The organism is Sphingopyxis sp. 22461 (assembly GCF_052044915.1).
Classification (GTDB): domain Bacteria; phylum Pseudomonadota; class Alphaproteobacteria; order Sphingomonadales; family Sphingomonadaceae; genus Sphingopyxis.
Genome location: NZ_JBQENY010000001.1, coordinates 453700 through 508264 on the forward strand (window position 1 = coordinate 453700; position 54565 = coordinate 508264).

General features: G+C 64.8%; 57 protein-coding genes, 1 tRNA gene and 2 pseudogenes (2 of these 60 running past the window's edge). 31 read left to right on the top strand and 29 right to left on the bottom strand.

Annotation, left to right across the window (positions count from 1 at the left end):
* The 4 genes in view from leuB to uvrC are tightly spaced (at most 48 nt apart) and all read right to left on the bottom strand, a layout consistent with a single transcriptional unit that may run on beyond the window.
* A protein-coding gene (leuB, locus tag ACTJI5_RS02165) for a 3-isopropylmalate dehydrogenase (RefSeq protein WP_440859237.1) crosses the window boundary here: on the bottom strand, window positions 1-80 show its beginning. Its footprint begins 967 nt before the window's first position; the window shows 80 of its 1047 coding nt (coding positions 1-80); it begins with the start codon at window positions 78-80; the stop codon falls past the left edge of the window.
* 48 nt (window positions 81-128) lie between these two features.
* Window positions 129-866, bottom strand: a complete 738-nt coding sequence (gene recO / locus ACTJI5_RS02170) for a DNA repair protein RecO (protein ID WP_440859238.1) — start codon at window positions 864-866, stop codon at window positions 129-131.
* Entirely contained in the window at window positions 854-1246 is a 393-nt protein-coding gene (locus ACTJI5_RS02175) for a PaaI family thioesterase (RefSeq protein WP_440859239.1), read from the bottom strand. Before ACTJI5_RS02175 ends, recO begins: the two co-directional genes overlap by 13 nt.
* A gap of 10 nt (window positions 1247-1256) precedes the next feature.
* Window positions 1257-3191, bottom strand: coding sequence for an excinuclease ABC subunit UvrC (gene uvrC / locus ACTJI5_RS02180; RefSeq protein WP_440859240.1), 1935 nt, complete (start codon window positions 3189-3191; stop codon window positions 1257-1259).
* A 68-nt stretch (window positions 3192-3259) separates the two neighbouring features.
* On the opposite strand from uvrC, the gene ACTJI5_RS02185 reads away from it, so the two are divergent.
* Complete coding sequence (locus tag ACTJI5_RS02185) at window positions 3260-3979, top strand: SDR family oxidoreductase (RefSeq protein ID WP_058538408.1); 720 nt, start codon at window positions 3260-3262, stop codon at window positions 3977-3979.
* An 11-nt stretch (window positions 3980-3990) separates the two neighbouring features.
* Window positions 3991-4638 (top strand): glutathione S-transferase family protein, encoded by a 648-nt coding sequence (locus ACTJI5_RS02190; RefSeq protein WP_440859241.1) that lies wholly within the window; start codon window positions 3991-3993, stop codon window positions 4636-4638.
* Between the two features lie 60 nt (window positions 4639-4698).
* Here the strand turns inward: ACTJI5_RS02190 and ACTJI5_RS02195 are convergent, their stop codons facing one another.
* From ACTJI5_RS02195 to ACTJI5_RS02230, 8 genes are all read right to left on the bottom strand, one after another.
* Window positions 4699-5244, bottom strand: coding sequence for a F0F1 ATP synthase subunit B family protein (locus ACTJI5_RS02195; RefSeq protein WP_058538406.1), 546 nt, complete (start codon window positions 5242-5244; stop codon window positions 4699-4701).
* Window positions 5237-5734, bottom strand: coding sequence for a F0F1 ATP synthase subunit B family protein (locus ACTJI5_RS02200; protein WP_440859242.1), 498 nt, complete (start codon window positions 5732-5734; stop codon window positions 5237-5239). Before ACTJI5_RS02200 ends, ACTJI5_RS02195 begins: the two co-directional genes overlap by 8 nt.
* 71 nt (window positions 5735-5805) lie before the next feature.
* Window positions 5806-6036 (bottom strand): F0F1 ATP synthase subunit C, encoded by a 231-nt coding sequence (locus ACTJI5_RS02205; protein ID WP_037515205.1) that lies wholly within the window; start codon window positions 6034-6036, stop codon window positions 5806-5808.
* A gap of 42 nt (window positions 6037-6078) precedes the next feature.
* Window positions 6079-6831 carry a F0F1 ATP synthase subunit A gene (locus tag ACTJI5_RS02210; protein WP_058538404.1) on the bottom strand — a complete coding sequence of 251 codons (753 nt, stop codon included), beginning with the start codon at window positions 6829-6831 and terminating at the stop codon, window positions 6079-6081.
* 60 nt (window positions 6832-6891) lie between these two features.
* Complete coding sequence (locus tag ACTJI5_RS02215; protein ID WP_037515490.1) at window positions 6892-7221, bottom strand: AtpZ/AtpI family protein; 330 nt, start codon at window positions 7219-7221, stop codon at window positions 6892-6894.
* Between the two features lie 371 nt (window positions 7222-7592).
* Complete coding sequence (locus ACTJI5_RS02220) at window positions 7593-7994, bottom strand: YdbL family protein (RefSeq protein ID WP_082639883.1); 402 nt, start codon at window positions 7992-7994, stop codon at window positions 7593-7595.
* Window positions 7995-8008: 14 nt separating this feature from the next.
* Entirely contained in the window at window positions 8009-8167 is a 159-nt protein-coding gene (locus ACTJI5_RS02225; protein WP_440859243.1) for a YnbE family lipoprotein, read from the bottom strand.
* Window positions 8168-8220: 53 nt separating this feature from the next.
* Window positions 8221-11379: a YdbH domain-containing protein gene (locus ACTJI5_RS02230; RefSeq protein WP_440859244.1), complete on the bottom strand. Its 3159-nt coding sequence runs from the start codon at window positions 11377-11379 to the stop codon at window positions 8221-8223.
* Between the two features lie 169 nt (window positions 11380-11548).
* On the opposite strand from ACTJI5_RS02230, the gene radC reads away from it, so the two are divergent.
* Both radC and rnk read left to right on the top strand, forming a co-directional pair.
* Window positions 11549-12226, top strand: a complete 678-nt coding sequence (gene radC, locus ACTJI5_RS02235) for a RadC family protein (protein ID WP_440859245.1) — start codon at window positions 11549-11551, stop codon at window positions 12224-12226.
* A gap of 207 nt (window positions 12227-12433) precedes the next feature.
* Window positions 12434-12841, top strand: a complete 408-nt coding sequence (rnk, locus tag ACTJI5_RS02240; protein ID WP_440859246.1) for a nucleoside diphosphate kinase regulator — start codon at window positions 12434-12436, stop codon at window positions 12839-12841.
* Between the two features lie 85 nt (window positions 12842-12926).
* Here the strand turns inward: rnk and ACTJI5_RS02245 are convergent, their stop codons facing one another.
* Window positions 12927-13394 (bottom strand): hypothetical protein, encoded by a 468-nt coding sequence (locus ACTJI5_RS02245; protein WP_058538401.1) that lies wholly within the window; start codon window positions 13392-13394, stop codon window positions 12927-12929.
* A 515-nt stretch (window positions 13395-13909) separates the two neighbouring features.
* On the opposite strand from ACTJI5_RS02245, the gene purB reads away from it, so the two are divergent.
* From purB to ACTJI5_RS02295, 10 genes are all read left to right on the top strand, one after another.
* Window positions 13910-15226 (top strand): adenylosuccinate lyase, encoded by a 1317-nt coding sequence (purB, locus tag ACTJI5_RS02250; RefSeq protein ID WP_440859247.1) that lies wholly within the window; start codon window positions 13910-13912, stop codon window positions 15224-15226.
* Between the two features lie 69 nt (window positions 15227-15295).
* Complete coding sequence (locus ACTJI5_RS02255) at window positions 15296-15640, top strand: lipopolysaccharide assembly protein LapA domain-containing protein (protein ID WP_439511906.1); 345 nt, start codon at window positions 15296-15298, stop codon at window positions 15638-15640.
* Entirely contained in the window at window positions 15637-16311 is a 675-nt protein-coding gene (gene pyrF / locus ACTJI5_RS02260) for an orotidine-5'-phosphate decarboxylase (RefSeq protein ID WP_056374956.1), read from the top strand. Before ACTJI5_RS02255 ends, pyrF begins: the two co-directional genes overlap by 4 nt.
* Window positions 16312-16426: 115 nt before the next feature.
* Entirely contained in the window at window positions 16427-17059 is a 633-nt protein-coding gene (locus ACTJI5_RS02265; protein WP_440859248.1) for a phosphoribosylanthranilate isomerase, read from the top strand.
* Window positions 17056-18267, top strand: a complete 1212-nt coding sequence (gene trpB, locus ACTJI5_RS02270) for a tryptophan synthase subunit beta (protein WP_058538395.1) — start codon at window positions 17056-17058, stop codon at window positions 18265-18267. The genes ACTJI5_RS02265 and trpB overlap by 4 nt, the downstream gene beginning before the upstream one ends.
* Entirely contained in the window at window positions 18267-18458 is a 192-nt protein-coding gene (locus ACTJI5_RS02275; RefSeq protein ID WP_058538394.1) for a hypothetical protein, read from the top strand. The genes trpB and ACTJI5_RS02275 overlap by 1 nt, the downstream gene beginning before the upstream one ends.
* Entirely contained in the window at window positions 18455-19246 is a 792-nt protein-coding gene (gene trpA, locus ACTJI5_RS02280; RefSeq protein WP_440859249.1) for a tryptophan synthase subunit alpha, read from the top strand. Before ACTJI5_RS02275 ends, trpA begins: the two co-directional genes overlap by 4 nt.
* Window positions 19243-20094 (top strand): acetyl-CoA carboxylase, carboxyltransferase subunit beta, encoded by an 852-nt coding sequence (gene accD / locus ACTJI5_RS02285; RefSeq protein ID WP_310253879.1) that lies wholly within the window; start codon window positions 19243-19245, stop codon window positions 20092-20094. The genes trpA and accD overlap by 4 nt, the downstream gene beginning before the upstream one ends.
* Complete coding sequence (locus ACTJI5_RS02290; RefSeq protein WP_058538391.1) at window positions 20091-20336, top strand: DUF6959 family protein; 246 nt, start codon at window positions 20091-20093, stop codon at window positions 20334-20336. The genes accD and ACTJI5_RS02290 overlap by 4 nt, the downstream gene beginning before the upstream one ends.
* A 1-nt stretch (window position 20337) precedes the next feature.
* Window positions 20338-21654, top strand: coding sequence for a bifunctional folylpolyglutamate synthase/dihydrofolate synthase (locus ACTJI5_RS02295; RefSeq protein WP_440859250.1), 1317 nt, complete (start codon window positions 20338-20340; stop codon window positions 21652-21654).
* On the opposite strand, the gene ACTJI5_RS02300 is transcribed toward ACTJI5_RS02295, so the two are convergent.
* Window positions 21626-23335, bottom strand: a complete 1710-nt coding sequence (locus tag ACTJI5_RS02300) for an AmpG family muropeptide MFS transporter (RefSeq protein WP_440859251.1) — start codon at window positions 23333-23335, stop codon at window positions 21626-21628. The genes ACTJI5_RS02295 and ACTJI5_RS02300 overlap by 29 nt on opposite strands.
* Before the next feature lie 124 nt (window positions 23336-23459).
* Window positions 23460-23897 carry a response regulator transcription factor gene (locus ACTJI5_RS02305; protein WP_058538604.1) on the bottom strand — a complete coding sequence of 146 codons (438 nt, stop codon included), beginning with the start codon at window positions 23895-23897 and terminating at the stop codon, window positions 23460-23462.
* Between the two features lie 155 nt (window positions 23898-24052).
* Between ACTJI5_RS02305 and ACTJI5_RS02310 the strand changes: the two genes are divergently transcribed.
* The 3 genes from ACTJI5_RS02310 to ACTJI5_RS02320 are packed head-to-tail and all read left to right on the top strand — an operon-like array spanning window position 24053 to window position 26432.
* A complete protein-coding gene (locus ACTJI5_RS02310) occupies window positions 24053-24901 on the top strand; it encodes a pseudouridine synthase (protein ID WP_440859252.1) in 849 nt (282 codons plus the stop codon).
* Entirely contained in the window at window positions 24901-25452 is a 552-nt protein-coding gene (rsmD, locus tag ACTJI5_RS02315; protein ID WP_440859253.1) for a 16S rRNA (guanine(966)-N(2))-methyltransferase RsmD, read from the top strand. The genes ACTJI5_RS02310 and rsmD overlap by 1 nt, the downstream gene beginning before the upstream one ends.
* Window positions 25453-25502: 50 nt before the next feature.
* The gene (locus ACTJI5_RS02320) at window positions 25503-26432 is read left to right on the top strand and encodes a DMT family transporter (RefSeq protein WP_058538386.1); all 930 of its coding nucleotides are present in this window, start codon (window positions 25503-25505) and stop codon (window positions 26430-26432) included.
* Here ACTJI5_RS02320 and ACTJI5_RS02325 read toward each other — a convergent pair.
* The 4 genes from ACTJI5_RS02325 to ACTJI5_RS02340 form a co-directional block, all read right to left on the bottom strand.
* Window positions 26416-27687: an MFS transporter gene (locus ACTJI5_RS02325; RefSeq protein ID WP_440859283.1), complete on the bottom strand. Its 1272-nt coding sequence runs from the start codon at window positions 27685-27687 to the stop codon at window positions 26416-26418. The genes ACTJI5_RS02320 and ACTJI5_RS02325 overlap by 17 nt on opposite strands.
* A gap of 79 nt (window positions 27688-27766) precedes the next feature.
* Entirely contained in the window at window positions 27767-28333 is a 567-nt protein-coding gene (locus ACTJI5_RS02330; RefSeq protein ID WP_440859254.1) for a septal ring lytic transglycosylase RlpA family protein, read from the bottom strand.
* Between the two features lie 70 nt (window positions 28334-28403).
* The gene (gene map / locus ACTJI5_RS02335; protein ID WP_440859255.1) at window positions 28404-29183 is read right to left on the bottom strand and encodes a type I methionyl aminopeptidase; all 780 of its coding nucleotides are present in this window, start codon (window positions 29181-29183) and stop codon (window positions 28404-28406) included.
* Window position 29184: 1 nt separating this feature from the next.
* Window positions 29185-29391 carry a ParD-like family protein gene (locus ACTJI5_RS02340; RefSeq protein WP_336446000.1) on the bottom strand — a complete coding sequence of 69 codons (207 nt, stop codon included), beginning with the start codon at window positions 29389-29391 and terminating at the stop codon, window positions 29185-29187.
* A 132-nt stretch (window positions 29392-29523) separates the two neighbouring features.
* Here ACTJI5_RS02340 and ACTJI5_RS02345 point away from each other — a divergent pair, with 132 nt between their 5' ends.
* The 5 genes from ACTJI5_RS02345 to ACTJI5_RS02365 all read left to right on the top strand — a co-directional run bounded on the left by ACTJI5_RS02345 (window position 29524) and on the right by ACTJI5_RS02365 (window position 36036).
* Entirely contained in the window at window positions 29524-30408 is an 885-nt protein-coding gene (locus ACTJI5_RS02345; protein ID WP_440859256.1) for a Rossmann-like and DUF2520 domain-containing protein, read from the top strand.
* A 10-nt stretch (window positions 30409-30418) separates the two neighbouring features.
* Window positions 30419-32731 carry an ATP-dependent helicase gene (locus ACTJI5_RS02350; RefSeq protein WP_231732689.1) on the top strand — a complete coding sequence of 771 codons (2313 nt, stop codon included), beginning with the start codon at window positions 30419-30421 and terminating at the stop codon, window positions 32729-32731.
* A gap of 73 nt (window positions 32732-32804) precedes the next feature.
* Complete coding sequence (locus ACTJI5_RS02355) at window positions 32805-33752, top strand: DUF4349 domain-containing protein (protein WP_440859257.1); 948 nt, start codon at window positions 32805-32807, stop codon at window positions 33750-33752.
* A 52-nt stretch (window positions 33753-33804) separates the two neighbouring features.
* Window positions 33805-34854 (top strand): aspartyl/asparaginyl beta-hydroxylase domain-containing protein, encoded by a 1050-nt coding sequence (locus ACTJI5_RS02360; RefSeq protein WP_310253904.1) that lies wholly within the window; start codon window positions 33805-33807, stop codon window positions 34852-34854.
* An 18-nt stretch (window positions 34855-34872) separates the two neighbouring features.
* On the top strand, window positions 34873-36036 hold the full coding sequence (locus tag ACTJI5_RS02365) for an acyl-CoA dehydrogenase family protein (RefSeq protein ID WP_440859258.1): 1164 nt from the start codon (window positions 34873-34875) through the stop codon (window positions 36034-36036).
* 17 nt (window positions 36037-36053) lie between these two features.
* Here the strand turns inward: ACTJI5_RS02365 and ACTJI5_RS02370 are convergent.
* Window positions 36054-36129, bottom strand: a tRNA-Ala gene (locus tag ACTJI5_RS02370).
* A gap of 97 nt (window positions 36130-36226) precedes the next feature.
* Between ACTJI5_RS02370 and ACTJI5_RS02375 the strand changes: the two genes are divergently transcribed.
* Window positions 36227-37243, top strand: coding sequence for an NADP-dependent oxidoreductase (locus tag ACTJI5_RS02375; protein ID WP_440859259.1), 1017 nt, complete (start codon window positions 36227-36229; stop codon window positions 37241-37243).
* Window positions 37244-37266: 23 nt separating this feature from the next.
* On the opposite strand, the gene ACTJI5_RS02380 is transcribed toward ACTJI5_RS02375, so the two are convergent.
* Both ACTJI5_RS02380 and ACTJI5_RS02385 read right to left on the bottom strand, forming a co-directional pair.
* Entirely contained in the window at window positions 37267-38664 is a 1398-nt protein-coding gene (locus tag ACTJI5_RS02380; RefSeq protein WP_440859260.1) for a DEAD/DEAH box helicase, read from the bottom strand.
* A 114-nt stretch (window positions 38665-38778) separates the two neighbouring features.
* Window positions 38779-39369, bottom strand: coding sequence for a hypothetical protein (locus ACTJI5_RS02385; RefSeq protein WP_440859261.1), 591 nt, complete (start codon window positions 39367-39369; stop codon window positions 38779-38781).
* 123 nt (window positions 39370-39492) lie between these two features.
* On the opposite strand from ACTJI5_RS02385, the gene ACTJI5_RS02390 reads away from it, so the two are divergent.
* Window positions 39493-40917: an FAD-binding oxidoreductase gene (locus ACTJI5_RS02390; protein ID WP_440859262.1), complete on the top strand. Its 1425-nt coding sequence runs from the start codon at window positions 39493-39495 to the stop codon at window positions 40915-40917.
* 130 nt (window positions 40918-41047) lie between these two features.
* On the top strand, window positions 41048-41827 hold the full coding sequence (locus tag ACTJI5_RS02395; protein WP_058538376.1) for a SapC family protein: 780 nt from the start codon (window positions 41048-41050) through the stop codon (window positions 41825-41827).
* 98 nt (window positions 41828-41925) lie between these two features.
* Here ACTJI5_RS02395 and ACTJI5_RS02400 read toward each other — a convergent pair whose 3' ends face one another.
* A complete protein-coding gene (locus tag ACTJI5_RS02400) occupies window positions 41926-42135 on the bottom strand; it encodes a DUF1674 domain-containing protein (RefSeq protein WP_440859263.1) in 210 nt (69 codons plus the stop codon).
* Window positions 42136-42190: 55 nt separating this feature from the next.
* Between ACTJI5_RS02400 and ACTJI5_RS02405 the strand changes: the two genes are divergently transcribed.
* Entirely contained in the window at window positions 42191-43492 is a 1302-nt protein-coding gene (locus tag ACTJI5_RS02405) for an RsmB/NOP family class I SAM-dependent RNA methyltransferase (protein WP_440859264.1), read from the top strand.
* Here the strand turns inward: ACTJI5_RS02405 and ACTJI5_RS02410 are convergent.
* From ACTJI5_RS02410 to ACTJI5_RS02420, 3 genes are read right to left on the bottom strand one after another with little or no spacing between them, the layout of a single operon-like run.
* Complete coding sequence (locus tag ACTJI5_RS02410; RefSeq protein WP_440859265.1) at window positions 43484-45265, bottom strand: tetratricopeptide repeat-containing protein; 1782 nt, start codon at window positions 45263-45265, stop codon at window positions 43484-43486. The two genes, ACTJI5_RS02405 and ACTJI5_RS02410, sit on opposite strands and share 9 nt — an antisense overlap.
* The gene (locus ACTJI5_RS02415) at window positions 45262-46440 is read right to left on the bottom strand and encodes a YARHG domain-containing protein (protein ID WP_440859266.1); all 1179 of its coding nucleotides are present in this window, start codon (window positions 46438-46440) and stop codon (window positions 45262-45264) included. The genes ACTJI5_RS02410 and ACTJI5_RS02415 overlap by 4 nt, the downstream gene beginning before the upstream one ends.
* Window positions 46441-46494: 54 nt before the next feature.
* On the bottom strand, window positions 46495-48216 hold the full coding sequence (locus tag ACTJI5_RS02420) for a DUF885 domain-containing protein (protein WP_440859267.1): 1722 nt from the start codon (window positions 48214-48216) through the stop codon (window positions 46495-46497).
* A 127-nt stretch (window positions 48217-48343) separates the two neighbouring features.
* Here ACTJI5_RS02420 and ACTJI5_RS02425 point away from each other — a divergent pair, with 127 nt between their 5' ends.
* The 4 genes from ACTJI5_RS02425 to ACTJI5_RS02440 all read left to right on the top strand — a co-directional run bounded on the left by ACTJI5_RS02425 (window position 48344) and on the right by ACTJI5_RS02440 (window position 52529).
* Window positions 48344-49657 carry an MFS transporter gene (locus tag ACTJI5_RS02425; RefSeq protein WP_440859268.1) on the top strand — a complete coding sequence of 438 codons (1314 nt, stop codon included), beginning with the start codon at window positions 48344-48346 and terminating at the stop codon, window positions 49655-49657.
* Between the two features lie 125 nt (window positions 49658-49782).
* A complete protein-coding gene (locus tag ACTJI5_RS02430; RefSeq protein WP_440859269.1) occupies window positions 49783-50451 on the top strand; it encodes an RBBP9/YdeN family alpha/beta hydrolase in 669 nt (222 codons plus the stop codon).
* On the top strand, window positions 50448-51368 hold the full coding sequence (gene cysK, locus ACTJI5_RS02435; RefSeq protein ID WP_440859270.1) for a cysteine synthase A: 921 nt from the start codon (window positions 50448-50450) through the stop codon (window positions 51366-51368). Before ACTJI5_RS02430 ends, cysK begins: the two co-directional genes overlap by 4 nt.
* A 9-nt stretch (window positions 51369-51377) precedes the next feature.
* Entirely contained in the window at window positions 51378-52529 is a 1152-nt protein-coding gene (locus ACTJI5_RS02440; protein WP_440859271.1) for a cell wall hydrolase, read from the top strand.
* 46 nt (window positions 52530-52575) lie between these two features.
* Here the strand turns inward: ACTJI5_RS02440 and ACTJI5_RS02445 are convergent, their stop codons facing one another.
* The 3 genes and pseudogenes from ACTJI5_RS02445 to ACTJI5_RS02455 form a co-directional block, all read right to left on the bottom strand.
* The gene (locus ACTJI5_RS02445; protein ID WP_440859284.1) at window positions 52576-53244 is read right to left on the bottom strand and encodes a hypothetical protein; all 669 of its coding nucleotides are present in this window, start codon (window positions 53242-53244) and stop codon (window positions 52576-52578) included.
* A 161-nt stretch (window positions 53245-53405) separates the two neighbouring features.
* Window positions 53406-53471: pseudogene (locus ACTJI5_RS02450) on the bottom strand (hypothetical protein); the annotation flags it as partial.
* A gap of 51 nt (window positions 53472-53522) precedes the next feature.
* Window positions 53523-53675, bottom strand: a pseudogene (locus ACTJI5_RS02455) (helix-turn-helix transcriptional regulator); the annotation flags it as partial.
* A gap of 478 nt (window positions 53676-54153) precedes the next feature.
* On the opposite strand from ACTJI5_RS02455, the gene ACTJI5_RS02460 reads away from it, so the two are divergent.
* A protein-coding gene (locus ACTJI5_RS02460) for an outer membrane protein (protein WP_440859272.1) crosses the window boundary here: on the top strand, window positions 54154-54565 show its 5' portion. 197 nt of this gene lie beyond the right edge of the window; the window shows 412 of its 609 coding nt (coding positions 1-412); its start codon is at window positions 54154-54156; the stop codon falls past the right edge of the window.

Consider the following 54565-nt stretch of genomic DNA (forward strand, 5'->3'; position numbering starts at 1 on the left):
GCGAGCGCGGCAAGGACCTTCTCGGCCTCCACCATGATTTCCGGACCGATACCATCGCCAGCCAGCAGCAGGATTTTCAACGTGTCGCCCTTTCGTGTCTCGCCAGCCGCTTAGACAGCGGCGGCGCGTCACGCAACCGCCCTGCCCAGCCGGTCGACCAATCTTTCCCTTACGGTCAGCAAGTCGCGGTTGCGCCCGTCGAGAATGTCGCGGTCGAGGAAGTGGCCGGTAATAATCAGGCCGTCGAGGACATCGGCCATCGGCGGGCTCGCATCATGGCCCCGCAGAAACGGCGGCAGGCGGAACAGCCGTTCTTCATAACCCGCCGCAGCGCCGGCGCTCACCGCGCCGCCCGATTTGGGGCTGATGAAAGCGAGACTGTCGGGCGAGCCCGTCACGACGCATTCCTCCAGGTTCAGCCCAAAGCCCTGTTCAGCGAGGAGCAGCAACTCGTAGCGCGCCAGCGCCGCAGCCCATTGCCGCGCCGAAGAGGCCACGCCAATCGCGTCCAGAACGGCCGACAGAGCCGAGTAGAGCGCCGGATAAGGTTGGTTTTCGGGTAGAGTCGACGCAGTGAGGCTCGTCACCCAGTCGATCGCCGCCGACGCCAACGGCTCGGCGAGCAAAGGCGCGCGACTTTCCAGAAGCTCCACGGTTGCACCGCCAAGCTGTTCCTCGGTACGCGCGCGCAATTCGAGCGCGATCAGATTGCCGGGCATGAGGATCGGCCGCAGCCGCCGCGAGCGTCCGCCGCGCACATAGCCCGCGATCAGCCCCGCTTCCTCGGTCAGCGCGCGCAGAATCGCGCCATGCTCGCCATGCGCGCGGACCGCGCAGACGATGGCATCGGCGGTCAGGCTGGCCAAAGCACCATCTGCGTCTGCGTCACCAGCGCGACTTCGGCGCCATCCTCGGTGCGGATGCGTGTCTGCCACACCGACAGGCGCTTGCCGATCTTCACCGGGGCGGCCTCGCCGATCAGCACCGATCCGACCGGCCCGGCGCCGAGGAAATTGGTTTTGCTCTCGATCGTCGTCGTGCCGTTGGCGCCCTCGGGCAAGGTCAGGAAGGCCCCAACGGCGCCGAGGCAGTCAGCAAAGGCCATGATCGCTCCGCCATGAACGATCCCGCCCGCGGTGCAGATTTCGGCGCGGACCGGGAGCTTGCCTGCGATACGATCCTTGCTGCCTTCATGAATCGTGACGCCCAGCGTTCCCGCAAGCGGCATGGCTGCTGCAAAATCCATAATACTCCCCTCACCGTCCCGAATGATAGAAATCATGCACCGCCTGCGCGACCGCGGCGCTGACCCCCGGCGCTTTCTGCAAATCCTCAAGGCTAGCGCCGCGCACCGCGCGCGCGGTGCCGAAATGCATCAGCAGCGCCTTCTTGCGCGACGGTCCGATCCCCGGAACCTCGTCGAGCGGCGATGCCCCCATCGCCTTCGACCGCTTCGCCCGGTGTGCGCCAATCGCGAAGCGGTGCGCCTCGTCACGCAGCCGCTGGATATAGAAAAGCACCGCATTATTCGGCGGCAGCGTGAATTCGCGGCCGTCGGGGTGATAGAAGGTCTCACGCCCGGCGTTGCGGTCGGGACCCTTGGCGACCCCGATGTACGTCAGATCGTCGATACCAAGCTCGGCAAGCACCGCGCCCGCCGCCGACACCTGCCCCTTGCCTCCGTCGATCAGCACCAGGTCGGGCCATTCGCCCTTGGTGCGCTCGGGATCCTCCTCGATCGCGCGCGCGAAACGGCGCTCGAACACCTCGCGCATCATTGCGAAATCGTCGCCCGGCTGCGTCTCGGCGCGCTTGATGTTGAACTTGCGATAGGCGCCCTTGATCCAGCCTTCGGGACCCGCGACGACCATCGCGCCCAGCGCATTGGTGCCCTGGATATGGCTGTTGTCGTAAATTTCGATGCGCCGCGGCGGGTTTTCGAGATCGAAGAGCTCGGCGAGCTCGCGTCCGAGTTTCGCCTGGCTGCTGCTCTCTGCGAGCCGGCGGTCGAGTTCCTCGCCCGCGTTGCGCACCGCCTGTTCGAGCAACCGGCGACGATTGCCGCGCTGCGGTACACTGATCTCGATCTTGCGGCTGCCGCTCTCCCCCAATGCCTCGGCAAGCAGCGCGCATTCCTCGGGCTCGCGGTCGACGAGGATCAGCTTCGGCGGCGGCACGCCTTCGTAGAATTGCATCAGAAAGCTCGCCATCACCTCGGCCTCGGGTACCCCCGATACATGCGCCGGAAAGAAGCTGCGATGCCCCCAATTCTGCCCGCCACGGATGAAGAAGCCCGCGATGCACAGTTGCCCGCCCTTCGCCGCGAGCGCGAACACGTCGGCGTCGCCGAGCCCGTCAGCGTGGACCGACTGGCTCCCCTGGATGAAGGTCAGCGATTTCAGCCGGTCGCGCAGCACCGCCGCCTGCTCATAATCCATCGCCTCGGCCGCCTGCGTCATCGCCGCCCCCAGCCGTTTCTGGACTGCGGTCGAGCGGCCCTCGAGGAAATCCTGCGCGTCGCTCACCAGCCCGGCATAATCCTCCTTCGAGATGCGGTCGACGCACGGCGCGCTGCACCGCTTGATCTGGTAGAGCAGGCACGGGCGCGACCGGTTGGCGAAAAAGCTGTCGGTGCAGCTGCGCAGCAGGAAGGTTTTCTGCAGCGCATTGAGCGTCTGGTGGACCGAGCCGGCACTGGCGAACGGGCCATAATAGCGCCCCTTCGCGCGCCGCGCACCGCGATGCTTCTGCACGCGCGGGAAAGCGTGATCGGTGCGCAGAAGGATGAAGGGAAAGCTTTTGTCGTCGCGCAGCAGCACATTGTACGGCGGGCGGTACCGCTTGATCAGTTGCGCCTCGAGCAGCAGCGCCTCGGCCTCGCTCGTCGTCGTGACGATCTCCATCGCGCGCGTCTGTGACACCATGCGCTGCAACCGCTGCGGCAGCCGCGCGACCTGCGTGTAATTGGTCACGCGGTTCTTCAGCGCCCGCGCCTTGCCTACGTACAGCACGTCGCCGCGCGCATCGAGCATCCGGTACACGCCCGGGCGCGTCGGCAATTTGCGCACGACGCTGCGGATCGCCTCGGCGCCGCGTTCGAGGTCGGGCTGGTCGCCCTCGCCGTCGCCGCCGCGGATGACATAGGTCGCTTTTTCTTCGTTGAATCGGTCGGGAGCGTTCGGGCGAGCCATGATTTTGCATGTAGGCGATGGCGGTGCGACCCGCCATAGTGCGCGAGGTAAAACATAGGAGGGGTCTTATGGAACTACGTGGAAAGCTCGCGCTGGTGACCGGCGGCAGCGACGGCATTGGGCGCGAGATTGCGCTGCAACTGCAGGGTGCGGGCGCCAACGTCATCGTCACGGGCCGCTCGGCCGACAAATTGCAGGCGATGGCGGCGCTTGGTTTCGGCACGATCGCGGGCGATTTGTCGACCTCCGCGGGCATCGATGCGGTCGTAAGCGGTGTGGCGGGCAAGCCGCTCGCACTGCTCGTCAACAACGCCGGCGTCGGCAGCGAATATGAACTCGACGATGCCGCGACGTTGGAGAATGCGGCGCATTGCATCCGCACCAATCTCGACGCGCCGATCGCGCTCTGCACCCGGCTGCTGCCGGGGCTGCGCGCCCAGCCCGAGGCTACCATCGTCAACGTCACCTCGGGCCTCGCGATCGCGCCGCGCGCCGGCGGGTCGATCTATTGCGCGACCAAGGCTGGGCTGCGCAGCTACACGCAGGCGATCCGGTATCTGCTGAAGGACAGTAATGTCCGCGTGATCGAGGCACTGCCTCCTGTGGTCGAGACCAACATGACCGCGGGCCGCGGCGGCAGGAAGATGCGTGCACACGACTGCGCCGCCGAGATCGTGCGCGGCATTCGTACCGGCAAAAGCGAGGTCGATGCGGGGATGGTGAAGATGTTGCGGCTCGTGCACAGCATCTCGCCCGCGCTGGCGCGGCGCATCATGATCCAGTTCTGAGGATTGCAGGCATGATCACTCTATACGGCGAAGGACGCGGCTTCCGTGTTGCCTGGTTGCTCGAAGAAATGGGGCGCCCCTATCGCGTACGGCCGGTCGATCTGCTCGGCGGTGTCGAACAGGATACCGAATTCCTGGCGATCAACCCTGCCGGATTCATCCCTGCGATCGTCGACGGCGACACGGTGATGGTCGAATCGATCGCGATCATGGAATATCTGCTCGCGCGCTACGGACCGGGCCCGCTTGCGCCGACGCCCGACGACGCGGCGTTCGCGACCTATCAGCAATTTCTCCATATGGGCGAGGCGGGCCTCGCGGGTCCGATCAACGCCATCGTCGCGACGAACATACTCGCCCCCGAAGCCGAACGGGAAAACTGGACCACGGGCTGGGCGCTCGGCATTTTCAAGAGCCGCCTCGGCCTCGTGAGCCGCCAGCTTGCGCGTACGCCCCATATCGCAGGAGACAGCTTCACCGCCGCCGACATTTCGGTGACCTACGCGCTCCAATTCGCCCAGCGCACGATCGGCTTCGCGTTGGGTACGGTGGAACTGGACTATGTCGAACGAACCACGGCGCGCACGGGATATCGGCGCGCGATGGACAATTTCCCCGCGACAAAGGCGTGGGTCGCGGGATTGGCCGGCGCGAACTAGCCCCAAAGCAAAACGCCCGCGGAAATCCGCGGGCGTTTCGGTAATCGGCGATGGAAAGGCTCAGCCCTTGGCGACGCCCGCGATAGCCTGATCGACCAGCGCCTTGTCGGCCGTGGCGTCATGCTTTTCGGCAATCAGCGCGGCGGCGGCTTCGGTCGCAGCCTTCGCAGCGGCCGAGCGGACTTCGCTAAGCGCGGTTGCTTCGGCCGCGGCGATGCGGTCTTCAGCCATCTGCTTGCGGCGGCCGATCAGCGCGGTGGCGTCGGCCTTGGCTTTGGCGACGAGCGCTTCGGCCTCCGCATCGGCGCGGGCGCGCATCTCGTCGGCTTCCTTGGCGGCGTCGGCGAGCTTCGCCTCATATTCGGCCTTCAGCGATTCGGCGTCGAGACGCAGCGCTTCGGCTTCCTTGAGCTGCTTCGAAATCTCGGCAATCTTGTTGTCGAGCATGCCCGCGACCATCGCCGGCACTTTCTTCCACAGCAGGATCGCAATGAAGATCGCCATCGCGATCGAAACCCAGACCGTGGCGTCGATGAAACCGAACGATGCCGGCTCGACATGCACTTCACCTGCCGCTTCGGACAATATGGTCAGAACATTAGCCATGGAGCACCGCCTTCACCGCTGCCTTGGCGTCCGCCGCGGCAATTTTCACGCCCGACAGCTTGGCGACGAGGTCGCCCGCTGCTTCGGCCGCGACCGATTCGATTTCAGCCATCGCCGAAGTGCGCGCCGCGTTGACGTCGGCTTCGGCCGCCGACAGCTTGTCGGCGAGTTCGGCGTCGACCTTTGCCAGACGCTTTTCGGCGTCTTTCGCGGCCTTGTCTTTGGCGTCGGTTACCGCCTTTTGCGCAGCGGCGCGGCTTGCGTCGCTTTGCTGGCGGTAGCTTTCTTCGAGGTTGTCGGCGGCGGCATGCGCGGCTTTCGCCGCGGCCAGATCGTCCGCCACCTTGCGGTCGCGTGCGTCCACCGTCGCCTCGATCTTCGGCAGCATGCCGCGGCCGATGACGAAAAAGACGAAGCCGAAGGTCAGCAGCACCCAGAAAATCTGCGATGCGGCGTACCAGCTTTCAGCGAATTGGCTGATTTGAGGCATGGATTTACTCGACCGACAAAAGAAAAGCAGTCGCGGGGCCGGCTTTTAGCGAGCCGGCCCCGCAGACGAAATCAGGCTGCCTTGAGGTACAGCAGGATTGCGATCAGGAACGACAGCAGGCCGAGAAGTTCGGCAGCCGCGAAGCCGATGAACAGGCGGCCCTGCTGGCCGTCGGCAGCAGCCGGGTTGCGCAGCGCGCTTTCGAGGAAGCTACCGAAGACGTTGCCCACACCGATGGCGGCCATACCGGCACCGATAGCGGCCAGACCGGCGCCGATGAGCGAAGCAGCTTGAACGTCCATTTTATACTCCTTGGGAAAAACGTTGATTATACAGTTGAAATATCAGTGCAGATTGACCGCGTCGTTCAGATAGAGCGACGTGAGCAGCGCGAACACATAAGCCTGGATACCCGCGACCAGCAGCTCGAGGCCGCTGATCCCGACCATCAGCGCCATGCTGGGGATGCCGACGCCCAGACCGACAGCCGGACCGGCAGCGATCCCGTCGATGATGAACGAGGCGAACACCTTCATCAGCACGTGGCCAGCGGTCATCGCGACGAACAGTCGGAGAGCAAGGCTGAACGGGCGAACAAGGAACGACACCAGCTCGATCACGGGGATCAGCCACAGCAGCCACCAGGGCGTGCCGTGCGGGACGAAAAGCGAGAAGAAATGCAGGCCGTGGCGCCAGAAACCGACGATCAGGACGATCGAGAAGCTCAGGATCGCGAGAAAACCGGTGATCGTGAAGTGGCTCGTCACGGTGAAAGGATGCACGCCGAACAGGCCGAGCGGCATCAGCCCGATCACGTTCAGCATCAGGATGAACATGAAGAGCGAGAAGACATAGGGCGTATATTTGCGGCCTTCGGGGCCGATATTGGCGTTCATCATGCCCGAAATGAAGCCGGTGAAGCCTTCGACGGCGACCTGCCAGCGGCCGGGGACGAGCTGGCGCTTCATCCCGCCGATCATGAAGACCCACAGAAGAAGGCCGGCGACGACCATCCACATCGCGCTGGTCGTAAAGGCAACCTCATGATTGCCGACATGGAACATGTCGAACATCTTCTGCACCTCGAACTGGTGCATCGGGTCCACTTTGCCTTGATCCGCCACGCGATACCTCGCCTAAATCCCAGTAATTCAGCTTCAATCCGGCTTTGAAGGCCGGATATTCGCTATTCGAAATATGCTTCTGAAGGCGACGACTATTCCAAGGAACAGCACCACCAACAGGCCCCAGGGTGCGGTGCCGGCAAAATGATCGATCGTCCAACCGACCAAGGCGCCGCCACCGATACCGCCCAGCAGTTCAGCCAGAACGCGGTTACCGAGCTTATAGTTAGCATCGGTCTCCGGTCCGGCGTTCACTGCGGTCCGTTTTGCTTCTGCGGCTTCGGCCCGGTCCAATCGCTCTTCGAGCGAGACCAGGCGCGAATCCTCCGAAGCTGGTTCCGGATCGCTGCCATTCCCCGTCATTTGTGCCATCCTCCTGAAACAGAGCCGATATCCATCGATTCCGCCTGCGAAAAAAGGCCCGAAAATTCGGGGGACCCCTAAGGCGCGGTCCGTTTAGGAACGACGCCCGATTAAGTCAATGCTTGTGCGCAGGTGCACAAAATTGACGCCGCGGAGGCGCGCAAAAATGCCGCCGACCTCTCCTCCCCGTTCGCATCGAGCGAAGTCGAGATGCCGCGAGGTCGCACGCCGCCGGGGGGTGTCTCGACTTCGCTCGACACGAACGGATATCGAGTATGGATTTCGTACCTAAAACTCGCAAAAATGCCGCCGCGTTTAGGGGCGCGGCGGCATCTGAGGACCCGCAGGCCCCTATTATGCGGCTTGTTCGATTACGGGCAGCGTGCGTCGCGTTCGGGCGGGCTGCCGTCGCGGGTTTTCCAGGCGCCGCCGGGCGTCTGATATTTTTCGCCCGGCTTGGTCTGCGCGATCAGGTTGCAGCCGCTGGTAAAGGCGAACTGCTCGACCGTGCTGCCGGTCGACTGCGCGCTCGCGGTATAGGCGGCCTTGCGCTTGATATTGAGGTCCTGCACCAGCGCGCGGATCGCCGGGGTCGGCGTGGTCGCGAACCCCAGATAGCCGTCGACCTGCTCGCCGATCTGCCCCGCGGCACGCGCGGCGGCATAGGCGGGATCGCGCTGCGCCATCGCCGACGGCACGGCCAGCGCAACGGCGGCGGTGGCCGCAATCGCAGCAAGTGCCAGTCCGGTCGGTTTCCACATCGTCTTGGTCATCTTCTTGTTCCCCATCAGAATATCTCGCTATTCTGCTCGATGAGCTTCTTGGCGTCGCCATCCAGCCTGTACACCACTTCCTGACGGATGTTGATATTCAGGTTGATTTCGATCGGCTTGTCGGGAGTGTCGATCTGGACGCAGCCCGCAAGCGCGGCCGCCCCGATCGTCACTGCAACATACCTATAACCTATGGCCAGCCTCCTAGCTCCAGTCTTGGGTATCTTCATTGCACGGGCTCGCTTTCTGGGGGCTGAACGGGGACGATTGTTGCTTTTTTCGCGTCTTCCTGCGCGCGGATCAGCGCGGGCAGATTCTGTTCGATGAGCAGCGACGGGTCGTAAAAGCCCTTCGCCGATGTCAAAAGCTGGCGGAACGGCGCCCGAATCTTCACGTTGAAGATCAACGGCAGTTTCGCGACCTGGTTGGTCAGGAAATTACGCGTCGCGCCTTCGCCCTGCCCCACGCCGCCAAAGCGGATATCGGTCACCATTTCGCCGTCGAGGTCCCCGTTCAGGATGATCGTCAGATCATCATATTTGAGGCTGCGCAGCGCGCCAAAGGCAAAATTGGCGATGACACCCAGATTGCGGTTCGACAATTCGCCGACATAAGCGAGCGTGCCGCCGCCGCCGCGCGAATCGATGCGGCCACCCACGATGCGCCCGCCCATCCCATCGAACTCGACCGGCAAGGTTCCGTCGAACACGCCCGTCGCGTTGATATTGTCAAAGCCGAAGCTTTGCAGGAACACCGCCGCATCGACCCCGACGATATCGAAGGACAGCCGCCGCGCTTTCTCCGTGCCGAAATCGAGCGTCGTCGGATGGAGGAGCAACTGCCCGCCGCCAAAGGGCCAGCTCCCGCCCTCGACCCGGACACGATTATTGTCGAGCAACTGATATTCGATCTCGCCGTCGACGACCGGAATACCCGGGTTGATCTCCTTGATCTTCGCGATCTGACCCGGCGCCGATCTAAGGCCAATCAGGTCGTCGAAACTGAGCGTCGTCGTCAGCCCCGTCACCGGTCCAAACGCCGCGGCGAGGCTGGCGTCGGCGGTCGCGAAGGTTCCGCGGCTCGTGACGCCGTCGGCGGTCCATTCGATACGGCCGTCGCCGACCACTGAACCTTGCACGTTGGCCACGACGCCGAGCGCGAGACTGGTCAGCTGGTCGGGCTGGAACGCCTCGTTGAACCGCAGCTCCTTGACGACAAGGTCAGCCGTACCGCTGCTGTCGGCAAACCGGTGGCGGATCAGCGTGTCGAGGATTTTTGTTCCGGTCTTCTGCTCGCTGAAACCCGCCTTCGCTTCGATCATCCCGTTCGCGAAGCGCAGATTCGCTTCATTGCTGACCAGCGGGAAGAAGCGCGGATCGGGCGCCGCGTCGGTGAGCAGCAACCCGCCGTCGAGCGTCAGCGCGCCATTCGCGAAGCGCCATTGCCCCGCAATCTCGCTCATGTTCAGGGGCACCGCGCCGATCTTGCTGCTCGCACCGTTGAGATCGCCCGCCATACCTTGCGGCGTCGCACGCCCGGTCAGACTCTCAGCGGCAAAGCGGGTCACGCTCTCCCCCTCGCCCAGCCGGATATCGGCGCGCGCCAGCGACCAGCGCATCGCGGACAGGTCGATGTTCGCCGGGCCGCTTTTCAGGCTGAACGGCGAACTGCCGCTCGTCCCGCGCAGTGCAATACCGGGAATGCGGATATCGCCGCGAAGCCCGTCGGGCCCGGCGCTGAGCAGCGGCGCGCCCGGGCGACTGCACAGGTCGATCGCGCTGCGGCCTAGCCGGAAGCCGCTGACCTCGATCCGGTCGGCCGCGACGCGGCTGCATCCTCCGTCGAATGCGAGAGCTCCGGTCGGGGCGAGAAAGCCGTTCAACGGCACCGTCAACCGCTCGACGCGCCCGCCCGCGAGCGGCCCCGACAGCGTCGCGGCCGTTGCGAAGCGCAGCAACCCGCCCGCGCCGCCCGAAAAACGCACCGGCGTCAACGCCAGCCGCGCGCCTTCGGCGCCATAAGGATCGAAGCTGGCGAGCCCCGTCACCCTTCCCTCGGCGCTGCGATCGATACTCAGCGTTCCCGACGGCAGGTCACCGCCCGCGATGCTCCAGCGTCCCGTCGCAATCACCGCGGGCTCGTCCGCGCCATAAAGATAGCCGATGCGGCTGTCCGTGCTGCCGGTGAAATGCGCACCGCTCGCGCTCGTCAGTTCGGGCGCGATCAGGTCGACGCGCGCCGTTGGCCCTTCGCCCGCAAGCGCGAAGCCCGCGCTACCGCTCGCATCGGCGAGCACGCGGCTCAGCGCGCCGACGGCCTTCACCGCGAGAGGCCCGACCGGCGTGCCCGCCAGCCCGCGCGCGCTTTCGGCGAGCGAGCGCCGCAAATCGGCACTGCCGCTGGCCCGAGCAAAGCTGATCTGCCCGTCGAACTTCGGCGCAGCGCTACCGACGCTGCCCCCGGCTTCGAGGTTTACAGTCTCGGCCGCGAAATCGGCGCCGCGCAGGCGCGCCATGTCAGCATCGATGTCGAGCTTTGTCAGCACCGCGGTGCCGTCGAAGCGAGCCACCACGCCCATCCGGTCGGCCGCAACGGTTCCCGCGACAAGGCGCGCGATGCTCGCGTCCGCCTTGCCCTTCCAGCTTTGCAAATCCTCCGACAGCGAAAGGTCGAGCGCGACCTGCGGTGACGCGGCGGTAACGCTGCCGTCTGCGCAGCGCAGCGAAGCGCCACGCAAAGGACCGACGAGCTGCGGCCGGACGTCGCGGACGAGAAGCGTGCCGTAGAAGCTGATATCGTCGCCGCTGCACCCCGCCGTCGCAATGCGCGGCGCGACGAGCGCGAGCTTGCCAGTGAAATCGCGGCGCAGATTGCCGCCGCCGCTCAGCGCCGCACCGATATTGCCCCACGGCGTTTCGACGCGGGCTCGCGCATCGCGCAGCGCGACCGACAGGTCGGGCAAGGCGAACGGATCCTTGCTCGTCGGGTCGCGGAACTTGTCGAGCGAGCCGAACGACAGGCGGCCGTCGACGAAGCGGCCATAAAGCCGAACGCCCTCGGCATTGATTCCCGAAACATAGGGGCCGCGCCAGCCATAACCGAGCAGGACCTCGACGCGCTTCGCGGTCAGGTCGGGATGCTTCGGGTCGCCGATGACAATGTCGGATAGTTGCTCGCTGCGAAAGCCGATCCGGTCGATCCTATAGCGCGCAGGAACATCGCGGCTTTCGAGCTGGTCGCGAATGAATTCATCGGCGATCGGCTCGCGCGCAATCCAGACCCCTGCGATGAGGATGATTACGGCGCCAGCGGTCAGCCAGCGCTTTTTGAACAGCAGCTTTCGATATTTCCACCGCGGTTTTACGCCGTCTTCCGTGTCAGTCATGGAATATGGCCGATGACGTCATGGCGGCAAAAACTCGTCCCTCGGCCCGAACCCCGTTCAGGGCACAAACGCCGGAAATCCCGTTTCGATGCAGGAATTTGATCCGGTTCGCCATCTTCCTTACCCTATGACCGTTGAGTGCGCCTCACAAGGCGGTTATTGCCGCATCATGGGGGATACGCCGGACCATCTTGGGCATCGCGCGCGGTTGCGTGCTCGCCTGCTCGACGACGCCGAAGGCTTGGCCGATTACGAGCTGGTCGAATATCTGCTCACGCTCGCAATCCCGCGCCGAGACACCAAGCCGCTCGCGAAAGCGCTGCTCCGCGAATTCGGTTCGCTGGCGCAGCTGGTCAGCGCCGACCCCGAATCGCTGCGCCGGATCGACGGGCTCAGCGATACCGGCATTGCGGCGGTGAAGATCGTCCAGGCCGCGAGCCTGCGCCTGCTTAAAGGCGAATTTCGCGACAAACCGTTATTGTCCAGCTGGGACGCGCTGCTCGACTGGCTGCGCGCCGACATGGGGCCGATCGACGTCGAGCGCGTTCGCGTGCTCTATCTCAATTCGCGCAACATGCTGATCCGCGACGAACTCGTGAGCGAAGGGTCGATCGACCAGTCGGCGATCTATGTTCGCGAAGTCATCAAGCGCGCGCTCGAACTCGGCGCTTCGGCGATCATCCTTGTCCACAACCACCCCAGCGGCAGCCCCGAACCGAGCCGGCAGGATATCGCGATCACCAAGGATATCGCCGGCGCCGCCGCGAAACTTGGAATCGCGCTCCACGATCACATCATTATCGGCGGGTCCGATTACCGCAGCTTTCGCGCGATGGGGCTGCTCTAGCCAAATTTGACTTCCGCCGCCCGCGGCCACATCATCGGGGCCATGCAGATTCGGCGCAGCCTTCTCCATTTCCGCCATCACGGGGGACAGCTTCTCGCGGGCATTTAGCCCCGGGTTCCGGCGCGCTCGCCCCGAACCCGGGGCACCTTCCGTCCAGACATTGCCGCGCGTGGCCAGCCGCCGCGCGCCAGCCGGAAAGTCCGCGCCATGACCAAGAAGAGAAACGGGGCCGCGATGCCCCATATCCGCATGATCGACAGCGAAGCCGACGTGCTGACCGAACTGACCCTGCAGCAGCAGCGCGATTCGGTTCGCTTCTATGAATTGCTGCTCGATGAGATCGATCGCGCCGCGATCTGCGAACGCACCAGAATCCCGCCCGACGTCGTGACCATGGGCTCCAACGTCACGTTCATCGATGAAAAAACCGGCGCCGAACGGACAGTGCGCCTCGTATATCCCGCCGAAGCCGACATATCGGCCGGGCGGATGTCGATCCTGACGCCGATCGGGGCGGGCCTGATCGGCCTCAGCGTCGGCCAGTCGATCAACTGGCCCGATCGCGGTGGCATCGAACACCGGTTGACGATCGTCGCGGTCGAGCAACCCGCTTAGCTGGCTGCAAACGGCTTAGCTTGCTGCAAACGGCGATGCAGCCGCCGGATCGCTCCGACGGCTGCACCACCCCGCGGGACGCCGTTTAGGCGCCGCGCGACAGGAAACCGGTCAATTCGGTCTTGTTGACCGCGCCCGACTTGTCGCCATCTGCCGATGCGAAAGCCTGACCAATCCAGGTCTTCACCTCGGCCGATTCGACGTCCGCGCTCGGATCGGTCGCTGCACGCAGCTTCTTCATCCACGCGCCGAACTCGGTTTCGTTCAGGTCGCCATTCTTATCCCCGTCATAGGTCGGGAATTCCTGGTCGACGATCTGCGCAATCTGGGTCGGCGTTGCCGCTCCACCCGAAGGCGCGGCCTGGCCCGAAGCCGGCGGGGTCGACGCATCGGGTGCCGGGGCGGGTTCAGCCGGGGGCGTCGATGCGTCGGGTGCCGGAGCCGGCTCGCTCGCCGCCGGCGGTGTGGTCGGGTCCGACGCTGGGGCAGTCGTCTGAGCCAGGGCCGGGAAACTCACGGCAGCGGCGCCGATCAAAAGCATCTGTTTCAACATGGTCTATCTCCTGTGTGCGGGGTTATTCGGGTTCCGCTTCGGGCTTTTCTTCGGAATCCGGAGCAGGCTGGTCAGCCGGAGGGGCGGGCTCAGCCGCGGGGGGCGTATCGCTCGGGGTCGCGTCCTCGGTGGGCGCCGTTTCATCCGTCGGCTTCGTTTCGTCCGTCGGCTTGCTATCGGGCGCGGGGGCCGTGGTGTCGGTCGGCGCCGGCTGCGACTGCGTCGTGGGGGCCGGCTCTTCGGCCGGGGCAGTCGTCTGGGCCAAAGCGGGGAAACTGACAGCCGCCGCGCCAATCAAAAGCACTTGTTTCAACACATTTATTCTCCTGTAACGGCGACTTCGATGGTCACTGCGACCCGTCGCCTTTCTGATGGGGCATAGGAGCAACCCATCGTCTTTCCGCAAAGTTGCGCGCCCTCGGCATTTGGCGAAACGCCCCGTCCCTGCTACGGGGCGCCCCATCGTGGTTCCGCGTGGATTCCGCGATAAGGCGCCCGAAAAGGAAGGAAATTCAATGGTTCCGCGTTACGCACGGCCGGAAATGACCGCGATCTGGTCGGCCGAGAATCGGTTTCGCATCTGGTTCGAGATCGAAGCGCACGCGACCGACGCCCTTGCCGAACTCGGCACCGTGCCGAAATCGGCCGCCAAGGCGCTCTGGGACTGGTGGGCAACGAACCCGGTGATCGACGTCGCCGCGATCGACGCGATCGAGGCGGTTACCAAGCATGATGTCATTGCCTTCCTGACGTGGGTTGCCGAGAATGTCGGCGACGAAGCGCGCTTCATGCACCAGGGCATGACCAGCTCGGACGTGCTCGACACCTGCCTCGCGGTTCAGCTCAGTCAGGCGGCCGACATATTGCTCGCCGATCTCGACGCGCTGCTCGGGGCGATCAAGCGCCGCGCCTATGAACATAAGCTCACCCCGACGATCGGCCGCAGCCACGGCATCCACGCCGAGCCGGTGACCTTCGGGCTCAAGCTCGCCGAAGCCTATGCCGAATTTTCGCGATGCAAGCTGCGCCTCCAGGCCGCGCGCGCCGAAATCGCGACCTGCGCCATTTCGGGCGCGGTTGGCACCTTCGCCAATATCGATCCGCGCGTCGAGGCGCATGTCGCGGCCAAGCTCGGACTCGCGATCGAGCCCGTTTCGACGCAGGTGATCCCGCGCGACCGCCACGCGATGTTCTTCGCGGTGCTCGGCGTCGTCGCGTCGTCGATCGAACGGCTGTCGGTCGAAGTCCGCCATCTCCAGCGCACCGAAGTGCTCGAGGCCGAGGAATATTTCTCGCCGGGCCAGAAGGGCTCGTCGGCGATGCCACACAAGCGCAACCCGATCCTGACCGAGAATCTGACCGGCCTCGCGCGCATGGTGCGCAGCGCCGCGATCCCCGCGATGGAAAATGTCGCGCTGTGGCACGAGCGCGACATCAGCCACTCGTCGGTCGAACGCTTCATCGGCCCCGACGCGACGATCACGCTCGACTTCGCGCTCGGACGCCTGACCGGCGTGGTCGACAAGCTGCTCGTTTACCCCGCGCGGATGCAGAAGAATCTCGACCGCATGGGCGGGCTCGTCCATTCGCAGCGCGTCCTGCTCGCGCTGACGCAGGCAGGCGCGAGCCGCGAAGAAAGCTATGTCCTCGTCCAGCGCAACGCGATGAAGGTCTGGGATTCGGACGGCCAGCTCTCGCTGCTCGAACTGCTCAAGGCCGATACCGACGTCACCGCAAAGCTCTCGGCCGACGAGCTGACCGCGCTGTTCGACCTCGGCTATCATATGAAGCACGTCGACACGATCTTCGACCGGGTGTTCGGGGCGGCATAGCTCCCGGACTGGAATCGCGCGGCAATCTGTCATAGGGTCGGCGCCAGACCGACAGAGGAGCAAGACGAAGTGGGCATCCTGCGAACGATCATCTGGGTCTCGTTGACCGCCATCCTCGTCATTTTCGCGATGGCGAACTGGATTCCAGTCACCGTCACAATCTGGCCGGGACAGGTGCTCGACACCAAATTGCCCGTGTTGATCCTCACAGCGTTCCTTATCGGCAGCGTGCCGATGTGGATCGCGCTGCGCACGACGCGCTGGTCGATGAAGCGCCGCCTCGACGCCAGCGAGCGGCAGGCGGCCGATTTGCGCGCGCTCGCCAACCGCCCCGTCGAAGTCACCCCCACCGCAACGCCGGTCAACGACATCCCGCCCGCCCCATCCGACCTTTTCTCCACGGACAAGCCATGACTTCACCGCTTTATCTCGCCATCGACACCACGCACCTCGATGCCGCGCTGACGCTGGCGCAAAAGGTGCGGCGCCACGTCGGCGGGCTGAAGCTCGGTCTCGAATTCTTCTGCGCCAACGGGCATCACGGTGTGCATGAAATGGCGAAGCTGGGCCTGCCGATCTTTCTCGATCTCAAGCTCCACGACATTCCCAACACCGTCGCCAAGGCGATCCAGGCGCTGCGCTCGCTCGAACCGGCAATCATCACCGTCCACGCCGCGGGCGGCCGCGCGATGCTCGAAGAGGCGAAGGCATCCGCGGGCACGAATACCAAGGTCGTCGCGGTGACCGTGCTCACCAGCCTCGACGCGCCCGATCTGGAAGACATCGGCGTCGGCGGCAACCCCCACGATCAAGTCGTCCGCCTGGCGGCGCTAGCCCGCGAAGCCGGCCTCGACGGCATTGTCTGTTCGGGACAGGAGGTGAAAGCAGCGCGCAAGGCTTGGCCCGGTGGCTTTTACGTCGTCCCCGGGGTGCGCCCCGCGAACGGCAAGATCGGCGATCAGAAACGCGTCGTCACGCCGGCACAGGCGATGGCCGACGGCGCCTCGATCCTCGTCGTCGGCCGCCCGATCAGCCAGTCGGCGGACCCCGACCTCGCCGCGCGCGAGATTGAAGCGACGCTTTAAAGCCCTTTCCCATTCCCGTTCGTGTCGAGCGAAGTCGAGACACCCATCGGAGCAGCGCAAGATCGAGGGGCCTCTCGACTTCGCTCGATGCGAACGGACAAATTAGAGTCTGACCATGCCCCCACTCGTCAAAATCTGCGGCCTCAAGACGATCGAAGAGGTCGATGCCGCCATCCGTCACGGCGCGACGCACATCGGCCTCAATCACTATGAGCCGAGCCCGCGCTATGTCGACCTCAAGACCGCGGCCGAGCTGCGCAAACGCGCGGGCGCGGCCGACATCAAGGTTGCGCTGCTGTTGGTCAACGCACCGCAGCAACTCACCGGCGACGCGCTCGGCATGGTGCGCCCCGACATCGTCCAGTTCCACGGCACCGAAACCCCCGAATGGCTGGGTGTCGTAAAGCGGCTGACACCCGCCGAAGTGTGGAAGGCCATCGGCCTTAAGGACGCCGACACGCTCGTGCGGATGCAGAAATATCATGGCGTCGCCGATCGCATCCTGTTCGATGCGCCCGCCGCCGCCATGCCGGGCGGCACCGGCACGCGTTTCGACTGGTCGCTGCTCAAAAACCATCGCCACGGCATCGACTGGGGCATTGCGGGCGGCCTCACCCCCGAGAATGTCGCGCAGGCCATCGCAGAAACCGGCGCGCCGCTCGTCGACGTTTCGTCGGGCGTCGAAAGCGCGCCGGGCGTCAAGGATGTGGACAAGATCGCGGCTTTCCTTAAAGCGGCGGGTCGATGACCGACTTACCCAACAGCCTTCGCTCCGGCCCCGACGAACGCGGCCATTTCGGCCAGTTCGGCGGCCGCTATGTCGCCGAAACGCTGATGCCGCTGATCCTCGATCTCGAGCGTCACTATCGCGCCGCGCAGGCCGACCCCGCGTTCAAGGCCGAGTTCGACTATCTGCTCAAACATTATGTCGGGCGCCCGAGCCCGCTGTGGTTCGCCGAACGGCTGACCGAGCATCTTGGCGGCGCGAAGATCTACCTCAAGCGCGAGGATCTCAACCACACCGGCGCACACAAGATCAACAATTGCATCGGCCAGATCCTGCTCGCCAAGCGCATGGGCAAGACGAAGATCATCGCCGAAACCGGCGCCGGCCAGCACGGCGTCGCGACCGCAACCGTCGCCGCGCTGTTCGGCCTGCCCTGCACCATCTTCATGGGCGCGGTCGATGTTGCACGCCAGCAGCCGAACGTGTTCCGCATGAAATTGCTCGGCGCCGAAGTCGTCGCAGTCGAATCGGGCGCCAAGACGCTGAAGGATGCGATGAACGAGGCGCTGCGCCATTGGGTCGCGAACGTCCACGACACCTTTTACATCATCGGCACCGTCGCGGGCCCGCACCCCTATCCCGAGCTCGTCCGCGATTTCCAGTCGGTGATCGGCGACGAAGCGCGTGAACAGATCCTTGAGGCCGAAGGTCGCCTCCCCGACATGCTGATCGCTCCCGTCGGCGGCGGATCGAACGCGATCGGCCTCTTCCATCCCTTCCTCGACGATGCAGACGTCGAAATCGTCGGCGTCGAGGCCGCGGGCGAAGGGCTCGACAAGAAGCACGCCGCCAGCCTCGCGGGCGGGCGCCCAGGCATTCTCCACGGCAACAAGACCTATCTGTTGCAGGACGAGGACGGCCAGATCACCGAGGCGCACAGCATCTCGGCGGGTCTCGACTATCCCGGCATCGGCCCCGAACATAGCTGGCTCCACGAAATCGGCCGCGTCCGCTACGAACCCGTCACTGACGATGAAGCGCTCGCGAGCTTCCAGAAGCTCACCAAGCTCGAAGGCATCATTCCGGCGCTCGAATCCGCTCACGCGATCGCCGCCGCCGAACGCATCGCCCCGACGCTGGGCAAGGACAAGATCATCATCGTCAACTGCTCGGGCCGCGGCGACAAGGATATCTTCACCGTGGCGGATGCGCTGGGGGTGGAGCTGTAATGCAATCGAAGCCGGTTCGGATTTTTACCGATTTCTGCCTCTTTCTGGTCGTCTTGTCGTTCGCCGACCTGCTGTTTCGGCATGGCTTGAATTTCGACGCCTGGAATCTCGCCTCCGCAAGACTGGCCTATAATGCGAGCATTGCTGCCGTGTTCGCGATTGTCTTTTATTTGAGGGCGCCTTCCCGATGACCCGCTTCGCCGCCTCCTTCGCCAAGCCCCATCCCGCGCTTGTGGCCTTCATTACCGCGGGCGACGGCGACACCGCCGCGAACCTCGACGCGCTCGTCGCGGGGGGCGCCGATGTGATCGAGCTTGGCATGCCCTTCACCGATCCGATGGCCGACGGCCCCGCGATCCAGGCCGCGAATTTGCGCAGCCTCGCGAAAGGCACGACCACCGCCGACATCTTCGCCATCGCTACCGATTTCCGGCAGCGCCATCCCGAAACCCCGCTTGTCCTGATGGGTTACGCAAACCCGATGACGATCCGCGGCGCCGACTGGTTCGCCGCGGAATGCGCCAAGGCCGGCGTCGATGGCGTGATCTGTGTCGACATTCCGTCAGAGGAGGACGCCGAACTCGGCCCGAGCCTTCGCGCTGCTGGCGTTGACCTGATTCGTCTTGCCACGCCCACCACCGACCCGGCGCGCTTGCCCGCGGTGCTCGATGGCGCGGGTGGTTTCCTTTATTATGTCTCGGTCGCCGGGATCACCGGCCAGCAACAAGCGGCGCAGGCGAGCATCGACGAAGCTGTTGCACGCCTCAAAGCCGCCACCGACCTTCCCGTCGCCGTAGGGTTTGGCGTCCGCACCCCCGAACAGGCGGCCCCGATCGCCAAGGTCGCCGACGGCGTCGTCGTCGGATCGGCCTTCATCGACATCATCGCGCAGCATGGCGACGCCGCCGCGCCTTATGTCGAGACCTTCACCCGTTCGCTCGCCGATGCTATCCACGGCGCAAAGGAGATCGCCGCATGAGCTGGCTCGACCGCGTTCGCAACGCGCTGCCCTTCGGGGCGAAACGCGACACCGCCGACAATCTCTGGCACAAATGTCGCCAGTGCCAGCAGATGGTGTTCGTCAAGGAATGGGAAGACAATCTCAACGTCTGCCCGCGCTGCGATCATCACGACCGCATCGGCGCGACCGAGCGTTTCGCGCAGCTGTTCGATGGCGGCCTCCACGAACTGATCAGCGCACCAGCGGCGCCCGAAGACCCGCTGAAGTTTCGCGACACCAAGAAATATGTCGACCGCATCAAGGCGGCGCGCGCGCAGACCGGCGACCGCGATGCCTATCAGAATGCGGCGGGCAAGATCGACGGCCAACCCGTCGTGATCGGCGTCCAGGATTTTGCCTTCATGGGCGGATCGATGGGCGTCGCCGTGGGCGAAGCTTTCGTCGCCGGGGTCGAGGAAGCGATCAGGCGCGGCTGTCCCTATCTCGCAATCACCGCCGCCGGCGGCGCGCGCATGCAGGAGGGTACGCTGTCGCTGATGCAGATGCCGCGCGCCACCGTCGCGCTCGCGCGCCTGCGCCGCGCCGGCCTTCCCTATATTGTGCTCCTGACCGATCCGACCACGGGCGGCGTCACCGCCAGCTATGCGATGCTCGGCGATATCCAGATCAGCGAGCCCAAGGCATTGATCGGCTTTGCGGGTCAGCGCGTAATCGAGAATACGATCCGCGAAAAACTGCCCGAAGGTTTCCAGCGCGCCGAATATCTGCTCGATCACGGGATGATCGATATGGTCGTGCATCGCAAGGAATTGCCCGAGACGCTGGGACGACTGATCGGCTATCTCGCGCCCGAGAAGGCGGCATGAGCACGGCAACGTTGCTCTCGCCAGCAACAAACTATGCGGTTGTCCAACTCCCCGGCCGGAATTTTCCGGGCGTTGTTGTCCAAGGCGATTCCTTGAACAATTTGGTCAGCCTGTTGGATTCAGCTTTGCTCGATGAAAATGAGCGAATGGATTTGATTGCGGAAGCGTTGGACATACTGAAGGGCGCGCGAAACAGGTACGAAGAAACCTGTGTGAACGCAGGCATACCGCTTCCCTACTGATATGGCAGATCACGCTCGTTCCAGCGACCCTGCGGTGCAGGCCCAACTCGATCGCCTCGCAGCCCTATCACCGGGCCGCGACATCCTCGGGCTCGAGCGCATCGCCGAACTTTGCGCGCGTCTCGGTAACCCGCATCTTCAGCTTCCGCGCACCTTCCATGTCGCGGGGACCAACGGCAAGGGATCGACCTGTGCCTACCTCCGCGCGATCCTCGAAGCGAGCGGACGGCACGTCCACGCCTACACCAGCCCGCACCTTGTCCGCTTCAACGAACGCATCCGCCTCGCCGGAACGCTGATCGATGACGCGCTGCTCGCCGCCTTGCTCGAGGAGGTGCTCGACGAAGCCGCCGACCTGCAGGCGAGCTTCTTCGAGGTCACCACCGCCGCTGCCTTCCTCGCCTTCGCGCGCATCCCCGCCGACGATTGTATCATCGAGGTGGGCCTCGGCGGGCGGCTCGACGCCACCAACATCATTCCGCCGCCCGCGGTCTGCGGCATCGCCTCGCTCGGCATCGACCATGAAGCCTTCCTGCTGGCCCCCGAAACGGGAACACCCGACAATCCGGCGATGCGCATCGCGTGGGAAAAGGCGGGAATCATCAAACCCGACACGCCCGTGGCAACGTTCGACTATCCGCCGGGCGTGCGCGACATCATCGCCGCCAAGGTCGCCTCTGTCGGCGCCACGCTATTTCCCGAAGGGAACGGGTGGGCGATAGAGGCCAGCGGCGACAGCTTTCGCTGGACCTCGAAACTGGGTTCGGTAGCGGAGCCGATGCGTCCGCGCATGGCCGGGCCGCACCAGATGCGCAACGCCGGGCTCGCCATCGCGATGCTGCGCCTCGCCCCCGGTCCGCAGCCGACCGACGAAGCGATCGCGCACGGCGTCGCGGACGCCTTCTGGCCGGGCCGCATGCAGCGCCTCGGCACCGGCCCCCTCGCCGCGTTGTTGCCTGGCGGCACTGAAATCTGGCTCGACGGTGCGCATAATGTCGATGCGGGTCTCGCGCTCGCACGCCAGTTCGCGGACGAGCCGCGGCGCGTCCATCTGATCACCGGCATGCTCGCGAACAAGGATCCGGCGGCTATTGTCGCGCCGCTGGCCGATCGCCTCGCCAGCCTGACCGTCGTCCCCGTTCCGGGGCACGAGCATCATGGCGCCGCCGCGTTTGGCGCCGATGCGAAGGCGGCCGCTTCGGTTGCCGACGCACTGAGCGATCTCGCTGTCGATCCCGCGCGCGAAATCGTCCTGATCGCCGGCTCGCTCTATCTCGCCGGCGAAGTGCTCAGCGCGAACCTGCAGTTTCCGGACTGACGGCCTGAGGCGACGCTTCGGGTATCTCGACCTCGCCCGCCGTACCGATCGAGCGATCGACCAGCCCCGACCGCATCATCCACCAGAAGATCAGGATGCCGGGAACCGCCAAAGCAGTCGTCAGGAGATAGAAATCGACATAGCCGAACTGTTCGATCAGCTGGCCCGCGCTGGTCCCGGTGAGGAACCGCCCGAGGATACTCGCGGCGGCCGAGAAAAGCGCGAAGTGAGTCGCGGTAAAGCGCAGATCGGCCAGTGCCGACAGATAGGCGACAACGCAGACGCCGCCGATCCCGCTGGCGAAATTCTCGAACCCGATCGCGCCGGCCATGCCCCAATTGCTGTGCCCGGCAGCGGCAAGGCCCGCAAAGCTGAAATTCGAAATCGCCATCAGGACGAGGCTGAGCAACACCGACCGTTTCATGCCGAGCCGCGCGTAGATGATCCCGCCGACGAACACCCCGGCGAGCAGCGCCCAGAAACCCAGGCCGACATCGTAAAAGGCGATTTCGTCATTGGTGTAGCCGAGATCCTCGAACAGCAACCTGAAGGTCAGGTTGGCGAGCGTGTCGCCGATCTTGTGGAGCAGCAGGAAGAAGAGGATCAGGATTGCCCCCTCGCGCGAGAAAAATTCCGCCAGCGGCCCGACCGCGCCCTTGTCGGCGGCCTGCCCTTCGCGCGATTTAGTCGGCAGCGCGAGCAGCGCCCCGATGACGAGCGCTCCCACGGCAAGGACGACCCAAAGCAGCGTCGACCCGACATAGGCCGCGATCGTCCCCCAATCCGCCGCCAGCACCGCGACCAGCGCCAGCGCCGGCAGCGCGATGATCCAGTTGATGTGCCCGCTCCACCCGATGTCACGGGCGCGCCGGGCACTCAGGTCGAACAATGGGAACAAATATCCGACCAGGACCATCAGCGTCAGGATGTCGACGCCGAGCCATAGGTCGATCTGCCGCGCGATCAGAAACGCAACCGGGAAGCTGCCAATGAAGAGCGCGTAGTGGGCACGCGACAGGAACGCCGGCCAATGCCGCCCGATCTTGCGTTCGGGCTCGCCCATCACCAACCCGGTGATGATTGCCGGGAGGACCAGCGCGGCGCACACCATATAGGCAACGCCCCAACCGGCGCGTTCGGCGACAACGAGCGCCAGGGCGCCCGCCACCGCCGCACCGATGCGCCAGCCATATTGCGACATGCCCGACCCCGTGCCCAATTGTTCTGGCGCAAGCAGTTCGATGCGATAGGCGTCGATTACGATGTCATAGGTCGCGCCGGCGAGTCCGACCGCGATCGCCGCGAGCGCGACGACCGCAAGCGACGCCTTTGGATCGAGATTGCCCAGCACCGACACAGCGACGAAAACAAGCGCGCCGACAAGGATCAGCCACGATCGCCGCTGGCCGATCCGCCCGAGGACAGGGATGCGGAATCGGTCGATCGCGGGGGCCCATGCCCATTTCAGATTATAGGCGAGAAAGGTCAGCGCAAAGGCGGTGACGGATGACTTCTCGATACCGTCCTGCGCGAGCCGTGTCGTCAGCGTCGCGCCGATCATCGCGAACGGGAAACCCGACGATATGCCAAGGAACAGTGCAGCAAGGGGCGCAGGCTCCAGATAGGGTCGCAGACTGTCGCGCCACCCCTTCGGTGCCGGCATCGCCGCATCTGTCGCCATCATATTCCCCCTTTTAGACCTGTGACGGGCCGCGGCCGGTCATATCTTGGCCTAAAGCGTTGGGGACAAATTGGAAGCGGCTAATTGGCTGCCGATCCGCCGTGCGCGGTCGGTCCGTCGCATCTCACGCCGCTTCGGGACGCCAAAAGGTCGTGAGGCCGCTGACCTTGCGCGGCGCCTGATTCTTGCACGCCATCGTCTCGACCGCACGCAGCGCCGCGACGAGCGCAGAGGCGCTGTGCGGCTTGCCGAGGCAGGCGACCGCGATGTCGGCGCCGTCCTCGGGGCACTGGCCGGTCACCAGCAGCACTGCAATACCGCGATCGCGTGCGAGACGCGCGACCTCGCGCCCCGTCATATGGCCCGCCAGCCCCAGATCCAGAACGACCGCGTCGATCGGCTCGGCGGCCATAATCGCCACCGCGGCCTCGCCCGAATCGACCGTTGCGACGATGTCGTACCCGCTGAGTTTCAACGTGTGCTCATTGTCGAACGCGGTCAGCGGATCATCCTCGATGATCAGCAACCGCTTGATGCAGGTGGGGCGGTGGGCGAAGAGCATGACGACTCCCTTTAACATCGCCATGACTCGCTCCGCGCCGTCCTGCAAGATTGCTTCTGCTTGCCATCGACGAAGCGAGTCTTTTCCGGCTATGAGCGTGATCACAACGCAACACTATTTTCCTTGAAAACGACAAGAAAGCCGCATCCGTTCCGATGACGACACGCCGTCCACCCCGCTCGACGCCTCGCCCCACCGCAGACCGCGACGCCCCCAAGGGCCGCCGCGCCGCACGCGGCGCCGCAACCGCGCTCAAAACCAAACCCGCCGAGGCCGAGCGCGAGGACGGACCGCAGCGCATCGCCAAACTGCTCGCGCGCGCCGGCGTCGGCTCGCGCCGCGACGTCGAACGCATGGTTGAAGAAGGCCGCATCGCGCTCAATGGGCAGGTCATCGTCCATCCCGCCCCGCTGCTCACCTCGCTCGAAGGATTGACCGTCGACGGCAACCCAGTTGCCAAGCCCGTCTCGACGCGCCTCTACCGCTTCAACAAGCCCGCGGGCTGCATCACCGCGGCGCGCGATCCCAAGGGACGCAAAACGATCTACGATCTGCTGCCCAAGGACCTGCCGCGCCTGATGCCCGTCGGCCGTCTCGACTATAATACCGAGGGGCTTTTGCTCCTCACCAACGACGGCGAATTCAAGCGCCAGCTCGAACTGCCCGCGAGCGGCGTCGAGCGCACCTATCGCGCGCGCGCGTTCGGCGACATCAGCCAAGCGCAGCTCGAGGAGCTCGCGATGGGGATCGAGATCGACGGCGTCCGCTACGGCAAGATCGACGCCAACCTCGAACGCCGCACGGGCCGCAACCAGTGGGTCGAAATGACGCTGACCGAAGGCAAGAACCGTGAAGTCCGCAAGGTGCTCGAACATTTCGGGTTGCAGGTCAGCCGCCTGATCCGCACGCGTTACGGCGCGTTCGAACTCGGCGGCATGCCGCTCGGCGCGGTCGATGTCGTCCCGCGCGACGAATTGTTCAGGTTCCGGCGGCACCTCGGGTGATGCGCGTCATCGCTGGCGAATGGCGCGGCCGCAAGCTGCTCGCGCCCAAGAATGACGCGACGCGCCCGACCGCCGACCGCACGCGCGAGACGCTCTTCTCGATGCTGACGAGCCGCGTCGGCAGTTTCGAGGGACTGGTCGTCGCCGATCTCTTCGCGGGGTCGGGCGCGCTCGGGATCGAGGCGCTGTCGCGCGGCGCCGAACAATGCCTGTTCGCCGAGCAGGATCGCGACGCGCTCGACGTGTTGCGCAAGAATCTGGGCGCATTGGAGGCCACCGCAAGCGCCGACATCCGCGCCGGCTCGGTGATGAGCCTCGGCCCCGCCAAGCGCACCTACGATCTGCTGTTGCTCGACGCGCCCTACGACACCGGAGCGGGCAGCGTCGCGCTCGATAAGCTCAACCGCCTCGGCTGGATCGGCGCCGACAGCTGGGTGTCGATCGAGACCGCGCACAATGAAGCGGTCGACGTCGCAGGCTTCGAGATCGATGCCGAACGCAAGGTCGGCAAGGCGAAGCTGACGCTGCTGGTCCGGGCGGGCCGGCTTTGACCGCAAGAAGCGGGATGCTTCGCCGTTCCGTTCGCCGCTAGGGCCCCGTCATGACAGCACCGATCAACTTCCGGATGGGCGCCGCCGAATGGGGCATGTTGATCCTGCTCTCGATCCTGTGGGGAGGCTCCTTCTTCTTTCTGGGCATAGCGCTGCGCGAGGTTCCGCCCTTCACCCTGGTCCTCGCCCGCCTTGGCCTCTCATCGTTGCTGATGCTGGGCTTCATGGCCGCTACCCGCCGCGTTATGCCGCGCCGCGCCGGGCTTTGGCCCGCGCTTTTTCTTCTCGCCCTGCTCAACACTGCGCTCCCCTTCTCGCTTTTCGCCTATGCGCAGACCCAGATCGCAAGCGGCCTCGCCTCGATTCTCAACGCGACCACCCCGCTCTGGGGCGTGATCGTCGCGCATCTTTTCACCCCCGATGAAAAGGCCACGCCCGCGAAACTCGTCGGTGTCGGCGCGGGCATCGCCGGGGTCGCGGTAATGATCGGCGGCGGTGCGCTGTCGGGGGTAGGCACCAGCCTCTCCGCACAACTCGCCTGCCTTGGCGCGACCTTCTGCTACGCGCTCGCCGGGGTTTACGGCCGCCGGTTCCGCGCTTGGGGCGTCGGCCCGCTCGACGTCGCGACGGGGCAGCTTGTCGCGGGCACACTGCTCATTTTGCCGGTCGCGCTGTTCGTCGACGCCCCGTGGCAGCTTGCCCTTCCCGGCACGACCACGCTCTTTGCGATCGGCGGGCTCGCGCTGCTTTCGACAACGGTCGCCTATTTCCTCTATTTCAGCCTGATCGCGCGCGCCGGTGCGACCAACGCGCTGCTCGTCACGCTCCTCATTCCGGTCACCGCGATCCTCCTCGGCACCCTGCTGCTCGGCGAAGTGCTACTACCGCGGCACTGGATCGGTATGGCGCTGATCGCCGCAGGTCTCGTCGCGATCGACGGCCGCCTCTTCGACCGTTTTCGCGTCAGGCGTCCCGCCTGATCCCCCGCCGCCGGACCATCAGCAGACCCAGCCAGCTCACCACGCCCGCGATCGCGAGATAGAAGCCAACCGTGGCGGTCCCACCCCATTCGGCGAGCGCCTGCGCGATGATCGGCGCCATCGCGCCGCCCAATATCCCGCCCGCATTGAAAGCGACCGACGCGCCGGTATAGCGGACATGCACAGGAAACAGGCCGGTCAGCCAGCTGCCGAGCGGGCCATAAACGAGCCCCATCACAAAGAGCGCCGTCGCGAGGCCAAGGAAGATGAGCAGCCAGCTTCCCGACGCCAGCGCCGGCCCGAACACAAACCCCACGAGCACCGTCGCGCCGCAGCCCCAGGTCAATACGCGCTGTTCGCTCGACACGTCGCTGACATAGCCTGCGAAAATGATTCCCACCGCCATGAACAGGATCGCGCCGAGCTGGATCAGCAGGAACTGCTCCTTGGGATATCCAAGCGTCTGCGTCCCGTGCCCGAGCGCAAAGCTCGTCGCGAGATAGAAAATCGCGAAACAGGCGACCACCGCGAACGTCCCTGCGAGCGTCGCAACCAGATGATGCCGGAACAGGTCGCCGAGCGGCACCGCGACCGGCGCCTTATTCTCCAGCGCCTCGGCAAAGTCGGGCGTCTCGGTGATCTTGAGCCGCACCCACAGCCCCAGCCCGACGAGCACCGCCGACAGCAGGAACGGAATGCGCCAGCCCCACGCGGCGAAATCTGCGTCGCTGAGGCCCAGCCCGAGTAACAGGAACAGTCCGTTCGCCGCGATGAAACCCACCGGCGCCCCCAATTGCGGGAACATCCCAAAGCGCGATTTCCACCCCGGCGGCGCATTCTCGACCGCGAGCAGCGCCGCCCCGCCCCATTCGCCCCCGAGCCCGAAGCCCTGCCCAAAGCGCAGGATGCAGAGCAAGAGCGGCGCGATCCACCCAACCATCGCATAGGTCGGCAGGAAGGCGATCAGCAACGTCGACGCGCCCATCAGCATCAGTGAAGCGACAAGCGTCGACTTGCGCCCGATCCGGTCGCCATAATGGCCGAAGACGATCGCCCCCACCGGCCGCGCGAAGAAAGCAAGGCCAAAGGTCATGAAGCTGTACATCAGCTGCGCCGAGTCCGAACTTTTCGGGAAAAAAAGCGGCCCGAATACAAGCGCCGCCGCGGTGCCATAGATATAGAAATCGTAAAATTCGACCGCGGTGCCGACAAGGCTCGCGGTCAGGATGCGCCGATGCGCGCGATAGGGTGCCAGATCCAAGGTGAACGCCTTTCGATATCGGCGCCGCTTTGAACGCGTTCCCCGGTCCGGCGCAAGCCGGAATGCGCTCCGCCTAGCGCCCCTTCACCGGAAGCTGTGCCCTAAGCCGTTGTAGTTCCTGCCCCGACAAAGGCTGGAGCCCCTTGGCGGGCTTGCCCTCGCGAAGCCGTTTGCGGTCCTTTTCCGACGGTTCGACACGGCGCACGCGCACCGGGGCGTGGCCCTGTGCCTTGATACCGAGCTCTTCGGCGGCGCCGCGCGAGAGGTCGATGATCCGCCCGAGCGCAAATGGGCCACGATCGTTGACGCGCACGAGGACACGGCGGCCGGTGTCGAGCGCGGTCACCTCGACATAGGTCGGCAAAGGCAGCGTCGTGTGTGCCGCGGTGATCCAGCCCGGACGGAATTGTTCGCCATTGGCTGTGCGGTCGCCGGACTCGCTACCGTACCAGCTGGCATAGCCGACCGCGTCATAGGCGGGGGCGGCGGCGGGCACATAGGTCGTGCCGCGGATCGAATAGGCTGGCCCGATCCGGACCGGCGCGTCGGCCACGGGCCGGAAATTGCCGCCGGCACAGGCCGAAAGAATCGAAATCACCGCGGCGGCGCTCGCCAGCCGGATTGTGGGATATGCGTGCATCGCCCGACCGTAGATGCAGAGAATGTCAAGATAAAGTCCCGACCTTCGCTAAAGGACGCCCGTCGGGATATTACCCCCGTCGTTCCAGCATCGGTGTCTCGTCGCGGCGCAGCGTCAAGACCTCGACGCCATTGCCCGTCACGGCGACCGTATGTTCGAATTGGGCGGAGAGTTTGCGGTCGTTGGTCACGACGGTCCATCCGTCGCGTGCCGTCGTAACCTTGCGGGTGCCCTGATTCACCATCGGCTCGATGGTAAAGACCATGCCCTCGCGCAGCTTCAGGCCCGTTCCCGGCCTTCCGTAATTCAGCACCTGCGGCTCCTCGTGCATCTCGCGACCGATGCCGTGCCCGCAATATTCTCGCACGACCGAATAGCCGTTCTTTTTGGCATGCCGCTCGATCGCGAAGCCGATGTCCCCCAGATACGCCCCGGGGCGCACCTGGCCGATGCCCTTCCACATGGCCTCCTGCGCGACGCGCGCCAGCCGCCTTGCCGCCGGCGGAACATCGCCCACCAGATAGGTCTTGCTCGAATCGGCGATGAAGCCGTTCTTTTCGAGCGTGATGTCGAGGTTGATGATGTCGCCGTCGCGGATGATATCGTCCGGATCGGGCACGCCGTGACAGACGACATGGTTGATCGAGCAGTTCAGGACATATTGGAACCCATATTGCCCCTTGCTCGCCGGACGGGCGGCAAGGTCGACGCTGATGAAGCGATCGACAAGGTCGTTGACCTGCATCGTCGACATGCCGGTCAGGTCCAGCCCGTCCAGCATTTCGAAAACCGACGCCAGCAGCTTGCCCGATACGCGCATCAGCGCCAGTTCGTCCGGGGTCTTGACCATGTCAGGCGGCGGCCGCATCCGCGAGGCGCAGCTGCGCCGCAACGAGTTGCGATTGCACGATATCGTTGAAGGACAGCGTCGGATTGGCTTCGGCCAGCATGCCGATCTTCATCCAGAACTCGGCCTGCGCATTGATCGACCGGCACATTACCGTGCTGGCGCGCCGCGCTTCTTCATGCAGGTCGTCGTCGATTTTAACAATGCCCATGGGCTTCTCTTCCAGTTGATCGATATACGAATCATATATGATCCGTATGCACTTCGGTCAATCGAAAGCCGTGACCAAAGAGGCCCGTTCGCCACATTGGCGAAACCGCCGCCGACACGTTACAGCGCTGGCATGGACAATCCCCCATCCCGCCAGTTCGGTATCATCGGCGCGGGCCGCGTCGCGCAGGCGCTCGCCATCGTGTTCGCAGCGCATTCGGCCGTCCCGCCGCTGCTCTGGAGCCGCTCCCCCGAACGCGCACGCGCTGCCGCGGCGCGGATCGGCCGTGCCGACGTCGCCGCGGGCGCCGATCGCGTGATGGCCGCGTGCGATATCATCGCTATCGCGGTGTCGGACGACGCCTTGGCAGAGGTTGCCTCTGACATTGGAAAGATGCTGCCGACGGGCCGCACGCCCTTCGTCTTCCACGTCAGCGGACGCAGCGGCGCGGCGATTCTCGAACCCGTCCGCGCGGCGGGCGGACTGACGGCAGCGGTGCATCCCGCGATGACCTTCACCGGACACCCCGAAAGCGAGGCGCGGCGCATGGCCGGGGCGCGGTTCGCGATCACCGGCTCGACACCCAAAGCCACCGGTCAGGCCAAACATGTTGTCGGCCTATTGAACGGCGTCGCCGTCGAAATCGCCGAGGAACGGCGCGCGCTCTATCACGCCGCATTGTGCCATGCGTCCAACCATCTGGTGACGCTGATCGCCGGCGCATCGGACGCGCTGACCGACGCCGGGGTCGACGATCCGGCGGCGTTGCTCGCTCCGCTTGTCCGGGCAGCGCTGGAAAACAGTCTCGATCAGGGTTTTGCAGGTTTATCGGGGCCGTTGCTGCGCGGCGATGACCGGACGATAAGCGACCATATCGACGCGCTCGCCGCCTATTCGCCGAAGCTTCTGCCCGCCTATCGCGCAATGGCGCTCGCCACGATCGACGAGTTGAGGCGCACCGGAACGGGCGCTTCCTCTCGCCTCACCGCACTGGACAGCCTGCTCGCTGTTCCCTAATCGTTCGCGCGTGAACGATACCCCTGCCTCCCTGCCCGACCTGACCCGCCCCGACCCGTCGGACCCGCCCTATCTGCAGGGCCTCAACGGCCCGCAGCGCCAAGCGGTGCTGACCACCGAAGGCCCTGTGTTGATGCTTGCGGGCGCGGGCACGGGCAAGACCGCCGCGCTGACCGCGCGCCTCGCGCACATCATGGCGACGCGCCGTGCGTGGCCGTCCGAAATCCTCGCGGTGACCTTCACCAACAAGGCGGCGCGCGAAATGCGCGAACGCATCGGGCGGATGGTCGGCGACGTCGTCGAAGGCATGCCATGGCTCGGCACCTTCCACAGCATCGCGGCCAAGATGCTGCGCCGCCACGCCGAGCTTGTCGGCCTGCAGAGCAATTTCACCATCCTCGACACCGACGACCAGCTGCGCGTCCTCAAACAGCTGATTCAGGCCGAGGGACTCGACGAGAAACGCTGGCCCGCGCGCCAACTCGCCGGCCTCATCGACAAATGGAAAAACCGCGGGCTCGTTCCTGCCGACCTCGACGCCGCCGACAAGGAATCCTACGCCGACGGCAAAGGCCAGCATTTCTATGCGCTGTATCAGGCGCGGCTGAAGACGCTCAACGCCTGCGATTTCGGCGACCTTCTGCTGCACATGCTGGTGATCCTGAAGACGCACCGCGACGTGCTTGCGCAATATCAGGATCGCTTCAAATATATCCTCGTCGACGAATATCAGGACACCAATGCCAGCCAGTATCTCTGGCTCCGCCTGCTCGCGCAGCAACGGAAGAATATCTGCTGTGTCGGCGACGACGACCAGTCGATCTATTCGTGGCGCGGCGCCGAGGTCGCGAACATCCTGCGTTTCGAAAAGGATTTCCCCGGCGCGACCGTGATCCGCCTCGAACAGAATTATCGCTCGACGCCGCAAATCCTCGCGGCCGCCTCGGCGTTGATCGCGCAGAATTCGGGGCGCCTCGGCAAGACGCTGTGGACCGACCTCGAACCCGGCGACAAGCTCCGCGTCGTCGGCGTGTGGGACGGGCCCGAGGAAGCCCGGCGGATTGGCGAAGAGCTGGAGACGCTCCAGCGCCGCCGCGTGTCGCTGGAGCGCGCCGCAATCCTCGTCCGCGCGCAGTTCCAGACGCGCGAGTTCGAAGACCGCTTCATCGCCATCGGCATGCCGTACCGCATCGTCGGCGGCTTCCGCTTCTACGAACGCGCCGAAATCCGCGACGCGCTCGCCTATCTCCGCCTCGTCCAGTCGAGCGCCGACGATCTCGCCTTCGAACGGATCATCAACACCCCCAAGCGTGGGCTCGGCGACAAGGCGCTCGCGCGCATCCACCAGTTTGCGCGTATCGAGCAGGCGCCGCTCCTTCATGCCGCGTCGCGCATCACCGAAACCGACGAGCTGACGCCGCAGGCGCGCCGCCAGCTCGCGAATTTCATCGCCCAGATGCGCGGCTGGCAAACCAAGGCGAACGAGCTGTCGCATCCCGAGCTCACCCAGCTGATCCTCGACGAATCGGGCTATACCGCGATGCTCCAGGCCGACCGCAGCGTCGAGGCCGCGGGCCGGCTTGAGAACCTCTCCGAACTCGTCCGCGCGATGGAGGAATATGAATCGCTCGAGGCCTTCCTCGAACATGTCAGCCTCGTCATGGACCGCGACAACAACGATACGACCGAAACCGTTACGATCATGACGATCCACGCCGCCAAAGGGCTTGAGTTCGACCATGTCTTCCTTGCCGGATGGGAGGATGGCGTCTTCCCGTCGCAACGCTCGATGGACGAAGGCGGAGTGCAAAGCCTCGAAGAGGAGCGCCGCCTCGCCTATGTAGCGATCACACGCGCCCGCGAACGCGCGAGCATTTATCACGCCGCCAACCGGCGCATCTATGGCCAGTGGGTGAGCAGCATCCCCAGCCGCTTCATCGCCGAAATTCCGCCCGAGCATGTCGACAGCGAGAACAGCTTCGGCGGCGGCCAGAGCCTGTGGCGCGCCAACTGGTCGGCGCAGGGCGATCCCTTCGCGCATGTCGCCGAACGCCAGCCCGCGCGCACGATGACGCGCGGCCCGGCATGGCAGCGGGCGGCGGCGCAATCGTCGACGATAACCCGCGCGCCCGCGCCGTCGGAACGCGGCCCCGCCGCCTCGGTCGGTGCGAAGGCACGATCGGACCTCGCGATCGGGATGCGCGTGTTCCACGAGAAGTTCGGCTATGGCGACATCACGGACATCGACGGCAACAAGCTCGAAGTCGAGTTCGAACAAGCGGGCAGCAAGAGGGTATTGGACAGCTTCATCAAGCTCGCCTGAAATTGATTGTCTACTCTTTCAATTATGATATTTCATATCATGCGACCATGAGTCGCATGTTGGGAGAGACTTCATGAAAACCAAGCCCTTAGCGGGCGCGATGGCGCTCGCCCTGGTCGGCTGTTCGGAAAAAAATTCGGAATCGGTGAGTGTCCAGGGATCTCCTGCCTATGACATGGCCCCGGTCGATGCCGCCGCGGAAGCCACGCCGCTGTCGATCCCGGCTCCTTCGGATAGCTCGGCACGGGCCGTGCGTCCGCCCAACGTCGGGGTCACGTCGGCGCCCGGCGTCGCTTTCAACTATGCCTATGCTTTCCGCCTCGACGACAATCGCATTGCCAAGGTGCAGGAGGAACATGCCGCCGCGTGCGAAGCGCTGGGGGTCAACCGTTGCCGCATCGCCGGCATGACCTATCGCCTCGTGCGCGAAAACGAGGTCGAAGCGCAACTCCTCTTCAAGCTCGATCCCGCAATAGCCCGCAAATTCGGCCGCGATGCCCTCGCAAGCGTCGAAAAGGCGGAAGGCGTGCTCGCGGCGACGCGGATCAGCGGCGAGGATGTCGGGACGCAGATCAGTGACTCGCAGCGCCGCAGTGCCGACCTCAACGCTGAGATCGCGCGTCTCGAAACGCGGCTCCGGCAGGGTGGTCTCGGCGATCGCGAGCGCGCCGAATTGCAGCAGCAGATCGCGGGAATGCGCCGCCAGCTCGACGGCGAACGCGACACGCGCCGGACCGGCGAGGCCATGCTCGCCACGACGCCGATGCAATTCGATTACGTCGGCACCGGCGGGCTGCCCGGCATCGGCTATGGCAACCCGTTCAGCGACGCGTTGAACATGCTCGTCCACAGCGGCAGCGTAATGCTGTCCTTCATCCTTGTCGTTGGGGCCGCCGTCCTGCCGTGGGCGCTGTTCTTCGCGCTGCTGATGATGATCTGGCGGACCCGGCCCATGCTCGTCGCCCGGAAATGGCTCCGCGGCGCAACCAGGCCGCCCGAAGCTTCCCCTACTGCAGCCTGAGGCACGCGGGGCGTCGCTTGCAAAGGTCCGATGCTGCGTTATGGCAAGAGCCATGACGCAGCAGACGACATGGCTGGACCGGGCACGCGACGCCCATCGCCGCGGCGATATTGCGGCGGAAACCGCGGCGCTCGACGATGCGATCCGCGCCGACCGCGGCAATATCGCGGTGCTGCTCGCCATGGCCGAACTCAAGCGCCGCCTCGCCGACGATCGCGCGGCGGGGAGCTTTTACCGGTTAGCGCTCGGAACCGCAGCACAGGCCCGGAGCGTCCCGCCTGCCCTTCATCCCGGCCTCCAGCGCGCCGAACAATTCCTCGCCGAAACCGACCGCGCCTTTGCCGAGCATCTTCTCGGCCAATTGCGCGGTGCCGGGATCGACGCCGGCACCGCAACACCGCGGGTCGCCGAGGCCCTCCGAATGCTTGCGGGCGAACAGCCGCTTTATTTGCAACAACCCAGCATGTTTTACTTCCCGGGCCTCGCGCAGCGCCCCTTTTTCGACCGGGCCGACTTCGATTGGGTTCCCGCAGTCGAAGCAGTGACGGGGGCAATCCGCGCCGAACTCCGGGCCTTGATCGACAATTCGTCCGATCGCTTCGGTCCCTATGTGACCGCCAGCCCCGACCGACCGCCGCCCAACAACCCCCTGCTCGACAAGCCCGACTGGGGCGCCGCGTGGTTATGGAAGGACGGGGTCGTTGCCGACGGGATGGACGAACGCTGCCCCGCCACCCTCGCCGCGCTCGAACTGGCGCCTCAGCCGGTGATCCCAGGCGGCGCACCGATCGCACTCTTCTCGCGCCTCACGCCCGGCACGCATATCCAGCCGCATCACGGCCTGCTCAACACGCGCCTTATCTGCCATCTGCCGCTGATCGTCCCCGATGGCTGCGGTCTGCGTGTCGGCGCGGAAACGCGTGCGTGGCGCGAGGGCGAGATGCTGATCTTTGACGACAGCTTCGAACATGAAGCCTGGAACCGCGGCACCAGCGACCGCACGATCCTGCTGTTCGAAATCTGGCGCCCCGACATCGACGCCGACGAACGCGAGCAACTCACGCGTATTTTCTCGGCGATCGACACCTACGCCGAACAATAATCAAGGGACGGGAAGACGATGACCAATCCGGGAATGGACGCCGATATCTATGAAGCCTTCATCGAACAGCTGCAGCGCTATGTCCGCGAGCGGTTGATCCCGGCGGAAGACCAGCTCGAGGAACTCGGCCGCGTTCCCGACGATATTCTTGCGGAAATGCGCGACATGGGCCTGTTCGGCGTCACGATGCCCGAGGAATATGGCGGCGCGGGCATGAACGTCAGCCAATATGTCGGTTTCATCCGCGAGCTCGCCTACGCCTCGCCCGCCTATCGCTCGATCGTCTCGATCAACATCGGCATGGTCTGCAAGTCGCTCGTCGGGTTCGGCACGGCGCAGCAGAAGGAGCATTGGCTGCCCAAGCTCGCGGCCGGAGAAATCGCGGCATTCGGCCTCACCGAGCCCGACAGCGGATCGGACAGCGCGGCGATGAAGACCCGCGCGGTGCGCGACGGCAACGGCTATGTCCTCAATGGCACCAAGCGTTACATCACCAACGCGCCCTTCGCCGACGTCATCCTCATCATGGCGCGCACTAACGCCGAGGCGCTTCCGAAGAACGCCCATGTCAGCGCCTTCATGGTCCCGCGCAACGCGCCCGGCGTTTCGATCGGCAAGCCCGACGGCAAGATGGGCCAGGCCGGGTCGCAGATCGCCGACGTGATCCTCGAGGATGTGCATGTCGACGGCGACGCACTGCTCGGCGGCGAGGAAGGCATCGGGTTCCGCGCGGCGATGCAGAGCCTCGATAACGGGCGCCTGTCGGTCGCGGCGGCGAGCGTCGGCTATGCCAAGCGCATGCTCGACGCCGGCCTGAAATATGCGATGGAGCGCAAGGCGTTCGGCGAGCCAATCGCCAACTTCCAGCTGATCCAGGCGATGCTCGCCGACAGCAAGGCCGAAATCTATGCCGCCGAATGCATGCTCGCCGATGCGTGTGCGCGCGCCGACCGCGGCGAGAAAATCCTCGTCGAAGCTGCGGCAACCAAGATGTTCGCCAGCGAAATGTGCGGGCGCGTCGCCGACCGCGTCGTGCAGATCCACGGCGGCGCGGGTTATCTCAAGGAATATCTGGCCGAACGCTTCTATCGCGACTGCCGCATTTACCGCATTTATGAGGGGACGACGCAGATCCAGCAGCTAGTGATTGCGAAGAATATGATTCGCGATTTTGCAGGCTGATCGGTCGGGAAGGTCGCTGGTGGAGCCGAGGGGAATCGAACCCCTGACCTCTGCAGTGCGATTGCAGCGCTCTCCCATCTGAGCTACGGCCCCGCGACCGGCAGCGTATTAACGACGCTGATTGGCAGTGGCAACGGCTTTTCTGACGATGACCACCGTCGCCGGCGAAATTGGGAATGGGGGGATTCCGATGGCCAAGGCATGGCATTTGACCAGTCGTCCGCAGGGGCTGCCGACGATCGACAATTTCGCGTTGCGCGAGGTGCCCGACGCGCCGCTCGAAAAGGACCAGCTTCGCATCCGCAATCTCTGGCTGTCGGTCGATCCGTACATGCGGGGGCGAATGAACGACGCCAAAAGCTATGCCGCCAGCTTCCAGATCGACCAGCCGATGACCGGCGGCGCGATCGGTGAAGTCATCGAAAGCAGGATGGAGGGCTTTGCTCCGGGCGACCTGATCCTCCACATGGGCGGTTGGCGCGACGGCGGCGTCATCGGCCTCGACATGATGCCGAACAAGCTGCCCGGCGACATGCTGGCCGCGGGCCTGACCCCGCAAACCTTCCTGCACAATATGGGCCTGACCGGCGGAACCGCATGGATCGGCTTGCTCCGCATCGCGGCGGCCAAGCCTGGCGATACGATATTCGTCTCGGCGGCCGCGGGTGCGGTCGGTTCGGCGGTCGTACAGATCGCCAAAGCGCGCGAAATGACCGTAATCGGCTCGGCCGGCGGCGCGGACAAATGCGCGTGGGCTCTTGATCTCGGCGCCGACGCGGCGATCGATTATAAGGCTGGGCCGGTGCTCCCCCAACTCGCCGCCGCGCTCAAACGCCTCGGCAAGCCGGGCATCGACGTCTATTTCGACAATGTCGGCGGCGAGCACCTCGACGCGGCCTTTGCGACGGCGAATGATTTCGCGCGCTTCGCGATCTGCGGCATGATCGACGTCTACAACGACGCGAAGCCGCAGGAGATGAAATATATAATCCGGGCCATTCCGGCCCGGATCCGCATGGAAGGCTTCATCTACACCGACCAGTTCATCGACTGCATGGAAGAATTCTATGCCGACATGGGCGGCCTGATCGCCAGCGGCGCGGTCACGATGCGCGAGACCGTGCACGACGGGTTGACGTCGGCGCCCGACGCCTTCCTCGGCCTGTTTTCTGGCAGCAATATGGGAAAGATGCTGGTCAGGGTCTGACCAGCAACCGCTTTCCGCCGGCGTCAGCTGTCGAAACCGACCGAGAGGAAGCCCGGCATCGGGCCGTTCCAGCCATCGTCGGGGCCGTCCAGATCGTCACGCTTGGCGGGCGCCGGCTTGCGATCATTGCGCGGCTTCCGGTCTTCGCGCGGCTTCACGGGCTGCGCTTCGGCGGCCGGCGCCGGACGCGCAGGTGCCTTCTCCGGCTTCGCAGCAGCTTTGCCGCGCCCGCCGCGCGCCGAACGTCCGCGCCGCGGCTCGCCCTCTTCCGCATCGCGGTCGGGCTTGGCGACATCCGCCGCTGGCGCGCCGCCGCCATGGATCGGAATCTTGTAGCCGGTCAGCTTCTGGATATTGTCGATCGCCTCGTCATCCGAGGGCGTCACCAGCGTGAACGCGCGTCCCTGGGCGCCTGCGCGGCCGGTGCGGCCGATGCGGTGGACATAATCGTCGGGGTGCCACGGCGCGTCGAAATTGAAGACATGGCTGACGCCCTTGACGTCGAGCCCGCGCGCCGCGACGTCCGACGCGACCAGGATGTTGATCGTGCCGTTCTTGAACCGTTCGAGTTCGGCGGTGCGGCTCGACTGGTCCATGTCGCCCTGGATCTCGCCCGCCTTATAGCCATAGCGTTGCAGCGATTTAGCCAACTCGCGCACGGTCGTCTTGCGGTTGCAGAAGATGATCGCGGTGCCGACCTTCTCGGTCTCGATCAGGCTGCGAAGCGTGTCACGCTTGCTGCGTTCCGATGTCTTGACCAGGAACTGCTCGATATTCTCATTCCGGCTTGCCGGACGCGCGACTTCGATCGTCTTCGGGTTCGACAGAAACTTGTCGGCCAGCCGCTTAATCGGCGCCGGCATCGTCGCCGAGAAGAGCAGGGTCTGCCGAGTCGCCGGCAGCTTGGTGCAGATATTCTCGATGTCGGGGATGAAGCCCATGTCGAGCATCCGGTCGGCTTCGTCGATGACGAGCAGGTTGCAACCGGTCAGCAAAATCTTCCCGCGTTCGAACAGGTCCATCAGGCGGCCCGGCGTCGCGATCAACACGTCGACCCCCTTTTCGAGCGCCTTGACCTGATCGCCCATCTGCACGCCGCCGATCAGCAGCGCCATCGAAAGCTTGTGATATTTGCCGTATTTTTCAAAATTTTCAGCGACCTGCGCCGCGAGTTCGCGTGTCGGCGCGAGGATCAGCGAGCGCGGCATCAGCGCGCGGGCGCGGCCGTGGGCAAGGATGTCGATCATCGGCAGCACGAACGACGCGGTCTTGCCGGTGCCCGTCTGGGCGATGCCGATGATGTCGCGCATCATCAGGACCGACGGAATAACTCCCGCCTGGATCGGGGTCGCTTCGTTATACCCCGACTCGTCGATCGCGCGCAAAAGTTCGTCGGAAAGGCCGATGTCGGCAAATTTCATAAGATCATCATGTCCGGAAAAGAGTTGGCGCCCAGCCTCCCACGCAGGCGGACGTTGCCGCGGCCATTGGGCAAATGATGAGGAAAAGTCAAGGAAAGGCCGCGATAAACGCGATTAATCGTCTTCGCGGACCGGAACCATCAGCTTGAACTTGTCGATCTCGCACTTTGCGCCGGTCCGAGCGTGGATCTGATCACGATCCTCGCACAATTTTCCGTCCTTGCTACCTTGCATGTAGAAACCGGCATAAAAATCGAGCGCGCGGCAACCGCGGTTGAGTTGCGCGCGTAGCCGCTGCTTCTGCCGCGTGATGATATCGATGCTGTCGCGCTGGACCGCCTGCATCCCCAAAATATTGCGCATCGATACGCATTTGGGCGCCTTTTTCTCTTTCCAGACGACAGGCAGTTCGGTCGCGCGTTTGGACATCGATGGGCCCGCCGCGAAATTGTTGAGCTGCGAACGCTGGGCGGGCACGCGGATGATCAGCTGCTGCTCGATCACCACCTGCCAGAAGGAAGAAACCTGTTCGGGCGTCGGCGAGGAAATTGCGACCAACGGTTCCGGCGCGGCAACGGGCACCGTCGCGTCCGCCGCTGGCGCCGCGGCCACAAACCACAGGAATGCCGCCGTCAGCACAGCCCCGCTGCCGCTCCTTTGGCGTTCTGACCGAAGATTTCGCTCACCTATGGCTCCCGCGTCCATGCCCGCTGGACGAAAAGATACTATTCGTCCATCGCTCCCTTTAACAAGGATGATTGAACATCAAATGAACTGCTGTCACCCCCTGCCCGCTTGTGGAGCAGGAAATTTCCGGAGTGGACCGGCATGACGCGCCCGCCATCTGCATCGCTGCTCGACGCATTCGCAAATTTGCTCGGCCCCAAAGGTTATAGCGCCGACCCGGATGCGATGGCGCCCTGGCTGACCGACTGGCGCGGCAAATATCACGGCCGTGCCGCCGCGATGCTGTCGCCCGCGACCACCGGCGAAGTCGCCTCGATCGTGCGCCTGTCCGCCGAGGCCGAGGTCGCACTGATTCCCCAGGGGGGCAACAGCGGCATGGTCGGCGGCGCGACCCCCGATGCCAGCGGCGATCAGCTGTTGCTCAGTCTGCGGCGCATGAACCGGATACGCCATATCGACGAGGCGGGGCAGCTTGCAGTTGCCGAAGCCGGCGTGATCCTGGAGAATTTCCACAACGCCGTCCTCGCGCACGCGCTCCGTTTTCCGCTCACTCTTGGAGGCAAGGGCTCGGCAACGATCGGCGGGCTGGTGTCGACCAACGCCGGCGGCACCCAGGTGCTCCGCCACGGATCGATGCGCGCGCTGGTTGCAGGCATCGAAGCGGTTTTGCCCGATGGCAGCATTTTCGACGGGCTGGCCCCGCTCAAAAAGGATAACCGCGGCTATGACCTGCGGCACCTGTTCTGCGGGGCCGAAGGGACGTTGGGGATCGTCACCGCCGCATCGCTGCGCCTCGTCCCCGCGGCCGCCGCCCGGCGGACGGCGTGGATCGGGATCGATTCGCCCGAAAGCGCGCTGCTGCTGCTGCGCCAAGTCGATGCCGCGATCGGGCGCGAGCTCGAGGGGTTCGAGCTGATCCCGGACGCCTGCCTCGACGCGGTGTTGCGCCATATTCCCCAGACGCGCGCGCCGCTTGCGACCGCACAGCCGTGGTATGTCCTGCTCGAACTCGCCGGCGAAAGCGATCAGGCTTTGGGTGAAGCCTTGGAACGGCAACTCGCTGCGGCACTCGACGCCGGGTTGATCCGCGATGTCGTGATCGCCAAAAGCGACCGCGAGAGCGAGGATTTCTGGCGCCTGCGCGATTCCATCTCCGAAGCCGAACGCGCCGAGGGGCCCGCGTTACAGCATGACATCAGCGTGCCCGTCGATTTGATGCCCGTCTTCATCGCCGAAAATCCAGGCCGTTTGACTTCGGCCTTTTCGGGTGCTCGCGCGCTGTCTTTCGGGCATTTGGGCGACGGGAATGTCCACCACCATGTCCAGCCACCCGCCGACGCCGACGGCGCGGCGTGGCTCGCCGAGCATGGCGCGGCCGTCAGCCGGCTGGTCTATTCGCACGTCCTCGAACTCGGCGGATCGATTTCGGCCGAGCATGGCATCGGTCAGATGAAACGCGACATCCTGGCCGAACTGGACAGCCCGGCACGTTTGTCCGCGCTGCGCGGAGTTAAGGCCGGGCTCGATCCGGCGGGCCTCTTCAATCCCGGCAAACTGGTCGCCTGACTACCGCCCGGCCCCGCTGTGCCGCATATCGCCCGCTTGCATCATCGCCCTCTTGCGCCGCGCGGCGCGGGTCAATAAGGCGCTTTATCCTTTTTGTCCCGAACTGCGGGACCCTTACCGGAGTTCAAACATGGCCACCGCGCCCGCACCTGCCAATCTGCCGCTGTTCTACAAGGACCTCGCCCCGCTTTCGAGCGTCGAGCATGCCGATTTCCACGCACGTCCGCTCGACAGCGCCGAATTCCTCGTGGGCCAGCACGCCATTCCGCTGACCTCGGACGAGTTCGTGTCGGCATGCCGCTTTTTCCCGATCGTCTTCTCGGCCGGCGACAATCCGGTTCCGCTCGCGCTGATGGGCCTGAACGAAGGCATCAACACCTTCGTCGACGACGAAGGCAAGCTGATCAATCCGGTCTATGTCCCGGCCTACATCCGCCGCTACCCCTTCCTCCTCGCGCGGCTCCAGCCTGATTCGGAAGATCTGTCGCTGTGCTTTGACCCGACGTCGGGCGCGATCGGCAAGTTCGACGAGGGCGATGCGCTGTTCATCGACGGCCAGCCGTCGGAACAGGTTCAGGCCGTTCTCGAATTCTGCAAGAATTTCGAAGAAGCCGGCCAGCGCACCGGCATGTTCATGGACGAACTGAAGAAGGCCGACCTTCTGATGGACGGCGAAGTCGCCATCCAGCAGGAAGGCAATGACAAGCCTTTCGTCTATCGCGGTTTCCAGATGGTCGACGAGAACAAGCTGCGCGAACTGCGCGGCGACGTGCTGCGCAAGTTGATGCAGAACGGCATCCTCGGCCTGATCTTCGCGCACCTCTTCTCGCTACAGCTTATGCGCGAAGTGTTCGCCGAACAGGTCAAGAGCGGCAAGATGCCCCTCAACACCGAGCTTCCGGCCGTCTAATCACAAAAAACTGTGGCCGTCCTTGCTCAGTGCAAGGGCGGCCATTTAAATTCCGGCGCTATCTCTAGATTATCGGCCGAACCGCGGCGACGCCCCGATCAGAAGTCGACCGCGACCCCCTTCAATTCCCAGTCGCCGTAGCGCACAGGGTTGCGCCCACCGGGTTGATCCTCGGCCTTATCCTCGTGGATGGGTTCGGGCGACGGCACCGCACTGTTCGTCCAGCCCGCGGGAGCCTTCACATGCGCTGGGCGCTTTACAGCGCGCGGCGTTCCGCCGATGGTTTCATTTTGGCTGCTGTCGGTCATGATACCCGCCTTATAGGATTTTTCATGCGTCACGCCAACCACCCCGTTCCCCATCATGGCTGATCGCCGCCCACCCCGGCGCCCACGATCGTCCGGCGGCGCCGATCCCGCGGGTACGGCGACGCGACGCGCCGCGTTGCGGCTGATCGACGCGATCCTGCGGCGCGGCGACCCGCTGGACATCGCAATGCATGCCGCCACCCAGGGCCTGACAGCCACCGACCGCGCCTTCGCGGTGGCGATCGTGTCCGAAACGCTGCGCTGGATGGTCGACCTCGACGCGCTGATCGACGGCGCGACGGCGCAAATCCTCCCTGACGACGTCAAATCGCGCGCTGTGTTGCGGATTGCGCTGGCGCAGTTGCTCGTTCTCAAAAGCCCCGGCCATGCGGTCGTGTCGACCGCCCTGCCGCTCGTCGATGGCGGGCCGCGACGACTGGTCCACGCGATCCTGTCGCGCGCGCAGCAAGAAGAATGGCAACTTCCCGACCGGGCAACGCTTCCCTTGCCCACCGCCGAACGCTGGGCCGAGCAATGGAGCCTGTCGATGGTCGAAGCGGCAGAAGCGGCGTGGAGCGCGCCGCCGCCGATCGACCTCAGCTTCGCCGCCGAACCGGGTACGGAAGAATGGCCCGACGCCGTTTCGCTCGCACCGCGCCATCGCCGCCTGCCCCGCGGTCAGGCGGTCGAGACGATGCCCGGCTATGCCGAAGGCGGCTGGTGGGTGCAGGACCTGGCGGCAAGCCTGCCCGCGCGCCTGCTCGGCGCGGGCGAAGGCCGGACCGTGCTCGACCTCTGTGCCGCGCCGGGCGGCAAGACGATGCAACTCGCGGCCGCGGGATGGAATGTCGTCGCGGTCGATTCCAGCGCGAAACGGCTCGAACGGCTCCGCGCCAACATGGAACGCACGGGCCTGTCCGCCGAAATCGTCCAAGGCGATATCCGGTCGTGGGCGCCCGAGGATCAGGTCGACGCGGTGCTGCTCGATGCGCCCTGCTCGGCCACCGGTATCTTCCGCCGCCATCCCGACGTGCTCCACCGCATCGAACCGCGGCAGATTGAGGAAATGGCCGCGCTGCAGGCTGAACTGCTGTCGCGCGCCGCGCGCTGGGTCAAGCCGGGCGGGACCTTGATCTATGCGACCTGCTCGCTCGAGCAAGCCGAAGGCGAGGATCAGGTGTCGACCTTCCTCGACCACCATGCCGGATGGACCATTGCCCCCGCAGGCGCCGAGGAACTGCCCGAAGCGATTGCCGCTGACGAGAAGGGCCTGATCCGCACGCTCCCCGCCATGCTCGCCGACGCGGGCGGTCTCGATGGCTTTTTCGTCGCGCGGCTACGCGCCCCGTCAGACTGAGCCGCGCGACAATCGATAGAGGGCGAGCTCGCCATAGTCCTTGGCGAGCTGCACCTTGCCGACATAATCGCAATCGAAATCGCGGGCGTTGCGGAGTGCGAGCATCGCCGCGAGCGGCTGCGTGCAATAAACCTGCCCTACCAGTGTGACCGGCTCGATCCGCGCAGTGCGGGTCACCTCGGTGCCGTACCATAGCTCGTTCCCGACGACGGGATCGACGCCGCGATAGATCGGCCCGAAATGAATGCCCGTCCGCATTCCGGCCTTTTGCCCGTCGAGCCCGAGTTCCGGTGGCAAGATATCGAGCCGCTCCTGCATCGCGAGCGCGATCCGCGCCGCCGTCGCCGGGTCGTCGATGATCGCATAGACTGCGTCACCCCAGGTATTGCGGAACAACACCGCATCACCGAAATCGTCGAGAATGCGGCCGATCCCGCCCATCACCTCGCTGGCAAAGATCGGCAGTTCAGCTTCGCCCAACTTCGAAAAGCCCGCGAAATCCGCAAACAATATCGCGTAGAGCCCGCGGCGTGTTCCTTCTGGCGGCTTGGGCGCTGCAGGAAAGTCGAGGTTGCGGTCGAGAGCACCAACAGAAATCGTCAGGGTCTCGCCGCCATGCTCCTGCCACAGCGCAATATCGGCATTCGTCCCGGCGATCGCGGCCGAGGGGCGCGCCGCGACTTCGGGATCGACCACCGCAAGCTGGATCGCGGTCGTTTCCAGTTCGCGCGCGCGCAGCTTCGCGAGGCCCATCATCGTGTGCGAACCGAGGACGAACTGGCAATCGTCGCTGACATAGCGCGAACCGCTGGCGAAATGGACCATCGGGGCCCGGTCGCGGCACGCGACATAGCGCGCCAGCCAGGCCTCGCCGCCCGACAGCACCGACTGGGCAATGAAATCCTCCTCGGCGAAGGGCAGCACGATGGTGAGGTCGATCCCGCGCGCGAGCGCTTCTTCGGCGAACAGGATGTCGGCGCCGCAAGCCAGCGGGCCGATCAGCGCCGAAAGCGGCTGCGTATCGAGTGCGGTGGCGATGGCGGCGCGGGCATTGGTCTCGCCGGCGCCGCCCGCACGGAACATTCGCCCGCAATAGACCCCGACCGGGGGCGGACGAAGCAGGTCGACGATCGCACCGGCATGACCTGCGTCAATCGCACCGCTTGCGGAAAGGCGCGACAGCTGGCGGCACGTTGAGGCGCGATCTCCGGCGCGGGTCCCCGCCTGATTATTGGCCACTTGTGCGGGACGCAGCGCTTCCTCGCCGCGGTTCAGCAGCAGCAGTGCCTCGACCAGCGTCACCAGGTCCCAATAATTATCGGCGGCGCCATTCGCGGCGATCGGCCCCGCCAACGCCGCGGCGCGCTCGCGCTCGCCGAGCAGCGCATAGAGGCTCGCGGCGTTGATCGCCGGAAAGGCGGCACCCGAAAGCGTCCATGCATGATGATAGGCGGCCACGGCCTGCCCCAGCAGCACCGTGCGGCGGTCGCCGCCATTATCGAAGGCGGCATCCTTCCATATCCGCCCCGCCAGCGCGAGGCTGTCGACATCGCCCGACGCAGCGAGATCGAGCTGCTCATAGAGGTGCATCGCCCCCAAACTGTCGCCCGAGGCGGCGAGCGCGCGCACCATCAGGTAGCGCAGGCGCGGGCTGTCGGCTCCGTCGCGCCGGGCCGCGGCGGCGCAGTCGAATGCGCTCAGCGCGTCGCCCTCGGCCAGCCGGTGCGCGACCTCGGCTTCGGCGGCCGTGCTTCGGTCCGCCGATCCCGTCATCGTGCCGCTGTTTCGGCCGATTTCAGCAACGCGACATTCGCTTTCTCGGTGGTGGACAGGTCGACCGTATCGCTCGTCGGGCGATACCAGCTGAATTGGCTGAAATGCGCGCGAAGCGACGGATCGCTGAAGCGGAACCCGTTGCGTGCGAAAATCTCGTTGCGCGCGATCTTGAGTTCGAGCGCGCTGTAATTGCCCAGCTCGTCGGCCGAAAGCAGCCGGTCCGACGAGTCGGGAATGACGACGCCACTGCCGCCCACGCCGGTCGGCGCAGAGCCGGCGGGGATCGCCGGCGCGCCGCCTTCGACGAGCTGGATATATTTGCGGAACATGAAGCCCGTCGTGCCATCGGCCTTGCGCACGCGCCACCACTGGCCCGCCTGCTTGTAAGTCAGGAATTTCTCACCCTCGAGCACTTTGCCGACGATCGCCGTCTTCGCGCTCTGCCCCGATCGAATGTTGGTGAAGCCCTCTGGGTCGTCGATTACGGCCGCCAATGTGAAGGCTTCGGCTGGCTCGCTCGGCACGGCCTTGGCTTCATCGGCCGGAGCAGGCGCGGCATTGGTCTCTGCCGAAGCCGCAACCACGGTCGCTTCGGGCGCCGCCGGCGGCTGCAATAACTTCCACGCCAGCAATGCGACGGCGATCACGGCCAACCCGAGCAGGGCCCAAGGGAGGAATGATGACTTTGATGGCGGCGGCGCTGCCTGCCAATCATCCGAAGCGAGTGGTGGAGGCGCGACCGGCGCCGGTGCGTTTCTTTCCACCGGTGCGGGCGCCGCTTCGCGTCCGCAAAGCTCTTCGAGGCTCATCAGAACCTTGCGCCAGCCGCTGTGCGCCGGATCGCCGTTCCAGTCGCGCAGATCGGCGAACTGGATTTGGTTGAACGGCAGCGGCGGCATCACATCGTCGATCGCCGTCTGCACCAGCTTTTTCTGGTTGCGTGCGACGTCGGCCTCGGCACGCACCCATTCGGATTGCGCCGATAGGTGCGACCAGACGACGATCGCGGCCTTCGCGCTACCGATCTTTTCGGTGATGACGTCGCCGTACGAACGGTGCGGCGGAAGCTCAGCATCCCACCAGACGTCATAGCCCGCCGCGGCGACCGCCGCGGCGATGTCGGCGACGCGCGCCTTGTTGTCGCGCGAATAGGAAATGAAAACGTCAACCATCGGCTAGCCCCCTGTTTTGAAGAGGCTAGCCGTCGGTCGTTCGATTCGCCAGCCTCAGAAGACCGCCTTCGGCGCCTGCTCCTTCATCATCGCCGCGCGGACCATCGGGATCGGCGGACCGCCGTAGGACAGGAACTCGTCGTGGAACGCCTTCCACTTCGTCTTGTCGCCTTTCGTCCAGTCCTCGCGCAGCTTGCGGATCATCAGCTTGCCCATCGTGTAATTGAGATAGGCGGGATCATAGGTGCCGCGTGCCGCTTGCTGCCGCGCATTGCCCTCGTCCTGATAGCATTGCTCCTTGAACAGCTTTTCGCTGTCGGCGACGGTCATACCCTTGGTGTGCAGCCCGATCGCCGACAGGTAACGGCAATCGCGGAGCAGCGCGTTCGACAGCTGGCCGATGTGCGTCTCAGGATCGCCCTCGCCCAATCCCGCGTCCCACATCATCTCCTCGGTATAATGCGCCCAGCCCTCGGCGAAGGCGTAGCCGACGAACAGCTTGCCGAAGATGCTTTCGGCGCGGTTCGAGTGAAGGAAATTGAGGAAGTGCCCCGGCCATACCTCGTGGACCGAGGTGAACATCAGATCCTTGCGGCCCGGGACGAAATCGGCCTGCGTCTGCTTGTCCCACGCGGGATCGGGCGGCGAGATATAATAGACCGACGGCAGGCCTTTCTCATACGGCCCCGGGATGTCGATATAGGCGCTGTTCTGCCGGTTGTACGGCGGCGATTCCTCGACCTGTGCCTGTTCGGTGCCGGGGATCGTCACGATATCCTTTTCGATCAGGAAGGCGCGCAGCGTCGGCAGCTGGCGCCGCGCCTCGGCGACAGGGCCGTCGGTGGGCTTGTCCGCATTCATCTTCTTCATGCAGTCGGCGATCGTCATTCCCGCAGCATAGGTGGCACAAGCCGCCTTCAGCGCATCCTGGTTGCGCTTGAGGTCGGCCTGACCGATCCGCTCGAGTTCGTCGAGGGGCGTGTCGACGCCTTCGTTGGTCAGGATCATCTTCGAGAATTTTTCGGCGCCGAGCGCATAGCCGTCGGGCGTGCCCGGCTGCGATCCGACATATTTGGCAAGGTCGGTCATCGCCGCACCCGCCTTCGCAGCGGCCTCGTCGAACTGCTTCTGCAGCGCCGCATCCTTGACCTCGGCAAAGGCCGCCTTGGCATCGCCCTTGTAATAATCGGCGAAGCCACCGAAGCCGGCAGTGCCATATTTGACGAAGGTGGCGGGCAACGGCAGCTTCAGGTTCGCCTTGATCTGCGCCGCAGCCGCAGGGACCTTTTCCGCATAGGCGATGAATGCCTTCATCCGCGTCGTCGCGTCGGCATAGGGGCGCGCGATATAGACGTTGGGGTCGAGCGCGCCGGTGTAGAAGGACGGGTTCTTCTGCGCGAAATCGGTATCGCGGAGGAAGAAGAGCTGGCCTTGCGCGACGTGGACCAGATAATCGCGCTCGAACTTCTCGGCCTCGGTCATTTCGCCGTCGAAAGCCTTGGCGTCGGCAATCGCCTTTTCGAGATAGGCCGCCTGCTTTTCGAGGCCCTCGGGCGACCAGTCGGGCAATTGGCCGTCGAACTCATGCTTGCCCTGATAGACCGCGAAATTCGGATTGAGCGGGAAATAACCCTTCAGGAAATTATCGCGGAATTCGGTCCAGTTCTTGGCGCTCGGCGCGGTCGCCGACTTGTTGTCGGATGCGTTGCACGCGGTGAGGACCAGCAACGTCGCGGCCATTGCAGCGCCGCCGAAGCGGGCAAATCTGTTTTTCATTCGAGTGTCTCCCTGACTCCTGTGGGGCGCTTCTGCCAGCGCCCCCGATCAATGACATCCGATAATCGACGAACGGCAAAGCTATGCCATCTGGACAGTCCCGAAAAGCGGGCTACGGCGGTCGTCAATGGCGACGATCCCTCCCCCCGAAGGCGAAGACCCGGTGATGCCGGAAGCCACGCCCAAAGCCCCCTCCCCGCTCAGCTTTCCCGACTTTCGCTATTTCTGGCTCGCGCGCTTCACCGCGGTGATGGCGACGATCGCAATGGTCGTGGTGATCGGCTACCAGCTCTATGACACCGCGCGCACCGACTATGGCATGTCGATCAAGGAGGCATCGTTCCAGCTCGGGCTGCTCGGCCTCTTCCAGTTCGTTCCGCTCGCCATCCTGACCCCCGTCGCCGGCTGGGCGGCCGACCGGTTCGAACGGCGCAGCGTCGCGATCTTCTCGAATCTCATCGATCTTCTCATTGCCGCGACGCTCGGCTGGTTCACCTGGCACGACCAGTTGACGCTGCCGTTGCTCTTCACCCTCGCCGCGCTCCACGGCGTCGCGCGCGTCTTCTCGGGGCCAGCGATGAGCGCGATCGCGCCCAATATCGTCCCGCCCGCGGTGCTCCCGCGCGCGATCGCGATGAGCAGCATCGCCTGGCAGTCGGCGTCGGTGATCGGCCCGGCTGCGGGCGGCCTCATCTATGCGGCGCATCCGGGGGCGGTGTATGTTTTCTCGGCGATCCTGCTTGCCATATCGGCTTTCACCCTCAGTCGGGTGAGGCGGGTCCAGCCGCCGCCCGCCGAAGTTCGCCGCCACCCGCTGCGCGAAATGGTCGACGGGCTGCGGTTCGTATGGGTCGAGCGCTTCCTGCTCGGGACGATCACGCTCGACCTGTTCGCCGTCCTGCTCGCGGGCGCGACCGCAATGTTCCCCGTGTTCGCCCGCGATATATTGCACGCCGGCCCCGAAGGCGCCGGATTGATGCGCGCCGCCGTCGCCTTCGGATCGGTCGGCGTCGCCGTCGGCTTGGCCATCCGCCCGATCGAGCGCAACGTCGGCGTGAAGATGCTGTGGGCCGTCGCAGCGTTCGGCGCCGGCACAGTGGTGTTCGGCCTCTCGACCGACCTGTTCCTGTCGCTCGGCGTGCTCGTCCTGATGGGCGCCGCCGACATGTTCTCGGTCTTCGTGCGCGGCACGCTGATCCAGCTCAACACCCCCGACCATATGCGCGGCCGCGTCAGCGCCGCGTCAGGACTTGCCATTTCCGCCTCGAACGAGCTTGGCGAAATGCGCGCCGGGGCAATGGCGGCAGCGCTTGGTCCCGTCAGCGCGGTTGTCATAGGCGGCGCTGCGGCGGTCGGTGTGACCGCGCTCTGGGCCTGGATATTTCCTGAGCTACGACGTGCGCGGACGTTCGAGCCGCAGTTCAGGCAGACCAACGGATAGGCCAAAACCATTCGCCGCACCTCGCGCTCATTTCGTCAAAAGCATATTGTCAATTTAATCAGTTGAGTTAAATAGAATTCACCCGTCACCGCGGTTCCCCTCTCTCCCCCGATGGAGTGACCGCCATGCACAATTCGAATATCCGCCACAAAATCCTGACCATTCCCGGGCTCTACAACAGCGGCCCGACCCACTGGCAAAGCCTGTGGGAGCGAAGCTTCGCCCGCTGCGAGCGAATCGAACTCGGCGGCTGGGACGAGCCGGTAAAGGACGAATGGGTCGAGCGGATCGCCGCCGCGATCGACGCCGAGCACGAACCCGTCCTCGTCGCCGCACACAGCCTGGGCTGCCATGCCTTTGCGCATTGGTTCGCCGCCGCCAGCAGCGTCGCGCGCGACCGCATCGCCGGCGCGCTGCTCGTCGCGCCGCCCGACCTGACGCAGCTGAGGCGCGACAAGCGGGTCGAAAGCTTCACCGACTCGCCGCCGCTTTCATCGCAGACGCCGATGATCGTCGTGGCCAGCGATGACGATCCTTATGCCAAAACCTCCTATGTCTGGCGCCTGTCGCGGCACTGGGACGCCCGGTTCGTCAACGCCGGGCCGTTCGGCCATATCAACGCGGACTCGGGCATCGCCGACTGGCCTTATGGACAGTATCTGCTCGCCTCGTTACAACCCGCGACGACGCCGGCGCTGGCGGACGAGGCACTCTGGCTGCGCGCCGGAGACTGGCCAAATCGTGTCCGCCGCGACCCGCGATTCGAATTCAAGGAAAGAGCGCACAGACCATGAAAGCCAATTCGATCCTCGAGACCATCGGCAACACGCCGCACATCCGTGTCGCCAAGCTGTTCCCCGACGCCGAAGTCTGGGTGAAGTCGGAGCGCAGCAATCCCGGTGGATCGATCAAGGATCGAATCGGCCTTGCGATGATCGAAGCCGCCGAAAAGGACGGCAGCCTGAAAGCCGGCGGCACCATCGTCGAGCCGACGTCGGGTAACACCGGCATCGGCCTCGCGATGGCGGCCGCGGTCAAGGGCTACAAGCTCGTGCTCGTCATGCCCGAAAGCATGTCGGTCGAGCGCCGCCGGTTGATGCTCGCCTATGGCGCCACCTTCGACCTGACGCCGCGCGAAAAGGGCATGAAGGGCGCGATCGAGCGCGCCATCGAACTGGTGGAGACGACCCCCGGGGCGTGGATGCCGCAGCAGTTCGAGAATGAAGCCAATATCGACGTTCACGTCCGCACGACGGGTCCCGAAATCCTCGCCGATTTCAAGGATAGCCCGATCGATGTGCTGATCACTGGCGTCGGCACCGGTGGGCACATCACGGGCGTTGCACAGTTCCTGAAAGGACATTGGCCGAATTTGAAGGTCTATGCCGTCGAACCCGATCTCTCGCCCGTGATTTCGGGCGGCCAGCCCGGCCCGCACCCGATCCAGGGCATCGGCGCCGGCTTCATCCCGCGCAACCTGCACACCGACCTGCTCGATGGCGTGATAAAGGTCGATGCTGCCGACGCCAAGACTTTCGCACGCCGCGCCGCGACCGAGGAGGGCATGCTTGTCGGCATCTCGTCGGGTGCGACCCTCGCGGCCATCGCACAGAAGCTCGCCGAACTTCCCGCGGGCAGCCGCGTGCTCGGCTTCAACTATGACACCGGCGAGCGCTACCTGTCGGTTCCCGATTTCCTCCCGGAGATCTGAGGACCGCTCGTGCATCCCCAAGACGATCAAACGGCGTTGCCCTCGCGGCGCGACTGGACGGGCTGGTTGTTCGTCCTGATCGTCGTCGCGGCGGTGGCGGCGGTGATCTATGCGAGTCACTCGACGGGCACGCGAAAGTATGTCGCGCACCGGCAGCCGGTCGCGCCGCCCGCCGACATCGTGCCCGAAGTCCAGCCGATGGTACTGGCGCCGGTCACCGAAGACGACGCGCGGACGCAGAACGCCGCGGTCGCGCTGATCACCAAGGGCTTCGTCGCAGCGCGGCCGTTCGTTTATGCGGGCGGCGGCGACGCGAAAGCCCGCGCCCGCGACTGCCTTGCCGCCGCGATGCTTTACGAGGCGGGCGACGACGCCAAGGGACAGCAGGCGGTCGGCCAGGTCGTGATCAACCGCGCCCGCCATCCCGCCTTCCCCAAATCGATCTGCGGCGTCGTGTTCCAGGGATCGGAACGCACGACGGGGTGCCAGTTCACCTTTACCTGCGACGGAGCATTGAGCCGTCGCTATTCGGACGCGGCGTGGCAGCGCGCGAGGAACAATGCCGACATGATGCTGGCGGGAGGGACCTATCCGCCGGTCGGCCTTGCAACCCATTATCACACCGACTGGGTCCGCCCCTATTGGAGCGACAGCCTCGAGAAGATCGCGATCGTCGACACCCACCTCTTCTTCCGCTGGCCGGGCTATTGGGGCACCCCGGGCGCGTTCCGCGGCGCGGTGTCGGGGAGCGACGGGCCGGTGGCGAAGCTCGCGGCGATATCGCCGCTGCACGCGATGGCACTCGGCTTGCCGGTCGAAATGGCGGGTGTCGATGCCAATGCCGCGGTCGGCGAAGCGCGCGTCGTCGCCGGCGCGGGCGAGAGCGCGGGCCGCGATACCATCTATACCCAGCTCGACCGCAAGGCCGCGCCCGAGAGCTTCGTCACCACCGCGCTGCGGCTGTGCGGCGACAAGCCATATTGCAAGTTCATGGGCTGGACCAACCCGGTGCTGAAGCCCGACAGCGATGCGATGAGCGACACGCAGCGCGCGGCGATGACCTTCTCCTACCTCCGCGACGACAAGGCCGGGTTCGAAAAGGCGCTGTGGAATTGCAGCGAATATAAGCGCGACGATGCGCGCCAGTGCATGAAGCGGTAGGACGCGAATATCCGCTTTGGGCCGGGAGCTTCATTCCCTACCTTTGTCATTCCCGCGAACCCGGGGACACCGATGTTATAACTTGGCGTTCGGCGGGTTGCTGAGTATCGCTGGCGAAGTCGAGGATGCCGATAAGGGAGCCATGAAGCGTAGCGCGCACCTCGCCGCGCTTCTCGCCGGGATGCAAGACGATCTTGCCAACGAGCGAGCGGATATCGCTTGAGGCATCGAGCCGCGTGTCGGGGTCTTCCAGCGACTCGGTGAGCCTGGCCACCTTGCGCTTGTAGATTTCGGCGATGCCGGGATGGATATCAGGGATGCCTTGAGGCGCTTCCGCAAGTCGAGCGGTAATCTCGGCCCGCTCGCGTTCGAGTTCGGCCATGCGCGCCTTCATAGCGGGCTGATACATTCCGTCCTCGATCGCGGCCATGATGCCCGCCACGGCCTTGTCGATCCGGGCCAGTCCTCGCCGATCCCCGTCAGCCGCTAAGCGCTGCTCGCGGTTCTCACGGTTGATGTGCGCGGCATATGCAGCCACGGCGGCGTCGATCTTGTCCGCCGACACCAGCCGTTCGGTGATACCCGCGAGCGCGCGGCGTTCGATGTCGTCGCGGCGGATCGTCCGATTATTGGAGCAGTTGCCGCTGCGATGATGACCGGCGCACCCATAGCGGTCGCCGACGACGATGGCATAGGTGCCGGCGCAGGTGCGCATTCGAGAAGGCCCGAGAGTAGATAGGCCGGACGCCGGGCGTTCTGGAGCGCACACGCCTGCGCCGCGTGTCTGATACCGGCATGGCGTTCGGCAATCGCCTCCTGCTGACGCTTGACCGCCTGCCACAGCGCGTCATCGATGATGCGAAGCGCAGGGACTTCGTTCCTGATCCATTCGGTTTCGGGATTGAAGCGGGTGACGCTCTTGCCGGTGGTGGGATCGCTCACGCGATGCTTGTGGTTCCAGACGCGGACACCGACGCAAAGCTCATTGTTGATGATGGCGGACTCGCGCCACCCCGCGCCATGAACGCTGATCCGCACTTGCGCCGGGAAGGTGCCTTCGGCGATCTTGCGGTAAAGGGTGGACCGTGACAGTCGGGTGCGATTGAGGACGGTCTGGAGACGGATGATCCTTTCGGAGACGGGCATGGCACTTACTCCATCGACTGGCGTTGGTTGGGCTCCCCTGCGAATAGAATTGGTGATCCGAAGAAATCGCGCAAGAGTGCCAAAAATAGTGTCGCCTACCTCTGTCGTGCCCTGTCCTGTCGTCTCTTGTTGTTTCCTAGCGTGTGATTTTTGGGTCGAAATAATTTTCCCATGACGTCCCAGCGGAGGGGTTTGGTGCCAAGATTGGCACCCCCGATCGGCCCGCTCAGCATTCGCCCCCCGATTCGACCCTGGCTAGAGAGCCATCGACGATGCCAAGTCGAGAACGCATAATATTTTCTTAAGTAATCAAGCAAAGAGCGGGCCGATGAATCACGGACTGTTCAAGTCAAAACTGTTACGAACCTGCAACACCCTTGAAGAGATTCGTCTTCAACAGACATTAGAGATTGACTTACGGGAGAATTCCTCCAACTGGGCGCCGCGCTTTTGCGCCAAGAATATTGGAGGAATTAAAATGAAAAAATCGATTTTGGCTGCTCTCGCCACCTGTGTTGTTTCCGTTCCCGCCTACGCGCAGGATGACGCCTCTCTCGGCGGCGCGAAGGTCGGCGTCGTCGCCGGCTATGACAGCGTCAAGCTGAGCCTCGACGGCGACAGCGCATCGAAGGGCGGCTTCGCATACGGCCTGACCGCGGGCTATGATTTTGATCTCGGCAATGCGGTGGTTGGCGTGGAAGCCGAACTGGCTGATTCCACCGCCAAGGAATCGGTGACCGACATTCTCGAAGCCGGCGATGAAGCGTCGATCGCGGCGTCGCGTGACCTTTATGTCGGCGCGCGCGTCGGCTTCGGGGTTGGCTCGAACGTCCTCCTTTATGCCAAGGGCGGTTACACCAATGTCCGCATCAAGGCACGCTATGCGGACA

Excerpts from the sequence above, each read along its gene's own strand:
- ACTJI5_RS02330 (WP_440859254.1), bottom strand. The coding sequence starts at position 28,333 with ATGCACGCATATCCCACAATCCGGCTGGCGAGCGCCGCCGCGGTGATT.
- trpA (WP_440859249.1), top strand. The coding sequence starts at position 18,455 with ATGACCCGCTTCGCCGCCTCCTTCGCCAAGCCCCATCCCGCGCTTGTG.
- ACTJI5_RS02355 (WP_440859257.1), top strand. The coding sequence starts at position 32,805 with ATGAAAACCAAGCCCTTAGCGGGCGCGATGGCGCTCGCCCTGGTCGGC.
- ACTJI5_RS02365 (WP_440859258.1), top strand. The coding sequence starts at position 34,873 with ATGACCAATCCGGGAATGGACGCCGATATCTATGAAGCCTTCATCGAA.
- ACTJI5_RS02415 (WP_440859266.1), bottom strand. The coding sequence starts at position 46,440 with ATGGTTGACGTTTTCATTTCCTATTCGCGCGACAACAAGGCGCGCGTC.
- ACTJI5_RS02385 (WP_440859261.1), bottom strand. The coding sequence starts at position 39,369 with ATGGACGCGGGAGCCATAGGTGAGCGAAATCTTCGGTCAGAACGCCAA.
- ACTJI5_RS02375 (WP_440859259.1), top strand. The coding sequence starts at position 36,227 with ATGGCCAAGGCATGGCATTTGACCAGTCGTCCGCAGGGGCTGCCGACG.
- ACTJI5_RS02360 (WP_310253904.1), top strand. The coding sequence starts at position 33,805 with ATGACGCAGCAGACGACATGGCTGGACCGGGCACGCGACGCCCATCGC.
- rnk (WP_440859246.1), top strand. The coding sequence starts at position 12,434 with ATGACCAAGAAGAGAAACGGGGCCGCGATGCCCCATATCCGCATGATC.
- ACTJI5_RS02205 (WP_037515205.1), bottom strand. The coding sequence starts at position 6,036 with ATGGACGTTCAAGCTGCTTCGCTCATCGGCGCCGGTCTGGCCGCTATC.
- ACTJI5_RS02275 (WP_058538394.1), top strand. The coding sequence starts at position 18,267 with ATGCAATCGAAGCCGGTTCGGATTTTTACCGATTTCTGCCTCTTTCTG.
- ACTJI5_RS02320 (WP_058538386.1), top strand. The coding sequence starts at position 25,503 with ATGACAGCACCGATCAACTTCCGGATGGGCGCCGCCGAATGGGGCATG.
- ACTJI5_RS02210 (WP_058538404.1), bottom strand. The coding sequence starts at position 6,831 with ATGCACCAGTTCGAGGTGCAGAAGATGTTCGACATGTTCCATGTCGGC.
- ACTJI5_RS02175 (WP_440859239.1), bottom strand. The coding sequence starts at position 1,246 with ATGGATTTTGCAGCAGCCATGCCGCTTGCGGGAACGCTGGGCGTCACG.
- ACTJI5_RS02340 (WP_336446000.1), bottom strand. The coding sequence starts at position 29,391 with ATGGGCATTGTTAAAATCGACGACGACCTGCATGAAGAAGCGCGGCGC.
- ACTJI5_RS02310 (WP_440859252.1), top strand. The coding sequence starts at position 24,053 with ATGACGACACGCCGTCCACCCCGCTCGACGCCTCGCCCCACCGCAGAC.
- ACTJI5_RS02390 (WP_440859262.1), top strand. The coding sequence starts at position 39,493 with ATGACGCGCCCGCCATCTGCATCGCTGCTCGACGCATTCGCAAATTTG.
- ACTJI5_RS02380 (WP_440859260.1), bottom strand. The coding sequence starts at position 38,664 with ATGAAATTTGCCGACATCGGCCTTTCCGACGAACTTTTGCGCGCGATC.
- map (WP_440859255.1), bottom strand. The coding sequence starts at position 29,183 with ATGGTCAAGACCCCGGACGAACTGGCGCTGATGCGCGTATCGGGCAAG.
- ACTJI5_RS02305 (WP_058538604.1), bottom strand. The coding sequence starts at position 23,897 with ATGCTCTTCGCCCACCGCCCCACCTGCATCAAGCGGTTGCTGATCATC.
- ACTJI5_RS02215 (WP_037515490.1), bottom strand. The coding sequence starts at position 7,221 with ATGACGGGGAATGGCAGCGATCCGGAACCAGCTTCGGAGGATTCGCGC.
- ACTJI5_RS02185 (WP_058538408.1), top strand. The coding sequence starts at position 3,260 with ATGGAACTACGTGGAAAGCTCGCGCTGGTGACCGGCGGCAGCGACGGC.
- ACTJI5_RS02190 (WP_440859241.1), top strand. The coding sequence starts at position 3,991 with ATGATCACTCTATACGGCGAAGGACGCGGCTTCCGTGTTGCCTGGTTG.
- ACTJI5_RS02220 (WP_082639883.1), bottom strand. The coding sequence starts at position 7,994 with ATGACCAAGACGATGTGGAAACCGACCGGACTGGCACTTGCTGCGATT.
- pyrF (WP_056374956.1), top strand. The coding sequence starts at position 15,637 with ATGACTTCACCGCTTTATCTCGCCATCGACACCACGCACCTCGATGCC.
- ACTJI5_RS02295 (WP_440859250.1), top strand. The coding sequence starts at position 20,338 with ATGGCAGATCACGCTCGTTCCAGCGACCCTGCGGTGCAGGCCCAACTC.
- ACTJI5_RS02195 (WP_058538406.1), bottom strand. The coding sequence starts at position 5,244 with ATGGCTAATGTTCTGACCATATTGTCCGAAGCGGCAGGTGAAGTGCAT.
- ACTJI5_RS02265 (WP_440859248.1), top strand. The coding sequence starts at position 16,427 with ATGCCCCCACTCGTCAAAATCTGCGGCCTCAAGACGATCGAAGAGGTC.
- ACTJI5_RS02300 (WP_440859251.1), bottom strand. The coding sequence starts at position 23,335 with ATGGCGACAGATGCGGCGATGCCGGCACCGAAGGGGTGGCGCGACAGT.
- ACTJI5_RS02425 (WP_440859268.1), top strand. The coding sequence starts at position 48,344 with ATGGCGACGATCCCTCCCCCCGAAGGCGAAGACCCGGTGATGCCGGAA.
- ACTJI5_RS02200 (WP_440859242.1), bottom strand. The coding sequence starts at position 5,734 with ATGCCTCAAATCAGCCAATTCGCTGAAAGCTGGTACGCCGCATCGCAG.
- uvrC (WP_440859240.1), bottom strand. The coding sequence starts at position 3,191 with ATGGCTCGCCCGAACGCTCCCGACCGATTCAACGAAGAAAAAGCGACC.
- ACTJI5_RS02245 (WP_058538401.1), bottom strand. The coding sequence starts at position 13,394 with ATGTTGAAACAGATGCTTTTGATCGGCGCCGCTGCCGTGAGTTTCCCG.
- trpB (WP_058538395.1), top strand. The coding sequence starts at position 17,056 with ATGACCGACTTACCCAACAGCCTTCGCTCCGGCCCCGACGAACGCGGC.
- ACTJI5_RS02400 (WP_440859263.1), bottom strand. The coding sequence starts at position 42,135 with ATGACCGACAGCAGCCAAAATGAAACCATCGGCGGAACGCCGCGCGCT.
- ACTJI5_RS02345 (WP_440859256.1), top strand. The coding sequence starts at position 29,524 with ATGGACAATCCCCCATCCCGCCAGTTCGGTATCATCGGCGCGGGCCGC.
- purB (WP_440859247.1), top strand. The coding sequence starts at position 13,910 with ATGGTTCCGCGTTACGCACGGCCGGAAATGACCGCGATCTGGTCGGCC.
- radC (WP_440859245.1), top strand. The coding sequence starts at position 11,549 with ATGGGGGATACGCCGGACCATCTTGGGCATCGCGCGCGGTTGCGTGCT.
- accD (WP_310253879.1), top strand. The coding sequence starts at position 19,243 with ATGAGCTGGCTCGACCGCGTTCGCAACGCGCTGCCCTTCGGGGCGAAA.
- ACTJI5_RS02420 (WP_440859267.1), bottom strand. The coding sequence starts at position 48,216 with ATGAAAAACAGATTTGCCCGCTTCGGCGGCGCTGCAATGGCCGCGACG.
- ACTJI5_RS02230 (WP_440859244.1), bottom strand. The coding sequence starts at position 11,379 with ATGACTGACACGGAAGACGGCGTAAAACCGCGGTGGAAATATCGAAAG.
- ACTJI5_RS02410 (WP_440859265.1), bottom strand. The coding sequence starts at position 45,265 with ATGACGGGATCGGCGGACCGAAGCACGGCCGCCGAAGCCGAGGTCGCG.
- ACTJI5_RS02405 (WP_440859264.1), top strand. The coding sequence starts at position 42,191 with ATGGCTGATCGCCGCCCACCCCGGCGCCCACGATCGTCCGGCGGCGCC.
- ACTJI5_RS02445 (WP_440859284.1), bottom strand. The coding sequence starts at position 53,244 with ATGCGCACCTGCGCCGGCACCTATGCCATCGTCGTCGGCGACCGCTAT.
- ACTJI5_RS02395 (WP_058538376.1), top strand. The coding sequence starts at position 41,048 with ATGGCCACCGCGCCCGCACCTGCCAATCTGCCGCTGTTCTACAAGGAC.
- rsmD (WP_440859253.1), top strand. The coding sequence starts at position 24,901 with ATGCGCGTCATCGCTGGCGAATGGCGCGGCCGCAAGCTGCTCGCGCCC.
- ACTJI5_RS02430 (WP_440859269.1), top strand. The coding sequence starts at position 49,783 with ATGCACAATTCGAATATCCGCCACAAAATCCTGACCATTCCCGGGCTC.
- cysK (WP_440859270.1), top strand. The coding sequence starts at position 50,448 with ATGAAAGCCAATTCGATCCTCGAGACCATCGGCAACACGCCGCACATC.
- ACTJI5_RS02290 (WP_058538391.1), top strand. The coding sequence starts at position 20,091 with ATGAGCACGGCAACGTTGCTCTCGCCAGCAACAAACTATGCGGTTGTC.